The organism is Acinetobacter sp. SFA (assembly GCF_001647535.1).
GTDB lineage: Bacteria > Pseudomonadota > Gammaproteobacteria > Pseudomonadales > Moraxellaceae > Acinetobacter > Acinetobacter pecorum.
Genome location: NZ_LSZI01000012.1, coordinates 230,687 through 287,267 on the forward strand (window position 1 = coordinate 230,687; position 56,581 = coordinate 287,267).

The following is a 56,581-nucleotide window of genomic DNA, read 5'->3' on the forward strand; positions in this document are numbered from 1 at the left end:
AGCTTTTTTCTTAATTTTAAAGCTACTGTCGAGAATCCCTTTTTTATGAAGATATTGATCAAATTCGGAAGCATTTACATTTGTTGTGAGTAGACCGAGACCAAGTCCTAAAACGCTGAGTAGCTTAATATTATATTTCATATGAATCACAGAAATTACGTTAACTTTATGAGAAAAATAGAAACATGCCATGAATAGAAACAACACACAACTTTAATTTCATAGCGAATACTTAAGCGCTAAGTTTTAGTAACAATATTTGCCTATGAGTATTAGAATTTTCATATTTCAGCTTCAAAAAACTCATCAAAAATTACACTTATTATTTTGTCTGACTATTCAGCAAAGCTTATATTTATAAAAAATCTACAAAAAAAAGTAATAGCTCTAGCTTGGGTTTCTGGAGAAGGGGAAACAGTTAGTAGGAAGATATATGCCTAATACCTATAAATTTTGAACCTGAATAATTAAAATAAGGATGTCGTATTTTGAACCAAACTTATACTAGACAAGAAAAAATTAGTCGAATTAAAGGTGTTGTTGGAGCAGCTTCTGGTAACCTGGTCGAATGGTTTGATTTCTACATTTATGCTGTATTTGCAGTGTATTTTACCCATGCATTAACCGCTCCTGGAATGGAAAGTTCTGCCCAGGCGATTTACGTTTGGGGAGTATTTGCAGCCAGCTTTTTCATGCGTCCCATTGGTAGTTGGCTATTTGGGCGTATTGCGGATAAATATGGCCGCAAGAAGTCGATGGTTATTTCAATCTGTTTGATGGCATTGAGCTCTTTCCTGTTTGCGGCTTTACCTACCTATGAACAAGTCGGAATGATAGCTCCTTTTCTGTTGCTACTTGTACGTCTGCTACAGGGCTTGTCTGTAGGGGGGGAATATGGTGCAGTCGCAACTTATATGAGTGAACTCGGCCTCAAGGGTCAACGTGGATTCTTTTCTTCTTTTCAATATGTAACCTTAACTGGTGGTCAACTCTTGGCAAGCTTGTTGGGCGTCATTTTCTTGAATATGATGACGGAACAGCAGTTACAAGATGGAGGTTGGCGTATTCCTTTTGTTATAGGTGGCGTGGCTGCACTTGCTTCTTTACTGGCACGTAGCCGGCTTGAAGAAACTTTATCGCATGAAGATAGTGAAAAGCAGGAATCCGGCACACTTAAAGAGCTATTTAAAAATTACTGGAAAACCTTTTTGCTGGTCGTTGGTTTGACTTCAGCAGGTTCTTTGAGTTTCTATGTGATCACGGTTTACTCAAAAACTTATCTGACCAATATTGGGATTGATGCCAAAACCGTAGGACTGATTATGACAGCGTCTATCTTTATTCTCATGATAGCACAACCCTTTTTTGGCATGCTGTCCGACCGTATTGGACGAAGAAACTCAATGCTACTGTTTAGCAGTCTGATGGCTATTGCGATTTATCCCGTCATGGTGCTCGGTATGCGTGCCTTCAGCAGCTCTCCCATGATTGTAGCGCTTCTGCTGATCTTTCTAATGATGATACTTAGTTTCTATACCTCTATTAGCGGTATTGTAAAAGCAGAATTGTTTCCGCCTCATGTGCGTGCGCTTGGGGTAGGCTTTTCCTATGCTGTTGGGAACGCGGTCTTTGGTGGCTCCGCACCCTCTGTTGCACTACAGTTTAAGGCAGCAGGAATAGAAAACAGTTTCTTTGTCTATGTGATCGTGATTCTGATTATATGTTTCTTCTGCAGCTGGCAACTTCCTAAAGAAGCTCAATATCTAAAAGATGATCTTTAGGAAGTGGAAAATCAAAAAAGCACCTCAGGAGGTGCTTTTTCATAGTTTATAAATTATCAGTCTTTTTTCAGGTTTTCATTGAGCAGAAACTCAACCAGCGCTTTTTGTGCATGCAGACGATTTTCAGCTTCATCCCAAACCACAGCATTTTTATGGTCAAGCAGATTTTCTGAAATTTCTTCACCACGATGCGCTGGCAGACAGTGCATGAACAGACAGTCTGGATGCGCAAGATCCATCAAGCGTTCATTGACTTGGTAGTCTGCAAATGCTTTTTCACGGATTTTCTGTTCTTCTTCCTGACCCATGCTGGCCCAAACGTCAGTCACGATCAGATCGGCATTCACGGCTGCATCTTCAGCAGTATCTACCAGCTCGACACAATGCGCGAATTCAGACAGGAACTGTTGCTGCGGTTCATAACCTTTCGGTGCAGCCACTTTCAGCTTAAAGCCCCACATGTGTGCTGCTTCAATATAAGAATTACACATGTTATTGCCGTCACCAATCCAGGCAACAGTTTTACCTTGGATTGAACCCCGATGTTCCAGGTAAGTCTGCATGTCGGCAAGCAGCTGGCAAGGATGGTGATCATCAGTTAGTGCATTGATTACTGGAACCTTAGAATAGGATGCAAAACGTTCAACGATATCATGCCCAAAAGTACGGATCATCACGATATCCAGCATACTTGAAATCACGCGTGCAGAATCTTCAATCGGTTCACCACGGCCTAACTGGGTATCGCGTGAAGAAAGGAAAATTGCGCTACCGCCAAACTGGCTCATGCCAGCTTCAAACGAAACACGCGTACGGGTACTGGATTTTTCAAAAATCATGCCCATCACTTTACCAACAAAAGGTTGGAACACTTCATTGTTATGCTGTTTGCGCTTAAGCTCAATTGCGCGCTGCAAAATCTGGTTAAGTTCTAAAGTTGATAAATCGCGTAAGGTGAGAAAGTGACGGAGAGCCATTCGTTACTCCACAATAATTGCCGAAAAACTCGATCAACAATCAGTTGTTGGTTAGTTTAAGAAAAAATACGGAATCGGCTAATATACTATAAGCAATCAAAAATGCAAAAAAACTAGACTTTTTGATGACCGTCTAAAAAGCGATCTACACAATAACTGATGTATTTGTCGATTTCCTGATCATCTTCCTGTACCGGAATTCCCATCAGGATACGCCATTCCAGATTGCGTAAAATACCAAAATACAGCTGTGCTGAATATTGAGGATTTTCGCAATGCAATAAACCTTGTACATCTGCCTGTTCTAAAGCCGTTGCAATGGTACTTTGTACATGCACCGGGCCATGCTCATGAATATGCTGGGCGAGCTCAGGATTACGCTGACTCTGTTCCAGGACCAGACGCATAAAAGCAGAATTCTCTGGTTGCATGATCTGATGATAAAAATTGAGCAAGGTGTGTACCAAATAACTACGAAAATCCAGTGCCATCAGTTCGATTGGAATACTGATATCCTCAAAAAACTTGATACGGCGGTAATCACAGATGGCTTTAAACAAACCTTCTTTATTACCAAAGTATTTATAAATAGATGCTTTGGAACCACCGGCATGCTGCACGATATCATCCAGAGAGACAGCATCATAACCCCGTTCCAGAAACAGCTCGGTTGCACTGTTTAGTAAAGCAATACAACGCTCATGACCGCGTTTGGTTTGCGGCAGGTCTTTGGCGAGCGGTTCTAGGGAGAGGTCTTGCATAGGAGATATATATCAACATGTCAATAAGGATTGAACTGCCATCATAACAAAAATATGCGCATATTTCATAATCGCACCAGAGAGGTGCAGTATTTAAAAAATTAGTGAGAACAAAACTTGAAAATTTGACTAAAGTTTTAGAGTATTTGTTCTATCGGGTTATGGAATGAGCAAACCAAATGGGTATACTCGAATTTCAATAATTATAGCCAAGACTGTGGAAAAGGAAGATGACAGAACAAATCTCTGCAGGTTCAAGATTTAGACAAGCACTTGAAGTCGAGAAACCATTGCAAATTATGGGCACGGTAAATGCCTATGCTGCCATGATGGCCAAACAGGTCGGTTATAAAGCCATTTATTTATCAGGTGCCGGAGTCGCAAATTATTCTTATGGTTTGCCTGATCTGGGTATGACCAGCCTGGATAATGTTCTTGAAGATGTACGCCGCATTACCGAGCGTGTCGATACCCCTTTATTGGTCGATATTGATACCGGATGGGGCGGTGCATTAAATATTGCCCGCACGATCAAGCAGATGATTGCAGCAGGAGCCGCTGCAGTTCATATTGAAGACCAGGTTGCACAGAAACGTTGTGGTCACCGTCCAAATAAAGAAATCGTATCGCAACAGGAAATGGTCGATCGTATCAAAGCGGCTGTAGATGCGAAAACCGATTCAAACTTTGTGGTAATGGCGCGTACCGATGCGCTGCAAAAAGAAGGCCTGCAAGCCGTGATTGATCGTGCTTGTGCCTGTGTTGAAGCCGGTGCTGATGCAATATTTGCCGAAGCAATGACCGATATTACCATGTACCGTACAGTATGTGATGCAGTCGGTGTGCCCGTCCTGGCGAATATTACCGAATTTGGTGATACACCGTATTACACAGTTGATGAACTGGCGGAGCAGGGTATTGGCATGGTGCTGTATCCATTGTCAGCGACGCGTGCAATGCAAAAAGCCGCACTTGAGGTGATGCGGTCGGTACGTGAACACGGCACTCAGGTAAATGTTCTGGATCTCATGCAACAACGAAAAGAACTCTACGAATTTTTAGATTATCACAGCTTCGAAGACACATTAGATAAACTGTTTAAACAGGAGAATTAAAAAAATGGCTGAAGGAAAAGTACTCACCGGCGCAGGATTGCGCGGACAAGTGGCAGGTAAAACCTCACTTTCAACAGTAGGCAAAAGTGGCGCAGGCCTGACCTATCGCGGCTATGACGTGCAGGATCTGGCGGAACATTGCCAGTTTGAAGAAGTCGCTTATCTGATTTTCTTTGGCGAATTGCCGACAGCAGAGCAATTGGCCGCCTATAAAGCTAAACTGAAATCATTACGCACTTTACCCCAGGCGTTAAAAGAAGTGCTTGAGCGTATTCCTGCCGATTCACACCCAATGGATGTGATGCGTACTGGTGTTTCCATGCTGGGAAATCTTGAAACTGAGCAGTCTTTTGAGCAGCAACAGGATATCGCAGACCGTATTTTGGCAACTTTGCCGGCAATCATTTGTTACTGGTATCGTTATAGCCATGACGGCGTGCGTATTGAAGAAAATACTGACGATGCTTCAATTGGTGCACAGTTCCTGCATCTTCTGCATGGTGAAAAACCAAATGAGCTACATGAACAGGTAATGAATGTTTCCTTGATTCTGTATGCAGAGCATGAATTCAATGCTTCGACTTTTACCGCTCGTGTGTGTGCATCAACGCTGTCCGATATGCATTCCTGTATTACCGGCGCAATTGGTTCCTTGCGTGGCCCTTTACATGGCGGTGCCAATGAAGCTGCAATGGACATGATCGAAAACTGGACGTCGCCTGAAGAAGCTGAACGTGAAATGCTGGGTATGCTGGAACGTAAAGAAAAAATCATGGGCTTCGGGCATGCGATCTATAAGGACAATGATCCGCGTAATGGCATCATCAAAGTCTGGTCTGAACGTTTAGCCAAAGATGTCGGTGACACGGTACTGTATCCAGTCTCAGTGCGCTGCGAAGAAGTGATGTGGCGTGAGAAGAAATTATTCTGTAATGCGGATTTCTTCCATGCATCTGCTTATCACTTCATGGGTATTCCAACCAAGCTGTTTACCCCAATCTTTGTTATGTCACGTGTGACAGGCTGGTCAGCGCATGTGATGGAACAACGTGCAGACAACCGTATTATCCGTCCAAGCGCAGACTATACCGGGCCAGAGTTGCGTAAAGTAGTGCCAATCGCTGAACGTTCTACCGCAGCTTAATCTGTTTCTGTGGTAAAAATAAAAAATAAGGTCTCAATTGAGACCTTATTTTTTTTATCGGTTTCGTTATCGGCTTAACAGTGCCGGATCTTCAATGCTATAACCTGTTTCAAAAGGAATGCCTAAGTATTTTACTGTTACCAGAGTTTTATTCTGTCGCGGAACTTTATAGGCTTGGCTAATTTTCAAGCCTTGCTGATAACTGACTGCTTGCTGAACCGGGCTTTTTTGTGCGCCAGATTTCACTTGATATTGATAGGTCCATTTTGGCACTTTTTCATTCGGATCATGCCAGGCAGGCGCGCTACCTTTTGTTGTCTTTAACACCGTAAGCTGTGGTTTTGATTTTTGAATCGGACTCAAGGGGACTAAACGTTTTTTGATTTTAGCGATGTCCTGATCAAACTTGCGGCTATCCTGATCATAATCGATGCGCTTGGTTTTAGGATTGATATATAAGGAATTGACCTGAATCAGCTGATTCGGTGTTTTAGATTTAAAATTATAATAATACAGTTGAGGCAAGCGTCCACGACCATCAAGGTAATGACGAAGGATATAAAGTTTTTGTTCTTTGACTTCATAGCCTAAAACTTCAATATTTTGTGGGCCGCCTACTGTAGCGAAAGCCAGACCGGGCAAGCTAAGAGGGAGCAGAAGCAGTGCGGTTTTAATATTCATGGTCATTCCACTCTCAAAAAAAAATAGATTGGCAACTAATCATGCCAATCTATCCTAAAATACGGTAGAAATAATGAAGCTTATTTAGGCTACACAGTAACTTTGAAAGCTTAGCGGTTATTCAGCAGATTGATCATGTCATGTGCAACCGCTGCCGACAGTTTGTTGAGGCGTTCAAGTGGTGAGCCTTTGAGATAATACTGAAACTGATGGATTTGCGTGCCATCATTAATGGCCACAAAAAATGTTCCTTCCGGTTTCTCTGGTGTCGCGCTACCACCTGGTTTAAGCAATCCGGTACAGGCGATAATCCAGTCAGCATTACGAAACATTTTTTTACCTGCTTCCGCCAGCGCAACAGTTACCGGCATAGATTCGGCAGTATGACTATTAATCAAGGTTTTAGAGATACCCAATACTGAAGTCTTGACACTTACATCGTAGCAGATCAAACCACCAAGCAGAATTTCGGCACCTTCACCTTTACAGATGGAGAACTGGCTGCTGAGATATCCAGAACTTGCGCTTTCGATAAAGGCAATTTTTATATTTTTCTCTTCGAGTAAGCTGCAACAGGTTTTTATCATAGTCTCTCTATTTCTTTGTGGGAGTAGTGATTGTCGATCAATCTAGACAGATTTTTCCATCCATTAACTTCAAGTATATTTATATTTTTATGAAAATTAAAACTATTTTCAGAGATAAGTGTAATTTCATGTTGTTTGGACTTTATAGTCTGAGTGGTTAAAGCTTGGGCTATTTTCATAAATAGAGGTTTCTTCTCAAGCGGAACAGTGGTAAAAATAAAAATAAAGTGCTTAGTAAAAGTAGGGCGTTGGAATGCAAACCACAGTAAAATATGTTGTCTTGAAAAGTCTTGACTATCAATTGGGAACACCGTTATTTCAGGAAGAAATCGATGCTGATGGTCAATATTTTGATCAGATTCCAAGCACGCTTTCTTATCAGAACTTACAGTTTAAGGTGATAAGCAAGGAGCTTAAACGTTTACATCTAGCTGAAGAGCAGGAAGATACTCAGACTATTATTGTTAAAGTGGTCAATATCTAATAAAAAATGAGTCTAATAAGTCTCCTTAAAGGAGACTTATTATATAGAAGTGATCTAATAAAGATAATTTAAAACAATGAGTTTACCTAAATTAATAGTAAAAAAAAGAAAAAATTATTTAAGTCAAAATCAAGATAAAATCTATAAACAAAAATTATTATTGAGGAAATTATTTTAATTATCGTATTAAGATGTGTTTAAAATATTTTAAAAAATGGATTATGAATATTTAATTCGATTTTCAAAAAATATTGCAAAAGATAAATTTTTTTATATATTTATAAATATCAAAAGCATAAGTTATGGTAAGTTGTATTTAATAATATTTTTCAATTTTTCTATATATAAAACAGAGCTTAAGTTATTTCTTTTATTGGATAATAGTTTTGATTTTTATATCTTTCCTTATGTTTCTTTTGCATTATATTAGGTAATTTATGTTGCTCATTAATCTCCACTTCAATTACTTAGCTTACTATTTTTTACATTGAATTAAACTGTAACAGGTCAAAGGTTGGATAAATCTAAAAAATGAGTAGAGTGGTTATTAAGTCGAAACTCTATCGGCTTTTAATTTAAAGCAAATAGTAAGGAATACCACCATGGCTAATAACCAACAGCAAGACCAACAGAACCAACAACAGCAACAGCAAAATCAACAACGCAATCAAGATCAACAGCGTCAGCAAAATAACCAGCAAAATCCAAATCAGCAACAACACAACCAGCAGCAACAACAGCCGCAGAGTCAAAGTAATCAGCAACAACAGCAGCAACCGCAGCGCAATCAGCAACAAAACCAGCAAGGCCAACAGCAACAACAGCCACAGCAAAAAAGTAACCAGCAACAACAAAATTCACGAAATCAACAAGATGAGTGAAAAATAAAGCGTTAATTCTTTCCAGAATATACGCTATTTATAAAAAACCGCCTGAATAAGGCGGTTTTTTATGCATTTACTTTTTCTTATAAAATTGAATATATCAACTAGGAACACTGAATATTAGCTTTCTGCTTGTAGAAATTCAGCGCATTGTCTAGATCTTGGAGTAGATCCTTTTCTGTATATTCCTGAGGGGCAAGTTGTAGTAGTGCTGGCATGTAATTATTTTTATATTCTTCAGGATACTGGTTACAGAGGATGCGGATTCTTTCTTCTATACTAATTGTTGAAGAATCTAGTTTATCCAGATAAACACTGAGCTGGTTATCTGACTGTTCAAACTGTGCTCTGATATTTGAATCAGGTTTGGCTGAGCTCTCTGCTTGTTGTTTTTGGCAACCACATATTGCCACGCTCATCAAGACAGTAATCAGTATGCGTTTTTTCATAGTGCTAAATGTTGATATGCCTTATATGAAAAATTATAGAGATAAATAGCGAAAAAGAAAGCAGCCATCTGCAAATTTTATAAGTTGTTGAGAAACTATATATAGTTAGTAGCAAGTATTTTAAAAATGAGAATCTTCTCCCAAAATTTGAACCAAGCTTTTTAATATTTATTTGAATTGATCATCTTTAATATTTGGATGTTTATTGGTCAAATTTGAGGGGTGAAAATATTTTTGCCTAAAATACAGACATTTATTTAACAGAAATAGTGAATATTTCACATTTGGAAACATTGAATCTATATATCCTACACAGATTGGGTGGTTGGCTAGTGATATCTTGGCGTCATTCTAAAAAACTTAATTTAAATAATTAAAAATCAGCATATTACAAAGCCTGTTCAATTGAGGAGAGTTGAACAGGCTTTTTCTTTTTCGCAACAATCTTCTTTTTTGATACTGATTGTAGTTTTCGCCCCTGTTGTTCACATAAGTTTTCATTCACAACATAAAGCATGAAAATTCTCTCAAGAGAAATACATGAATAGATGTTATTTATATATCTCTTTTCACGAAAAGACAGGACAAAGCTATGATGAGATGTATATGCGCATTTGGCATGGGCGTGATGGTCGGCTGTTGTTTTAAATCTTGCAAAGAAAAAATGTGTCAGATGATGAGCAACGAGCATTGTAAAAGTGATCATTGTAAAAAGGACCAGATGACTAAAGCTGAAGAACCTATACGGACTTAGCTCTGAAGGCTTTAATTTACCTAAATACGGAGCAGAGTAGCGAAGTCGTTCCAGCTTATTCAGCTGATCCAAATCATGATGTATTGGATCATTTTATATTTGAAGCAATAAAGCTCGATTCAGAATCGAGATTTATATAAAAGGAGAAAAACATGATGCAATTTATATTTTGTTTATTTGGTCTTCATGGTGCAACTGAAATCGATTACACCTGTGATGATGATGAAATAAAAGAGTGTCGTGATTGCTTGAAAAATATTGAATAATATTCCAACAATAAACGTAAAGCCTTCCCAGTTCAATCACCAGGTGGCGAGGGCTTTACTGATGAAATTTTCCTTATAATAGAGATAAGGTTGGAAGATTTTCGTATTTGGTCTCGGTGAAAACAAGATTTGGTTGATTACGATACTTATGTATCCGGCAAGATAAATTTATATTCGTCATGTTTTTTCTTCCATGAATATGATAAAGGCCATGGGAAAGAAGTATTGTAAATGTGATGCTTAAAACAGTCTTTTGATTGCTGGCCATTATTGCACCACATTTTCTGTCTTTCTGGTGGAAACAACAAAGTCAGTCAAGCAGACTTATCTGAGGTGGTGACGTAATCGCATTTCAGACATATTGAATAACACACGTTAGCAAAATATTCAAAAAACAGGGGTCGTCTGAATCCTTTAATTACACCGCCAAGACTCTCTATTAACCAATAAGTAAGTTTATATTCTCATACGGTATTATCCTCCAATCAGCTATCGAGACTTATTAACTTATGTGTGACAGGTGCTGTGAGAAGTGAGTACCTGCTGAAGAGATTAAATTTCTATAATGTAGAAACATAAATAACATTGATGTTTATTGTCAGATGTCATATTTATTTTGAGTAAACAGATCGAGGAGATATATATGACAAATAAGCCAGAGCAAAAGCAGGAATCAAATCCACAAAAAGAATCAAATGACGATAAAGGGAATCAGGAATCTTATAAGCATGTCAAGCCGGAGAAAAAACCCAATGCCGAGCCAGAAAATCCATTGAGAGAGCAGAAATAAGTATTTTATATGAATAAAGCCCTAACTTGGTTTAGGGCTTTTCAGTTGGTCCACAAACCTTGCTCTTTAGGCCTTGCTATAAATTCATCTTTCATTTCAAAGAAAAAATTATGCGCTTGTTCATGGTCGCAGTTGAGCCAGTCGTGTCGTAATTCTTCAGGAATCACAATAATCGAACGTTTTTCATCATTCAGCTTGTGAAACTGTTTCATAAATGGGTGCTGATCCGAATTTATGGTAAGCATCGAAAAGGATCTGATTTTCTCACCTTCAATCAAGGCATCCTCATAAATTGCTGCAACTGTGAAAGGATGACCATCTTCACGTGAAATACCAAACCAGTGTGGTTTATCGTCTATATATTTAGGCTCAAAGAATGTATCGACTGGGACTAAAGTAAACTGGTTATTTTTCCAGGCATGTCGAAAACTTGGTTTGGATGCCACTGTTTCACTCCGGGCATTGTAGGTATGTCTGCCATATTTCAACTCTTTTGCCCAAGATGGAACCAGTCCGAAACGTGCAATATCCAGATCAAACTCGTCCGCACCACGCATAATGATTGGGGCGGGTGCTAATGGATAAACATGCGTTTTTATTCCGAGTTCCAGTTGTTCTTCATGAATATCTAGTAAGGAAAGACGTTTTTTTGAAGGGAATTCATAGTTCGAGCACATAGAGAACCTCTTTCATTCTCATTGTTGTTTGCTAAAGAATTAAGGAATCAAAATGGGGAACTCAAAAATCAAAATTATGAGTTTCAGCAAAAGCTCTAATACTTGCTTTAGCTACACGTTTGCGAAGGAATAAAATTTGGATCAATTAAAGTTAATTGGCCTGTAGCAGGCCCGAATTAATCTCAAATAAATGAAATATTACGTTTCGATATTCGTTACAGCTTAACTGCGATAAGCGTGTTAATGGCGTACTCAGGCCATAATAGCTAAACTTTTAATGCTATGCAGTCTAGTAACAGACTGCATATTTTATAGATTTCATATAGTTACCGTGATCACAAATATCTAATCGACAAAAATATGAACATTAATTTGTCTCACAAGTACTCATAAATTTTCCTTGTTCAACTGAGTTGATAAAGTCTTCGACCATAAATTGACTTTGTCTTAAAGAGCCATGATGATCTGCACCTTCAACAGTTTTAAATGCAATCGGCTTTTGCTTGGTACACATCAGCTGATAATAGGCATGAGTACCTTGATAATCTACAATCTGGTCTTTATTACCCTGAATTATCATTACAGGGACGGTAGGTATCATATTTTCGATGGATTGTTTTTTCGAGTATTCTATTAAGGGATTAAGATCTGCATCGGGTTTGAAAACTGTTTGAGGTGCTTCTTTCACATCGGCTTGTAATTCCGATAAGCCATGATTACGCGCATAATTAACAATCTGGGCCATTTCAGGACTCAATAAATTCATAATATTGAGGCTAGGATCCGCGGCTTCAGCACCTAAAAGAACGATAGGAAGAAATGCAACCACACTTTTTTCGATTTGAGGATGCGAGGCTGCGTATTGAGCAATTCCCTCATATTGATATCCTCCTGGGGCGACGACCAGTGCTCCACGTAACTTTAACTCAGGTGCATCTTTTTGCCCATGTGCAGCTACCATTAGGGCAGCAGCGCCTCCCTGACTGTGACCCATGACATACCATTTCCTGCTAAAATGATAAGGCTTTAAAAAATGAAGTGCTCTTACAGAGTCAACCACAGTATGCAGTTGGCTCTGTGCATTCATGTAGGGGTGTTTGCCGGGTGTACCTAAGCCCTGATAATCGGTGGCAACTACTGCATAGCCCTGGGCAAGCCAGGCATCAAGTGGTTTGGAAGCAAGCTCTTGATAGGCATGTACGGGTCCACCGACATAATCACCAGAGGGGGCACAGGTATCTGCCACTCCGGTGGTGCCATGTGCCCAGGCTAAAACGGGCCAGCCACCTCTAGGTGGTTTGCCTTGTGGCAATAAGACAAATCCGGAGACAACAATGGGTTCTGAATGTATACCACGGCTGCGATAGGTGATTAAAAATCGTTGGGCGGCATGGGGAAATAAATCAGTACTTTGTTCCTCGATAGCGAGTAGAGTTCCGGGGGTCTTCGCGGCAATATCACAATTATGATGATTGCATTTCTGGGAATCCTGATTCTTGCATTTCCGGGAAATAGCAGGAGAGGCGAGCAAATAAGCAGAGCCTAAGCCTGCACAGCCTACTATAATTTTCAGGAGAGGACTTTTTGTTTTCATCACAGATACCATTTCAATTTTTATAATTTCATTTTTAATATAGCAGTCCTAGCCATGTTTCTAAATTAACTATTAACAAACTTTGTAAACTAAAATTATTAAGCTAAATTTAATAAATTGGGCAATAATCGCTCTAATTTTAGTTTAAGTTATAATTTAATTAATAATTCATATATATTTAGTTTTCAGTGTGGTTCTAATCTTTTAGTAGCATTCATCTCATGTCTAAGCTGACTGATACGCTCATAAATCACCTTTCGCATCCGGTTTATTCCTCCCAGAGGTTTGTGTTCCGGTACTGTATGCCATGGCGTAAAGGAGAGGTTTTCACAAAATTTGTTTTGTTCAGGCGTATCAAAAACCTGTTGAGGAATATGAATAGTCGCTAGCTTGTAAAAAGGTGCCTGGCTTTCTGGCCATTCGGTTATGGAATCTTCGACCGACATGCTGTTTGATGTTCGGGGTTGTACCAAAAACTCCATACATGCCTCACTTTTTTGCAAATGGTTCCGCAGATTTTCTCTTAGAAAATTATTGTGGGGATTATAGGGTATAGGATCTGTTCCTTTTGAACATGCTTGGGCTGAATACTTTACAGCTTGACGACCACTGCCTGTTCCTAATTGATAGGGCACCATGGACCAATATCGGGTTTGCAAAGGATTAGAAATTTTATTTCTTGTATTTAAGGCAATCCAGGTTCCTTTAGCCCCTAATGCAAAAGGGGTATGCAATTTTTTGAGAAAGCTTTCACTATTTATATCCTGCATAAATGCCATATAACGAGCTGGATCATTCACAAAAAAAACCGGATGATTAATCATGATGAAATCTTGAGTAGACATTTCATCATGATTTAAAAGTTTTTCTCCCGGTACTGCCAAAAGCTTTATTGCCATGCCACGGGCATCTTTTTTAATATCTGCTTGTTTAGCATTACTAGATCCATTAGAAAAACGAATCCAGGCTTGATAGGTTTTTCCGGGAAGAAAAACACCTTGTGCCAACTCTTTGGGAAGTGCTTCATCTATCTTGAACTCTGCGCGTACACAACCGTGTGCCTTAGGGTGTGCATCACGTAGCGCGATACCGGTGGAATACTCTTTCTGAATAGATTTCTCAATAATGTCTGCGATCTTTTTAGCTGTGATTTCTTCATCAGGATAAAGGCTTTCATTTAAACCACGATCTATATTGGGATAAGCGATACCTTTGGGAGATTCAGGGGTTATAGGCGAGGTATCAGCATATATAGTGTTAAAGATACTGATGGTCATCAGCGGGAGGTAAAGTAGGCCCAAGCCTACAGCTCTTATAAAGTCAGGCATTGAGTATCTCCTTGATATACCGCTAAAGTTAGTTTTAACTTATGATCTGAAATTCTTTGAAGGCCCTTTAGACCTATAATAATGATCATATTTGTTTGATTATCATTCTTTATGAGGTGCTCTATTTCAAAGTAGGTTTTTACTTTTAATTCAACTTAATAATAAAAATAGGGATCCTGACTGTTTTTTGCCACTTTATTGCAGTTCTTGCACTTGATACTTTCAATAGAGTAGCGCCCATGAGTTTGCTTGCCTTCTGCAGCAGCAATAATAGAAAATTGCTGAGTATCATTAAAGCTATAGTCATCCTGTGCTTCACAAATAGAACACTTGATAATTTTTCTATCGCAGTAGATGTATGCTTCGTTCATTATGTATCTCCTGATTCTTGGTTTTATATTTTCACTGTTTATCATCATCCAATATTATGTAATATTCACCTAGAACTATATACTGAATAGCTTGTTTTTATTAAATTTTTTGTGTACACATTGATAGATTATTGAGATGAAAATACAATTAAGGTGATGTATGCTTAAAAATAAATTACTTCCATAATGAGTTTGTATGGAAAATAAAAATAAAATTATAGTGAAAATCCAGTCTACTTAATTTAGGGGAATTAATTGGGCTTTTTTAATACGAACAAAATGTGAATTTAAGTTTCGTAAAGTAAAGGTTTAAATACGTTTTCTAACTATTTTAAAATCTAAAACTGTTTTATCTTTTAATGCTTATTAATTCGACCAGAAGATATAGGCATTCACATGACACAGGAAACACTGGTTTTAGTATATGATGAAGCTCTGAAGGTGCATGGTTCAGCTACGCATGACATAAACGGTAAGTTGAAATTTCTTGCAGAATACTTATCATTGTATACAAAATTAAGGAATGAAGCAGCTCTTATTGAAATTAAGACTTTGACCGTACGATTCAAATACAGATCTAGGTCTAGAACCTATTGGGTATTCGATATGCCTGAAATATCTAATAAAAAGCTATATATTGAATATCTTTTTGATTTAATTGGCGAATTTAAAAGGCTGTAATAATCATTATAAATTACTAGCAATTGAATATTTAACATCTTTAAAAGACAGAATTTTATAAAACTCATAGATAGGTCATATAGCAGTAGGGTCTCTCTATTTTAAACCTCTTTTATTAGGAGGTATTTTTTTCCTGTTAAAAAATCAAGGTTTTAATTTCTGTTTTTAAATCTCTATTTCATAATGTGTATTAAGATTGGTGATAAAGCAAGGCTCATATAAACCGTCTGTCTTAGATATGATCCTACTTTTATTTGTTAAAGATAGAAGCTTATAAAATTTATTTATCATTTATTCTCGCAGCAGTGTCCTTGAATGCTTGTGCCGGAACTCCAGATACAGAAGCCATTCACAAGCCTGAAATAATAAAAAAATGCGTACCTGACAGTGCAGCTAAATTAGCACGTAAGACATTAGCAAGTGAAGCTGATATCAAATCAAAAACAAATGCTGAGATTGTTAGACTGGTTGCACCGGGTCAACCTATCACTAAGGATTATCATCCAGGACGAATCAATGTAATTGTTGATCCACAAACTCAAAAAATTGTTAAGGCATTTTGTGATTAAAAACTAAAAAGCAATAGTCTACAGAATCTTCTTCGGGAGGTTATGTCCATTATAACTGTTAAAAAAATACGAAATTCGCCAAATCATCAAGCTGAAAGCAAGATACTTTTTTTATTAAGCTTTCTGTTTAAATAGAATGTATAGAGATTGTTGTTAAGCCTGTAGTCGAGGCTATCATATTCTGTATGATTACTTTTTTATCCTGAAAAGACAAAATTTTATGAAAATTATCCAGAATTTATCTTTAATGTTAGTTGCTGTCGCATTGACAGCATGTGCAAATAATCCTGAACAGATGCCTCCTCACCAAGGAAATACTATGAGCAGCTGTATATCTGATGAAGCAGCAAAACTTGTTGGGCAAACTGGTTTATCTGAAGCGACAATTAAGGCAAAGACTAAAGCTGAAATTGTACGTATGGTGGCGCCTGGCCAGCCGGTAACTTTAGATTACCGTTCAAATAGAATTACAGTAGTTACTGATCCACAAACTAAAATTATCGTTCAAGCATCTTGTGGCTAATAACTCAAGACTGATTAACAAAAAGCCATCTTCGGATGGTTTTTTTATGGTGGCAATTTATGGACGCTCATTAATCTAAAACCCTAACCCATAAGCCTCTATCCAAGAAGAAATCTCGCCATCAATCACAACCATTGCTAACCTAACTTATTCAGATGTGAAAAAGCGGCAATTTGAATTCATGCCAAATAAGATCAAGTGCATATTCAAAATAAATTTCCATATTTAAATATCGTAGATCACTGATTAAAATGACGAGATCTATGAATCCCAAATTATTTTTAAAAAGAATTATATAAAATTCCAAGAGTGATAAAATTATAAGAATTAGCAATTTAGAAAGGAATCTACAAAAATAAAATTTGTAGATTGTAGAAATGCAAAATAAGGTCAATTCAGTGCAGTTAAGAACCACTTTTAGTAAGTTGCAAGTTTTGAAAATACAAGGATATAGATATCTATGCCAGCTCTAGCAATTCAGCATAGACTCAGTGGATTCTACTTTTTTTACTATGCAATTGTCGGGGCGTTCCTGCCTTTTTGGAGTCTGTATCTTGAAGATCAGGGCTTCAATTATCAGGAAATCGGGATTTTATCCTCTATTGCTATTATTACCCGGTTCTTTGCGCCGTTGATTTGGGGCTGGATTGCAGACAAGTCGGGTAAGCGAATGCTGCTGGTGCGTATAGCCACCTGGATGGAAGCTTGTATCTGGCTTATGATTTTCATTATTCCGAATAGCTTTCAATCTGTAGCCTTACTGATGCTGATTTTCAGTTTTTTTCAGAATGCCATTCTGGCTCAGTTTGAAGGCGTAACCTTGTTCTGGCTCGGAGAAAAAAGAGCAGAACTCTATGGCAAAGTACGAAAATGGGGATCTGTCGGTTTTATAATCGGTGTATTCGGCTTAGGTACCGTCTTTGAAATTATCAGCATCAGCATGTTGCCAGTCTTGTTGCTCTGTATTTCATTTCTGGCCTTTCTCTGGTCATTTACTATTAAAGAACCAAGGACGGCACCCACTGCACAGAAACAGCTGGAACCTTTATGGCCGATATTCAAACGTCCTGTCGTGTATAGTTTTTTTCTGATCGAATTAATTCTGTTATTTTCGCATGCACCGTTTTATAGTTTTTATAGCAATTATCTAAGTCAGGCTGGATTTAGTACCAGCCAGATTGGTTTGCTGTGGTCAGTCGGAGTTATTGCGGAAATTATCATGTTTGCCTATGCAACATTCTTTCTGACACGCTGGTCATGGCGTCATCTGGTCACAGTATGTTTATTAATGACCGGATTGAGATGGTGGATGGTCGGGATGCTTCCTGCCTCATTCCTGGCACAGTTTTTTGCTCAAACGATTCATGCTTTCAGTTTTGGCTTGTTTCATATGATCGCAATGCGGGTAATTTTCCAGAATTTCTCTGCAGGTCAGCAAGGACGTGGACAGGCACTTTATAGCACTATGTGGGGTATCGGGGTAGCAAGTGGTAGTATTCTGGCTGGTCATTATTGGGATCAAATAGGCGGAACATCTATCTTTATCGCTGCTGCGGCATCGACCTTGTCAGGTTTATTGCTGGTTTTCGGGTTGCCTAACAAAGTCGAACTGCAAAAACAGGCTTGAACATATTATCTTGACATTAAATACGGATTTTTGAGTATTGCCCAAACCACGGCTGTACCTGCTCCAGTTGGGCTGCCAGTTGGAGCAGTAGATCTTCACGTGCAAACGGCGCAATAAATTGTGAACCGAGCGGCAGGTTCTGGTCATTCCAGTACAGCGGTACTGACATCGCCGGAAGGCCGGTAATATTGGCGAGCTGGGTAAAGGGCACCCATTTCAGATTTTCTTTAACAATTTTATCGACCAGTTTACCTTGTGCCAGCAAATGGGCTTTACCCACATTCAATAAAGCTTTTAAAATTGGTTTTTGCCAAGTAGGTGTTTTGACCTCACCATTTTTCGGAGCCACTGTCGCCGTTGCAGGCGTCAAATACAGATCATAATCATCAAAGAAATGATTCATCTGGGTTACATACTGACCCCAGTTATTAAGGTTCTGGATGTAATCCAGCGCGCTGGTCTTGGCTCCGAAAGCGGCCAGTGCCAAAGAGTCCAGTTCAAAATCATTCGATCTAGACGGATAGCTTTTCTGGATTTCATCCAGCATGAAAGAAAACTGGCTAAACCATGTGGTAATAAAATCCTTGGCCAACTGCATCCCATCAATCGCTGGACGGTCTTCAATCACTTCATGACCCAGAGACTCTAGTAGTTTTGCTGTATGTTTGATAGCTTGAATTGCATCCTGAGAGACAGGTGTGCCAATCGTAGAATAAGTGCTAAACGCGATCTTCAGCTTCTTGGGTGGCTGCTGAATCACATCCAGATAATGATGTTGAGGACGTTGAATTTTAAACAGTGAACTATGATCTTCACCATGAGTAGCATCCAGCATTGCAGCACTGTCACGCACCGTTTTGGTTAATACATGCTGAATTGCGGCACCATGCATGGCTTCACTCATTTGTGGTCCCCAAGGTGTACGGCCACGACTCGGTTTTAGGCCGAAAAGACCACAATAGGAGGCAGGGATACGGATCGAGCCCCCACCATCACCAGCACCCGCAATTGGCACAATTCCGGCTGCCACAGCAGAAGCCGAACCACCTGAAGAGCCGCCACTATTATGCTGTAAATTCCACGGATTCTTACAGCTACCCCAGGCATCTGGTTCAGTAATACCTTTAATGCCAAATTCAGGCGTATTGGTGCGTCCAAAGGTCACAATTCCGGCTTTTTCCCAGCGATTGACAATCTCGGCATTGGTCTCAGCAATATAACCAATCCGTTTTAAACCCTGACAGCCATAAGAAGTCGGATAGCCTGCATATTCCTGAAACAGGTCTTTGACCAGAAAAGGTACACCGGCAAAAGGGCCAGACAGATTTTGCTGGCTACGTTTTAACGCGTGTTCATGCATCGGGATGATAATTGCATTCAGCTCGGGATTGGCAATTGAGCTACGTTCCAAAGCAGCAGATAAAAGTTCACTTGAATGTACCTGTTTATTGCGGACCAGTTCAGCGAGCCCTAGACCGTCATATTGCAGATATTCTTCTAATTTCATTGCCATTCCCTAGCGTTGATACTGTTTTAAGGTTGTAGAGGTTTTATACTTAAGATGCAAGTACCACCTGATTGCGCCCACGATGTTTGGCCTGATATAGGGCTTGGTCTGCAATATTAATCAGGTTTTGCAGATCTTGGGAGTTGGGTTCATTTTGGTGGGTGATGCCTATGCTCACTGTAATATACAAAGATGAGCCATCTGATTGATGCATCGGGGTTTTCTCCACAAGGTCTCGAATCCGTTCTGCAATGATGCGGGCTTCTGAAGGTTCAGTATTCCAGAGTAAGAGTACAAATTCTTCTCCGCCAATGCGTGCAAATAGATCCTGGGCACGTAAGTTGTTACGTACAATTTGTGCAAAGTGTTGCAGGACTTTATCACCGACATGATGGCCAAAATGATCGTTCAGGCGTTTGAAATAATCAATATCCAGCATGATCACTGAAAATTCCATCGTCTTGGCATATTGCAGTAAATATTCACCTTTCTTAAAGAAGAAATGACGATTCATGGTTCGCGTCAGACTATCGTGATTAGCCAGATATAGAACCCTTTTAAACAGTTCATTGCGGTTTTGGCTGATAATACACAGGATGAGCGGAGATAAGGCCAGCATAAACAGCCCGATCCGCAGTGAAATATAAATCGTGGAATCGGCCAGTATGGTGTGATTGGTTGCATAAAACTGTGTCAGGCTGTAATAGGTCAAAATGATGACAAAAGCATTGATCATCGTCATGGTAAACAGACGATATGTCAATGCAGCCCAGATCAGTGCAGCCAAAGGGTAGAGCATTGCACCCGGGCCTGCAAAAATATTGGTAATGATGACACAGGCCACGACTGAAGATGCCGGTAAAAAATAGCTGAAATAATTACGTTTTTGACGACGGTTTTTAAATAGATGCTGCAGGTCTTTTATTCTTGGGAATGCCAAGATTAAAGGGAGAAACACGATATAATTCACCATTTCACCAGTCCACCACAGACCAAAATCAATCCATAAATTTTCTTTAGTCATGAATGAATTTGGTAGATTAGGCAAGGTGAGAACTGCAAAGGCAGCACTGGCCAGACAGCCTGCAAAAGCGAAGATGCCAAATAAATGAACGAAGGTATAACCGGTATTATAGTATTTGTAATTAATCTTGAAATATCGAATAAAAAATATCGAAACAATGGTACTGATCAAATTGGAAAGGGTAAGAAACAGGCTTTGCAGTAAACCATTCCCGGTGACCAGATCTGCAAACATAAAAGCACTGAACGCGCCTAACCAGCCTCCCAGATTATTTAAATGTGGAAAGCGTAAAAATAGGGCCAGCAAGGCCGCATTCGCCGGCCATAATAAGGCCAGATACTCTAGCGGTCTGGTTGCGATCCCAATAAGACAACATACTAAAACAGCAAAAACAATAACGAAATAAGCATGAGTTTCATGATTTAATTGTTTTTCTGTTATTCGAGCTAATTGCAAATTTAAAGTCCTATATTCAAATTTTTAAGTGTGAATGATCACTTTGTTTAGCAACTAAGTTTGACCCAAAATATGATTTTATTGTTTGATTAATCTGTTATTAATACGAACTATTAAGATTCTTATATACGAAATATATACAAAAAAAATCAGAAAAGAAATCTATGTTTTTAAACAATGTGATAAATAGTTTCTGACTCTGTATTGAAATTGCGTTAGAGCGGGACATGATCCCAATAAATATGATAATTTAGAATTAATTGTTAAAAAGATGCCAGTAAATATGAAAAAAACATGTCTTAGCCTTATCTTAATCATGAGCTCACCTTGGCTAATGGCGACAGAAAATAAAAAACCAGAGAATACTCCAGTTAAAACTGCTGAAATTCCAAATACCTTTACTGTTAAAACCCGTCCGGAAATTGTCGGTTTGTGGGGGATGGAAATTCCGAATAATAAAAAGTGCATCGAATATTATAATTTTAAGGGAAATAATAATGTTGTGATCAAAAGTGGCGACGAATGGACATCAGGATTATATGATTATCAACCCGCACAAGACCCTTCGCAGCAGATTCCCGCACTAATTCTGCAAGTGAAATATGATAATAATGAAAAAGACTGCTCGGGTAACCAAGTTGACCAATCTGGTGAAATTTCACAGTATTTTGTGAAATGGCAAAACCCTTATACGATTAATTTCTGCGCCAATGAAAAAGCCGAGCAATGTTTTGCCGTCCTCAGACGCGTATTGCCTTAAATTGTAAACAATAAAAAACCGCTGTCATTCAGCGGTTATTTATAAGCTTGGTTTTAGGCATTGTCTTCAGGATTTTCAAGCTGCTTTAACAAATGTTTTTCCAGATAATGAATATCCATTGCCTGTTTGCAGAAGTTCTTGTCTTGAAGGATTAAATCTTTATGTAAAGGAATATTGGTTTTCACACCAGTCAGAATCATTTCGTCCAGAGCATTTCTCATGCGCGAAATAGACGTTTCACGATCCTTACCATGTGCAATCAGTTTCGCAATCATCGAATCATAATAGGGTGGAATGCTATAACCTGGATAAACATGCGAATCCAGGCGAATGCCCGCACCACCTGGTGCATAAAAGTTTTCGATCTTGCCTGGGGAAGGTAAGAAGGTAGAGGGATCTTCTGCGTTAATACGGCATTCAATCGCATGCCCCAAAACCTTGACATCTTCTTGCTGGATATCGAGACCTAAACCACCCGCAATACGCAATTGTTGTTCAATAATATCGATACCCGTAACCATTTCAGTCACTGGATGTTCAACCTGAACACGCGTATTCATTTCAATAAAGAAGAATTCATCATCTTCAAACAAGAATTCGAAGGTACCCGCACCACGATATTGCATCAGCTTACATGCATTCACACAAGCTTCCAGAATGTCAGCACGTGCTTGCTCTGGCAAGTTTGGTGCTGGAGCTTCTTCCAGTACTTTTTGGTGGCGGCGCTGCAGCGAGCAGTCACGATCATACAGATGAATCGCATGGCCATTACCATCGGCGAGTACTTGTACTTCGACATGACGTGGCTTTTGCAGGAAACGTTCCATATAGACCGTATCATCTCCAAACCACATTTCCGCATCACGCTGTGCAGCCTGAACTGATTCGAGTAGGGTATCGACATTTTCCACGATACGCATACCACGACCACCACCGCCAGAAGCAGCTTTGACGATCAGCGGGAAACCGATTTCTTTCGCTTCAGCCAAGGCATTGTTAGGGGTCACTGCATGGGCTGAACCCGGTACAGTCGGGACGCCGGCTTTACGCATGGCCATAATCGCAGAAACTTTGTTCCCCATTAAACGAATATGTTCAGGACGTGGACCAATAAAGATAAAACCAGAATTTTCTACGATTTCGGCAAATTCTGCATTTTCAGCGAGGAAGCCATAGCCAGGATGGATAGCGTCTGCACCGGTAATTTCGGCAGCAGTAATAATCGCTGGAATATTCAGGTAGCTGTCACTGCTCGCACCTGGGCCAATGCATACTGCTTCATCACAGAAACGCAAATGCATTAGGTCCTTGTCTGCATCAGAATAGACACCTACAGTTTTGATCCCTAAAGTTCTGCAAGCCCGGGTGATGCGTAACGCAATTTCACCACGGTTTGCAATTAAAACTTTTTGCAACATTATAAATCCCCGGGGTGATTAAGCGCGGTAGCGGAAAAGTGGTTGACCGAATTGAATCACTTCACCATTTTTCACCAGAATTTCTTCAATCACACCGCTTTGAGTGGCTTCAATCGGGTTCATGATTTTCATTGCTTCGATAATACCGAGCGTATCGCCTGCAGAAACGGTCTGTCCAACTTTAACAAATGTCGGTTCACCTGGGCTTGGTGCAGCATAGAACACACCGACCATTGGCGAAGTTTCAACTGCACCACGAGGAGATTTTGCTGCTGGCGCTTCGGCTGGGGGTGCAGGCATAGCAGGAACAGCTGCTGCAACCACTGGATTACGACGAGTTAATGCAATCGATTGATCGCCTTCTTTAACTTCGATCGCCTGTAAGTCAGATTCAATCATCAAATCGATGAGTTTCTTGATTTTACGGATATCCATGAGACAGTATTCCTAATTAAGATTGTGTAGAAGATTGTATTTTTTCAATGACATAATCCAGGGCAGCAGCATAGCCTTTTGCACCCAGACCACAGATCACACCGATGGCTTTATCGGACAAGTACGAATGATGTCGGAATGCCTCACGTGCATGCACATTTGACAGATGGACTTCAATGAAAGGAATGGCGACGCCAAGGAGGGCATCGCGAACCGCAACAGAGGTATGGGTCAATGCTGCCGGATTAATAATGATGTATTGAACGCCGTCTTGCTGGGCCTGATGAATTCGGTCAACAATGGCACCTTCCCAGTTGCTCTGGAAAGTTTCAAGTTGTAATGTGGCCTGTTGAGCCTGGACAGTCAGTTGCTGGTTAATATCATCAAGACTAAGGTGACCATAAACTTCCGGTTCGCGCTTCCCAAGCAAGTTTAAATTCGGTCCATGAATAACCAAAATGGTCGAACTCATCCAGCATGCTCCAATTAAAAAGTATCGGGTTTTGTTTGCAAGATGGCTGCAAACTCTGCTTATTATTGCATGATTTTCTACATTACTATTTATAATTTCTTTGAATTGACGTAGAAAGCATATAGCAAACAGTGGCGCTATAATGAAAACTTTGCAGAGATTTGGCAATGTTAAAAAATTACAATTCGCGAGGTGTTCATATTATTTTCATTGTAAACCCAATTGGCAAAAACAGTTAATATCCTTTGTGTAACTGTATCTTCATGTTAACGCTAAATTCTTACTTTTAGCGATATTTTTAATTTTAAACAGCTTTTTCCTGACAAATTTGAATGCTATATGTGAGTTGAATCCGGTAAAAAAACCTCAGCTTAATGTAAAATTTTTTTCTGCTCATTTCTTTTAAATAAAAGTGATGATTCCCTTCTAGTCATGTGATGAAATTTAAAAAACTTAAAATAAGACAATGTTTTAATGGATTTTACTTAATGCGAATTCTGCATCTTTTTCCAAGATTCAAAAATTTGTCATATTTCTGTAAGTTCAGTTGAGCATCATAAATATGATTTCAAGATGTACTTAATTGCCGAGATATAAAGCTGATATCTCGGCAGGTTTAATAGAAGATACTTGGAATATGTACTTCCTATTTTTAAGATAGATGAAGTGACGAATGTGTTCATCTTGATATTTTCTTGCAGTGAAAAAATGACCCCTCTAATGCTTAGATAGTGGCAAAAACGCATACATTTGCTGTAATTTTGCTCATCTCCATCTTTGCAATAAAAACTTAAAAAGAGCTGATAGACACACTGACTGACTAAAAAATGAAAGCCGTAAAGCAAATTAGTTAGTTCATCTGATTTAACTTCTCAAACCAATATTTATATAATCATATGATTCCTCATCACCCATAAGACTTTCCATGACCCCTGCATGTAAATTGTTAAAAGCAAATAAAATTGAATACAGCATTCACGAATATGAACATGATGCCAATGCCAAAAGTTTTGGACTGGAGGCTGCTGAAAAATTGGGGCTTTCTGTAGAAGAAGTCTTTAAAACCTTACTGGTGACGGATGAAAAACAATATTTTGTGGCAATTTTACCTGTGCATCATCAGTTAAATCTGAAAAAAGTAGCGACAGCTTTAGGTTGCAAGAAACTGCAAATGGCAGATCCTAAACAGGCAGAACGCTTGACTGGTTATCTAGTGGGTGGGATTAGCCCGGTCGGACAGAAGAAACGTTTAAAAACAGTGATTTGTAGTAGTGCTAGTCAGCTTGAAAAAATGTATGTAAGTGGTGGGAAAAGGGGGTTAGATATTGGATTAAGTCCGCAAGATTTAGCACTAATTTTGGGTGCAAAATTCGCCGATATTGTAGATGAATAATTAGGTTTTAAAACTTGAGATTTGGCTCTTGGTTTTAAGGGTTACTCACAATGATACTCACAAAATGAAACACCTAAAAAAGATAAAGTCGCTCTAGGCGACTTTATCTTTTAACTCTATATCAAGAATGACAGATTGAACATAGGAACTTAGCCAGAAACTCTTCCTTCCATCCTTATGCGGTTTCATGTAGCGACCGTCTCGAATTCTGGAATCCAGTGTCTCAGGTTCGATATTGAGTAATTTAGCAAACTCGATCCGGCCGATGCGACGCTCACTGCTTGCCTTAAGTGCTTTTCTAAGCTCCTGCATCTCGCTATGTATTGCCTGGAGCAACTCATACTCAGTATTAGCTTTCATAACACCTCACTTAAATCCACAAATTGAACAAAACACATCACAATGAACCGTGAACTTTTTACAGATGAAACAGTATTCAGTCACTGTTGTCCTCCTTGAGTCTTTAGATATTCCGCTTTAGCAGCTGCCCAATTCTTTTCATCGTATGGGTTTAAACCTTTTTTTTCACACCAGGTGGTACACCACAGAAATTGATCATCATCGTATGGTGTAGGTTGAACAATCTGAATACTCACTCAGACACCTCGATACTTTTAAATAACGACTTCATAAGATCGTAGGTTTTAGGGGCAAAACGCTGTTTAACTTCTTCATTTAACAGAGTCTCAATTTCATCCCAGTGATCAACCAGAACAGCCCAATGTTTAGAGACTGCTTTCATCTGGCCAAGACGTTCACGAAACTCCGGTACCGCATTAAGTAATCCTACGCAGCGTTCAAAGTCAGCCGGATCATGTGGGTGAAAATTGGTTTCCCATGCTTTGCCCGCCACTGGACCATCATTCAGCAGTGTTGCCATCAGACACTTACTCGACATGCCTGTATTCGCATTAAGTAGCCAGTGCATAGATTTTTGAACTTCAGTCATTACTTAATTCCTTGTACTGAGTAATGATGTCCACACCGCAAAAAGGGCAGTAATTTAAAGCAACACGATTCTTTTTGAATCGACCCGCCACTATTTCAAGTCGAGATGAATTAACTTCCCGCATACTCATGATCTGACCCTGAATATCACCATAATGATTGCGAGTGACTTCACTAAGAAATTCACACATTTCAATCCAGTTGCCTGTATTTACACACCGCTCTTTCTGAATTTCCATCAAGCCACCTGTTTTAATTTTTGATACCGAGCACGGGCATAAGCACGGCATGCTGAGATACATTGAGGGCAACGACAGCCAGTGTTATACATGCTAATTGTGCCGTGTTTACGTTGTCTTTTTTCAACCAGTCCGCATTCATACAACTTCTTCCAGTTAGTGTTCGCTGCACGACATTCATCGCAGCGACACCCATGGTTTGTATATGTAGAGATCGTCCCGTGCTTCAACGAACCACCTCCATTTTGAGTTCCACCACATATGGATCTGGCAGTGGAGTCAGAAAGGTGACATTGTCCATTTTGAATACATGCTTCAGCACTTGTTCCAGCTGGTTTTCGGTAAGCTTTACGGTTTTAGTTTCAACCACACGATGCTCGACCCAGTTATCGAATGGAGACTTGGCATTTTTTTCCTTTTTAGAAGTAGAGACTTTACTCATGCGGGGTTCAGCACGTACACGAGGGATATCTTTTACATAGAAAAATGTACGTTCATCACCTGAATTTTCTGAGCGTAAGCAACCAAGGTTTTCAAGTGAATAACAAGAATTACGCACCTGACGGGCAGTAAGACCTAAGGCAGTAGCGACTGTTGCAGGCTTGGCACCGTGACTTTCTGATTTAATACACTCAATAATTCGTGCACGAATAGGTTTGCTTTCATCTGGAGTGGTTTCGGATAACGGTTGTTCTATCTTGAAAGGGGTTCCTGGAATGATGTCGAGTAGGTTGGTTGGCGTGATTTTGGCATCAAAACCTTCTACGCCAACGACCTGAGTTGCTGGAGGAGTAGGAACATCAACTTTGGCTTGGTCCTTAGCTACTTCCATGACCTTGCCTGTATTTGCACTAACTGCCAACTGAGTTTCTTTTTGAACTACTGGCTCAGCATGTACTTGATCGGCTTTTGGGGTGGTGTGATAGACACCTAACTCATCCAGGTGAATTTTTTCGTCTTGCAACAAGACAGCAAGGCAGTTTTTAACTGTCTTTAATGACATTTTTGAATTATTGGCAATTTGTGCAGCAGATAAACCAAAAGGATCATTGGCCAATGTATCGAACACTTTGCCAAGGTTTTTGTCCATTTTTAAGCTGTTAAGGTCTTTAATATTTGTCATGAGCGGAGTCCAGAATAGAAAATTAGTGCAACATGCCGTGATTTTTTAATTTTTTACGCAGCGTACCCCGGTTCAAACCCAATAGTTCTGCAGTAAGTGTCTGGTTGCCACGTGTCTGAACCAGAGTCATCGACAATAAATGTGCTTCAACTTGCTCAACCACAGCGCGGAATGCATCCCCTCTACTGATTTCAACGATGTGTTCAAGTTCTTCCTTGTTAATCGTCAACAAATTTTTCTCAACCATGCTGTATTTCCCCTTAAGACGTTTGAATGACGCGAATTTGTGAATTCAACTTTTTAATAAAGGCCGAGCCTTGTTTGAAATAAACTTTAAAAAATACCTGGTAACGCTTTTTTCCTTCCGCATTGAGGTGCTCTGAAGAAGTGATCGTGACTTGGCCACGGGTAGGGTGTACAAAGGTCACAATCTTTTTCTTTTTACAGACGCTTAAAATGCGGTACTGATCATTGAGTAAAAACGCAAAGAATGCCTTTCTCATGGTCAGGTCAATCGACCCCACCGGCTTGGTGGGATCTGGTAAATGATTGAAGTAGGTCATACCTTTTTGTTCAATTTTTGCGTCTTGCATTGTTTATTCTCAGCCAGTGAATTCGTAGCCCAACTGATCAGCACGTGCTTTACATGTCTTTAAGATCGTTGGATAAAACTCAGAGTTTCGGAAAGTTTCTAGAGCACCACTTAAGACATGAATGTCTTCAACCTGAGGTAATGTTTTCAGTGCCTCGTTGAAACGACTTTTCAAGTCGTCTATAGGTGTGCCTTGTGTGCTTTGCTGTTGTGCAGCGGCTTGACTAGACTTCTGGGCAATGATTCCCCGGATCCCTTCACAGGTTTCTTCAAATTTTTGTTGTTGAACGTCATGCAGACTATTCAATCCACGTTTTGCGCAGTACTTCTCAATATCAATGCCTGCCTGTTGCATGAGATATTGAAGTTCCAAAAATTGATTACCGTCGATACATGCATCAGCAGAACCAGAATTCAGCCACCGCTTAAGTGCTATACCATCGGCTTCAGTCAGCGGTCTTGGTTCAATGAATAAACGTGTACGGTCTTTAGTGGCAATGGCTAGGTTTTCATGAGTAAGATCCAGAACCGTGGTGAACTCGTATTCAATACCTTCACGCTGTTCTGCTTTCATACCCACTTTTTCAACTTTCTTCTTGCCGCCATTGTTGGTTTGCACGGTTTCCATTTTTGAGCGCAAGGTCACAATGATATTGATGCTGGACTGCAACATCGCATCGATAAATTTACGGTGACGTGGTGTGACTTCGCTCCACGCTCCCCAAGTGTTGCCACGGAACGTTGTGCTACCCAACTTATCTACGATTTCTAAACAACCACCCACACCCGACCACTCATGGGTAATGCTGTCCAAGATTAAAGTGTCAAAACCTGCTGCTTCAGCTGCTTTGATTGCATCAATGAATTTTTCAGGTGTGTAAGGAGGCTGTAAATTTGCATGTTCAAATGCAACAATATCTTCATACAGTTCAGCACTACTGTTTTCAGTGTCTGCCACGGCAATACGACCGCCAATACCTTTGGCCAGCATTAAAGCGCCATAGGTTTTACCCGCACCAGTAGGACCAGAGACAGCTAAGCGTAACTTTGCATTTTTACGTTGAGCCGGTTTAAAAAATACGTTTGTCATGACTTTTCCCTCAAAAAATCAAAAATTAATGTGCTGAACGGTAGCGACGTGCCCAGTCGCGGTACTCATTCGAACCATAAAAACCTGAGTTCACACGTGTTTCATGTGCCTGGGTGCGTATCTCACTTTTTTTGCGCAATTGCGCATTTACAATTGGTTGGCGGGCTTGGTTCAGTGCCTTGACTAGCCATTCTTTTTGATCAGCCAGATTGATTAGCGTCATGCTGCCGTCAATCGCTTGTTTATGAACTTCGAAGCCTGCGATGTTTCCAGCTTTATGGGCATTTACACTGCTTTTGCGCTTAAGCACATAAGTCACTGGGCGATCTGTACCCACACGGTAGCGTTCACAGTGGTAGGTTAGAAAATTCGGATCTTCCTGCTGGAAGCTGTCGATGTGTTCTGCAAATTTCATTTCGCTTCTCCTACAGCTTTGGCGATTGCTTCGGCTTGATACGCAGCTTCTTTGTCTGATGCATGAAGAACCATTACTGCCAGACCAAGAAGTACCGAAAGTACAAGCATCCAGGCAGCCACATTTGATGCGACTTCTTTCCCTACTGACTTTGATTCAGGGTGCTGGTACAAACGCTCGGACGTTTGGCGAGAAGTGCCAAAGTCGGGCAAGTTGCTTTGAATAGGGTTTTGTTTCATACTTATTTCACTCACAGTTAGATTGTGGGTCACGCTCCAGGTAGTTCGCGCTACGCTGGGGCTTTTTGTTTGCCATGAGATATATGTTCAATTAATTGAACTAAAATGTCAATAATATGTTCAATAAATAATGTAAAAGATATTCAATTAATTGAACTGTGTGTTTTAATAGACAAAAGAAAACCCACCGCTGGGGTGGGTTGTTTGGAGTTGGATCGGGAAGTGTTAATCCAGACCTCTTGTCCGATCAGAAATGTTCAATCCTAGTTTTTGTATTGCCATAAAGTTGGCAATAAAATATAAAATTCCAAGAATATTTAAAAACATAGCAGCAAAAGCTAGATTAAAAACTATTTCTAAATTACTTAATTCTAAAACAAAGCTCGCAGTTGGAAAAATTTGGTATGTTAAGTACATGCCAGATATTATAAAAAAGTACACCAGATATGAGTTTCTAACATCTAATAAATTAGACTTAATTGCTTTGTAATAAGCATCATTTTTTACCCTATCTGGATTGAGTGTGCATAAGATACCCATGCCGATTGAAAACATGATCCCAGCAACCGTATAAATAGTATTTAAAAGAGAGGAATCAGGGGATTTTGACGCAAGAGAGCCTACGGCAACTGAAATCACCAAAAAAAGTGAAACATTAAGCAGTAGCTTTTTTACGTTCATTTTCCAATTCTCTAATAAATCTATTCATCTCTTGTGATAGCTGAGCCTCGTTGAATAGGTTTGTATCTGTAGTTTCTATAGTAACCTCTTTTGTTCTTAATATTTTTTTACCTTTGATAATTTTTTTATTATTTCTAGTTAGAAATTCAAAGTTATCCAAGTCAGCTACAGGTTTCAATAGTGCACCAAATGCTCTTCTAATCTGTTCATCATCATCTTTTTTAGGCTTTTTAAACTCAATGACCAGTTTTGCTGAGATCATCTGTTCAAGCTGATGGTCAGATATATCCTTAGTGTCGTTTAGGGCTCCTTTAACTAAATCTAATGCAACTTTCCCAATATTGAATGTTTTGCCAAATGTGGGTTTGGCTGCATTAGGGGTAATATTCCCCCCGGTAACTGGATCCCTAACAGTAATATCCTTAATGTTTGATAGTTCAGGCATCGCATCCTCAGCCACCAAAGGGTTTACCTCATACAAATCATTTAACAACCAATTCAGATAAGTTTGTAAGCGAGTAATTGTTAAATTACCCGGCATATTTGTTATGAGGAAATTATTATTTACTGAAAAATAATAATGGTTTTTATAGATTGCCTCAGCATTCACGACACTGCTATTTAGATCAGCAATTGTGAAATGTTTCTTAGAAAACAAGGTGCCATCAATATGCTGAACATTATTTCCCAAAGCTACTCTTAGCATAGTGCAGAAAATAGGATCTCCAGTAGAGCTATTTTTTGCAAAATCAGATATTAAATCTTCTTCTTTTTGCGGATCTTCTGCATTGAGAAGCATACGCCTTTCATTAACCGCTATAGATGTTTGTAGCTTGACTCTTAATTTTTCACCCAGATCCGATTGTTTTTTATTAACGTCTGAATTAATTATTTCAAATGCACGTAATTTTGCGATAGCCATTTTGAATCCCCTAAATATCTAACCCCCGATCAAAGTGCTGCGTCGGGTTCGCAGTTTTATTTATCCAGCCAACAAAAAATGATTTGAGGGTTTATTCCCCTGAATACTTTTCTAAAAATTCATCTATCCATCCTTGTGCTACTCCAAGATTGGTTATGTCAGTCAGCTTTAGATTAGTCTCTTCTGCTTCGTTAAAGCCTTCAATAATAGCTTCGAAGATATTTGCTTCACTAATGACCTCGTGCGCCATTTCCGCAGCGTCATAGCTTTGTTTGGCTTTTTTAAGCGAGGCTATTTGTTTATCAATTCCTGTGCCAATTTTATCTAATGCCAATTTAAATTCTTGACGACTAATCGTTAGTGCGGTTTTGGATTTATTAAGTGTTGCGATCATTATGCTTTCCTTCTTCAACTAACTTAATAATTTGTTCATTGCTATAAACAGAAACAAATCTTGTACTTCCAATTTCTGTTGCTAAGATTTTTACATCTGGGGCAGATAGAGAAATTTTTTCATTATTGGTAGCAGCTTCAATAATTTGATTGATAGATAGTTGAGAGTTGTCCATTTAATTTCCTTAATAATTTAATTATCCGGCACGCCATATTTGACGGCCCATTACTTTAAAGTTTTTGCCATTCTCTTCTGTCACCAACTTATCTCGATACTTTTCATTAAGACTATGAAGAATTAAGGAGCCGTCAGCTTCTTTGAATATCTGCTTAATCATTCCCTCGCCAGCAAGATAGACGGCATAGATCTCACCATCAATAATATTTGTTTGGGAAAGGTTGATACCCACCAAATCACCATCTTTAATAAAATCAGCCATGCTGTCACCTTTGGCTTTTATTATTTTCATGGTCTGTTCTGTGACATTTTTATCTTTTAAAAAAGAAGGTGGAAAGGGAATTTTTCCATTTATAGCATCGAAGTGAAATTCAATAGATTCACCCTCACCACATGAAAAATTCGCTTCAACTACCTCGATCCAAACAAAATGATCACGAATGTCATCATTAACAGCTACTGTTTCCAACACTTGGTCTGCATGAAAAGAACCAGAAAATTCCCCGGTTAAAAGCCAATGAGAAGTAGTTTTTAATGCTTTGGACAAGGCCTCAATATGTTTTGCGCTAGGGTTATTACTGCCATTCACCCAACCGGAAACCGTTCCTCGGGCCGCACCAGTGGACCGCATTAAGTCTGCTTGTGAAAGATTAAGCTCAGCCATGCGTTGTTGAATTCGGTCTGATACAGATTGGTACATGGGAAAAATCTCGCTTATTTGTGTTCAAAATTATGAACAAATAAATTGACAATTACCTGAACGTATAGTTCAATTAATAAAACTAATTAGTTCAGGTTTTTGAATATGACTGTTGATCAGCTAATCTCTTTTTATGAAGTAAAAAATAAGTCACAACTAGCCCAAAAAATTTCTGCTGCTCGTTCAACTATAACGCTGTGGGAAAAAAACGGTATTCCACCACGCACCCAAGCATCATTTGAAATTTTGACACGTGGCGCATTAAAGGCCGACCGAAAAGCACTTTCAGCCTAGGAATAATCATGACTAGAAAAAAATCAGAGTCTCTACTGACTCTCGGGAAAAAAACTGTGTGTATGCCAACACATTTGCCCGAACAGGTAGCGGAGCATATTGCGAAAGAGGCATATGAACGTGGTTGGTCAAATAGCCAGTATTTAAGGTGGTTAGCCATGTTGGATATGAAGCGCTGTGAAGATGATAAGAATCTTATGTCACAGGTAACAGGAATACCGAGAGAACGCTTTGACTTATTCGAACAAAAGGAACAATCCGAACGGATCGACTATTCAGACAAAGAAAAAGCCTGATTTACGAGATCAGGCTTTTTAAGTGTTTCAATCTCTGGAGATTAAAACGATGAATTCAATTCCGCAAATTCAGCCTAATAATACCACACAGCCAGTGACCATGTCATCAGTGGAACTTGTTGAATTTATTAACAATCACCGCAAAGAAGTTGCAACTGCAGAAAAGCCATATGTCGAACTTCGTCACGATAGTTTTATGGTAAAGGTACCTAAGGTTTTGGGTGAAAATCAATCTCCAAAATTTATTGGAAGTTACCAGGACGGGCGTGGTCGTACATATCCATGCTACCGCTTTCCAAAACGTGAATCCTGTCTCTTGGCCATGTCATACAGCTATGAGTTACAAGCTCTGGTTTTTGACCGTATGACTGCCATGGAAGAAGCACTCAAACAATCCGTTGCACTACTTCCAGACTTCACTGATCCCGCTGCTGCAGCACGTGCCTGGGCAGAACAATTTGAAGCCAAGCAATTGGCACAACAGCAAATTGCCGAGTTAGCACCTAAGGCTGAAGCACTCGACACCATAGCGGACACCACCAATACCTACTGTCTGCGGGACTGTGCGAAAACCATCGGCATCCGTGAATCCGATCTAATCAAACTTCTGATAGACAAAAAATGGATCTATCGGGATGCGGATCGCAAGCTGCAGCCGCATGCTCAATACGTTTTGAATAAGGTATTCACCAATCGTACATCACCAGTGATCGTGAATCGCATTGATGGGAAAGAACGCGTTTTCTTACATATGCGCGTTACTGCATTTGGTCTGACCCGCATTACTGGGTTGGTCAACAAAAATAGAAAGGTAGCTGCATGAGTTTAGACGCAACCACCTGGGCATGGAAAGTGCGCCAGAAACAAAAGCCTGGCGGGAGTACTAAACCTCTTAAGCGATTGGTCCTTCTGTCACTGGCTGACCGAGCAGGTGAAGATCACTGTGCTTATCCGAGTATTGCACGTCTGGTGGAAGATACAGAGATGGATCGCAAGACTGTGCTCAAAATTATTGATGAGCTGATTCAGGATGGATTGATCGAAGATACTGGTGAAAGAAAGGGCAGAACCAAGCAGGTCAAAGTCTATCGTTTGATGGGTGTAAATGGCCGTGAAACAGTCCCAACAATGGAATCCTTTAACGCTGAAAACGAGGATTTAAAGGGTCCCAATCTTGGAACAGTCCCAACAACGGAACAGTTCCAATGTTCCGCGGAAAGAGTCCCAACGTTCCGTGGAAAGAGTCCCAACGTTGGGACACGGAATCTTTCAAAGAATCTATCAATAGAATCTAAAAATAAAAAATCATGGTTTTGTTTTAACAAACTTCGTGAAGAAATGTTTTTGACCGATGACAGTATCGATTTTGAAATCATCGTGAATTCGAAATGGATTGAACGTGAAAAACGTGCCTTTGAAAGTTACAACGCTGAAAAACCAATGAGCGATGAGCTGATGATTTATCACTTCGCTGACTGGGTGATCAACTCATTCAAAACCAAATACTCGAGTAAACCGAATTCTGAAAAACCTGCAGGTATATCTCAAAAAACCGATCAGCTTTCTGAAAAACAGATTTTTACTTTCGCTCAAAAACTTTCTCAGCATCCCGAGTTCACAAGCAAGTTCAGTGAACCAGGTGAATCTTACGAAAAACTTGCTGCTCGTATCGCCGTGAAACTGAAAGATCCGGCCCAGGCGAAGAAGTGGGAAAAGTATTTAAAACAGGTTGGATTTAATGGGGATTTACCTGATATCGCTGCATAACACAGGCAGGTTCAGGATCTCTATCAAAAATTAATTAAGCATCTTCGAGGGGAATTGAGATGACTTTACAGCACATAGAAGCACAAAAAGCGGCACGTTACGTGGGGAATTATTCAGAGAAGCAGGCGCAACGTCGTGCACTGGATGAAATGCTAAAGGGGTACAAGGGGAAGATCACTGAATTACCTGGGCCAAACTTTAAACCACGTCCTGTTCATCATCACTGTGAAGATCCAAATGAGTTTTGCGGTCTGATTAAATTAAGCCGAATCAAGAACTGGTTCAATGCCGGCACTAAAAACCTGTCACGTCGCAAGATGATTTTAAAGTTTGTGGATATGACTGAAGACCAGGTGCTGTATATCACCCTGCCAGCCAATGAGCAGAGCCTGAGTAACCGTGAGTACCGCAATATTATGAATGCCATGCCACTGGTTGAAGCAGAAGAGCAGCGTTTGTTAGCTGATATGACCAGACCTTTCCTGGATCGTCAGCCTGCTGTTCACCAGTCAGCTTTTGATTTTGGGGACGTGTCGTGAAAGACCTAAACAAGACACTGCTGTTTATCTTTATGTTGATTGGGGCTGCTTTGGTGAGATTAGGGGGTGGGGTGTGAGTTTTAATTTACTTCCGCATGAATTGATAATCGATAATTTTGCCGGTGGTGGTGGAACCAGTACTGGTCTTGAGCAAGCTTTCGGCCGTACGGTAGATGTTGCAATTAATCATGATCCTAAAGCCCTTGCTATGCATCGAATTAATCATCCCGATACTAAGCATTTTTGTGAAAGTGTGTGGGATGTAGATCCGATCGAAGCGACAGGAAATCAACCAGTTGGCCTTGTATGGCTTTCTCCAGATTGTAAGCACTTCAGTAAAGCAAAAGGCGGTAAACCCGTAGAGAAAAAGATCCGTGGTCTTGCGTGGGTTGCTTTGCGCTGGGCTGCAAAAACCCGTCCACGTGTCATCATGCTGGAGAATGTTGAAGAGTTTAAAACATGGGGAACATTGGGGAGGGATGGTAAACCTTGTCCTAAAGGTAAAGGTCGTACCTTCAAAAGCTTTGTAAATGCGCTTAAACGTCAAGGGTATGAAGTTGAGTGGAGTGAATTACGGGCTTGTGATTATGGTTCGCCTACCATTCGCAAACGTTTCTTCTTGATTGCTCGTCGTGATGGTTTACCAATTAAATGGCCAGAACCAACACATGGGCATCCAGATAGTATCGATGTTCAGAAAGGAAAATTAAAGCCATGGCGTACTGCAGCAGAATGTATTGACTGGTCTATAGAATGTCCGAGTATTTTTACTCGAAAACGTCCTTTGGCCATAGCCACACTTAAACGTATTGCAGGTGGATTAAAGAAATTTGTTTTCAATAATCAAAAGCCTTTTGTTGTGAATGGTATCGCACCAGTGTTAACAGAATGCGCCAACGCATCAAATAAGCGCTCAATGCCAATTAATGAGCCTTTAAGAACTATCTGTGCTCAAACAAAAGGTGGCCATCATGCGCTTATTTCTGCATTTTTAGCCAAGAACTACACAGGTGTTATTGGTAGCAGTTTGAGAGAGCCAGTTCATACGATCACAGCTAAAGACCACAATTCGCTTGTGATTAGTCATTTATCCAAAATGAAAAACGGCTGTATTGGACAGGATATTAGTGATCCTATGCATACACTTACGACCGTAAATCAATTTGCAGAAGTACGTGCTTTTTTGACAGCATTTTATGGAAATGAAAAAGACGGTAACTCAGTTGATGAACCATTACGCACAATTCCAACTCGTGACCGTTTTGGCTTAGTAACCATTGATCAGCAGGACTATGAAATTGCAGATATAGGTTTCCGCATGCTTCAACCGGTTGAGCTTTTTAAGGCACAAGGTTTTCCTGAATCCTACATTTTTACACACGGTATTGATGAACGAGGTCAACGAATCGTACTAACCAAAACTGAACAAACTCGTATGGTTGGGAACTCAGTGCCGCCTGACCTTTCTAAAGCTTTGGTTGAGGCGAATTTTAAACATGAAGAAAAATACAAAGGTGCCGCATGAACAACGATTCTAATATTGCCCGAGCTATGTGCCTGGTTCCACATCACATGATGCTGGCTTTCATGCAGGGCAATCACAACAAAATTATCGATGATAGTGCCTACTGGAACATGCTAGGTACAGCCTGGAAAGCTGGGGGTTGTTTTAAAGATCAAAACGACTGGATGGTGATGTTTCGCAGTAAACGCAGAAACCGTCAGAAGATTATGAAAAGCAGTGAACGTCGTGAGTTTGCACGTTTGCCTAAAAAATTGAAGGCCTACCGGGCCTATGCGGATCCAATCGAAATTGAGCAGTCAATTTGCTGGAGTCTGGATAAAGAGTTTGTTGAGCAATATGCCAAGGCAAAGGATCTGCAGATTGCAGAATGCACATTTAACCGCGATGACGTATTTGCTTATTTTAACCGTCGTAGAGAATCTGAAATTTTGGTTTGGCGCGGTGGTATGAACACAAAAAAAGAAGAAGAAACACTATTTGATTATTTTACACCCAGCAAGACGTTGTTGTTCCCTATAGCGTTACATGAGCAGACTACGAAAAAATATGAAAATCCAGATCAAGGGAAACAACATGCGTCATAAACCAAATACTTTACACCTTGCATTGGCCAGTGCGGGGATGTACTTCAATTTTGAACGTCGCATTATGGCAGCGTTGAATTCGAATACTGATAAAGCAGTCACTGGCTTAACAGAGGTTAAAACCTTGGATGAGCTTATGGCTGAAAATACCGGGCTGGTTTGCGCCTGGGATCTGGCTGCTGAATAAATAGCCTATGCCAGCAGTATTAACTGATCAGGAACTTCGGAAAGCAGGCTTGGGGCACTTATGCGCCAAGCCTGTACCCGATCCGAAAAAGAAAACCCCAAAATACAACAACATTAGGACCGAAAAAGACGGGCTTAAGTTTGATTCAAAAAAAGAGGAGCGTCGGTACACCACTTTAAAAGCCATGGAACGTAACGGAATTATCCATGACTTAAAAATGCAGGTTCCGTTTGTACTTGCACCTAAGGTGAGATTCAGCAATGAATCACGGGCTAAACCAGAGCTACGTTACGTTGCAGACTTTGTTTATATGTGTAATGGCCGGCAGATTGTGGAAGACGTTAAGAGTGAAGCAACACGTAAAAAAGATACTTATCGTATTAAGAAGCACTTGATGATGTCGGTGCATGGCATAGAGATTATTGAGGTTTAAGAGGTGGACATGGCTGAGCGCAAAAGACATACAGACGCAGAGCAGAACGATGAAAAAAAGTCATCGACTATCATGATTTTTGAAGCATGTGTTGATCTGCATAACCAAGGGCAGATTATTACACGTGAAACTCTGCAGATTGCATTGCCACATCTTACCCGGGGACAGATCGACGATCGCTTAAGTTATCTGGTGGATACCAATCAGGTGAATCGCGTTGAACGTGGCGTTTATATGCCGGTGCAGCAGCATCGTCCTGCACGCATGATCACTAAGACCGTGCTGAATGACGGTACGGTAAAGATTGAAATTGGTGATGATATTGTACTGACCTTAACACCTAAAGAAGCACGGGATTTTGGTTGTTTAATGATGAGTGATGCCATGCAGCACAGCAATATTGAGATGGGCCGGAGCATGAGTTACCTCACCAACAATATTGCAACCCAAGTAAGTAAATTGGCTCGCAGTATTGAACGGATCCATGAGGATAAAATTCAAGGAGGCCTATTTGATGAAAGTGGTACATAACGGAATGTCACATCTGATATTGGGCGATATCCAACCCATGATTGAAAAACTATCGTCAGGTAGTTATCCATATTTATCTAAATGAGATAATCTTGGATATGAATGTTTGGGAGAATAAATAACTTTATAGGATAAGTAGTGGGTTTGGTTAAATTCAATAGAGTTTGCTGTTTAATGGAAATTCTAAAATTAAAAATTTAATTTTATATAATTAATATAAATATCTTTTTATAATGTGCTTTTTTTTACATTGTAGAACCAAGGGGAGTGCTAATGATTCCAACATCTTTAGAGAGTCGTTGTGATGAAAATCTTCATATTTATTTCGATGAAACTAATAACTTAAGAAAAATTTCTCTGAATATTAAAAAGGAGAATGGTTTAAACGAAACGAATACTCTGTTTGTTGTTGGTGGAATATTTTTTACTTATGCAGCAAATCCTTTAAGAATGAAAACAGGATTTCAGAAGTTTTTTTCAGATAATAAAATTAAGCTGGATGGAACTGAAGAGTATAAGTTTAAAGAGTTTGCACAGGGAGGAGGAGGGGAAAATCAACAAGATTTTAAGAAATTATTAGGTAGCAAAAAGTTAAATTTATTTCTTAAATGGTTGAAAAAAAATAGAGGTTATTTCCATTATTCGGTAACAGATCTAAGGTACTTTATCTTTTTAGATTTAATCGAGTCTAAAGAATTGGGGAGGGAAATTAATCGATATGCAAACTTATTACCTAATACAATAATGAAAGAAAATTTGATAATGGATTTTCATTTTGGGCTAAAAACATTTTTCGATAAAATTTTGCAATTTAAACAATTAGAATTTTTTAAGAAACTACATACAATAGATTTTCCAGATGTTGAAAAGGTTAATATTGAGACATTAAGAGAAATAGTTGCCTCGCATATCAGTGATTACCTAAGTCATAATAGTATTTCTAATGAAGATGAGCGCTATTTAAAACCCATAAAAAATATTATAGAAAAAACTGACTTTTTTTTTATACTTGGAAACCCCGATAAACCATATCGTTTAATGAACAGCTTTACATCATTGTATTTCACACGTCTTTTAGATTTTCATAAATCAACTATATATCTTGATAATGAATATGATGTTGAAGAAGATCTCAAGTTGTTAAAAAACTCTGATCTAAAAGAGGAAGTGACAAATAAAATGCTAAGAGGGCTTTCAGGTATCAACTACTCTTTTGGAAAATCAGATCAAAACTTTATTTTACAAATAGCTGATATATCTATTGGTCTAGTTAAAGAATTTTATACGTTTTGTCTGTGCTCTAATATTCCTTTGAATGAATGGGATGATTTTATTAAAGAGTTTGATAAAAATTTAGCTCCAACTCAAAGTGAGAATATAAGATTATTCTTTGCATTACATAATAAATCGCTTTCTATATATAATGGTATTCAACATACAACTACACCAATTGATGGTAGGAAAAAATTTGATGCATTGTTGCGATATTACAATCAGCAATGAATACAAATTTAAGTATTTAAAAAAAGCCCATTCTATATGGGCTTTTTTTGTGCCTATTCGTTCGAAAAATATACCGCATAGAACAGTACGCACTGCGTAAAACTGTAGGGTTCGACAGTACGCACTGCGCACTCCCATCATCACCTTGTAAGCAAAGGTGGTGTGATGTCAGAGAAGAAAGCAGCTCCCGATTGGGAACGTATTGAAATCGAATATCGTGCAGGTGTGCAGTCTATAAGGCAAATAGCACAAGCCTTTGGCGTATCTGATGGTGCGATCCGAAAACGTGCCAAGACACAAGAATGGACCCGCGATTTAAACGGCAAGATCAAAGCAAAAGCCGAAGCAATAGTACGCACTGAAGTGGTACGCACTGAGGTACGCAACTCACCTGAATATAAGGCCACTGAAAAAGAGACCATTGATGCCAATGCCAATCTGATCGCCAGCATCCAGATCAATCAGCGTAAAGACATCCAGCGTGCCCGAAACTTATGTATGGGCCTGTTCGATGAACTTGAACACATGATCGGACTGGACAACATTGCACTGCTCGATGACTTCGGCGATGTCATGCGCAAGGAAGATGACAAAGGCCAGGACAAATTAAACGATCTGTACATGAAGATCATCCAGCTGCCGAACCGGGTGAAGTCAATGAAGGATCTGGGCGACACGCTCAAGACTTTGGTTGGTCTGGAAGTACAAGCCTATGGCCTGGATAAAAAACAAGAAGAAAAAGCCGATGACCTGACCGCATTGATCAATCGAATTGCACAAAGCAACTCATCTACATTCCAGCCTGTAGCACATGACCCTGAGTTTGATAATGAAAATGGGGACGCTACGTGAATAAGACGACCAACGACCCACATCAAAATCATTTCATACACGTACCTGCAATAAAAGCGCACTATAGTTGTGCAAAAGTGGTGATTATATGATGTATAACACCAACTTAGCGGAACTACCCACAAATAAAGAAGAACTGGAAAGATGCCTTGCTGACCCACAATGGCGTATTTTTTCCGGCTGTCTGTACAAGATCAAAATTAAGGGTGATGACTTCAAGGATGACTTGGGAAATGTCATTGAAGCCGATACCTTTGAGCTGCCATTTAAACCGAACGCTGCACAGATCAAATTTTTAAACCGGTTGTGGCACCGGAATATTATCTTAAAAGCACGTCAGCTCGGTTTTACTACACTGATCTGTATCCTATGGCTAGATCATGCACTGTTCAATGCCAACCAGAACTGCGCCATTATCGCTCAAGACTTGCCGACGGTTTTCAGTATCTTCAAGGACAAGATCAAGTTTGCCTATGACAACCTCCCAGATGAAATCAGAGCACGCTTTCCTTTAAAAGCCTATAACAAGTCAGAAATTGAGTTTGGCCACAATGGATCGAGCATCCGTGTAGCGACCTCATTCCGTTCCGGTACCATCCACCGCATGCTGATTTCAGAGTTCGGTAAGATCGGTGCGAGTGATCCGGCTAAAGATGATGAGGTTATTACCGGGTCGATCCCAACGGTACCGACCAATGGTGTGCTGGTGATTGAATCTACAGCGGAAGGACGTAACGGTTCATTCTATGCAATGGTTCAGGCAGCACAGACCAACTACTTGCTGCGCAAAGTTCTCACATCCAAAGACTATCGATTCCATTTCTATGCCTGGTGGCAAGAGCCGAAGTACCGGATTGATTCTACACAAGTCACTATTTCAGCCAGAGATCATGAAGAACTGGATGAAGTTGAGCTGATCGTACGCCAGAAAATGGGGATCAAGATGCGCCTCGATCCTGATCAGCGTGCCTGGTATGTGCTGACACGGGACAATGACCTTCGTGGTGATAGTGCCAAGATGTGGCAGGAATATCCATCATTCCCTGATGAAGCATTCCAGGTGGCCAAAGATGGTAACTACTATGCCAAGGATATGCTGGCACTGCGTAAGCGTGGCGGTATTGGTCAGATCGAAGTATTGGATGTACCGACTTATACCTACTGGGATATCGGGAATCATGACGGCTGTGCAATCTGGTACCAGCAGATCATGAATGGCCAAGACCGTTTTATTCGCTACTACGAGAAGCATGGCCAAGATCTAAGACACTATGTAGCAGAGATCAAATCACACGATTACATCTACCACACCCACTTCCTGCCACATGATGCAGCACACCAGCGCCTAGGTGACTTTAACAAGTCTGTTATGGAGCAGCTTGAAGAACTATTACCAGGACATAACTTTGTCATTGTGCCGCGTATTACCCAGTTGATTCATGGGATTCAGTCCACACGTAAGCATTTAAAAAATGCCTGGTTCGATAAAGACGGCTGCAAATTGGGTATTGAGCGTATCGAAGGTTATCAGAAGAAATTCTCCAAGGCAGATAAATGCTTCATTGATCAGCCTAACAAGGCCAATGGCTGTTCGGAAGGTGCCGATGCTTTACGTCAATGGGCACAGGCCAAGGATGCAGGAATGATCGAAGACATAGCAGACATGACGAGCCGTGTAGGGTTCGCAGAAGATGAACCAAAACGCCAAGATAACTACAACGATGAGCCAGTCGACTGGCGACTAATGTAGAACAGGTAGCAGCATGCAGAATGATGAAAACTCAGTGACTGATACGCCAGATGTTGTAGATGAAATGGCATTGAACCTTCAAGAGCTCAATGAGATCCATGATGAGATAGAGCAGCAACCACACTGGCGTACGACTGCAGATAAAGAAATGGACTATGCCGACGGCAACCAGCTGGATAGTGAATTACTGACCCGGATGAAGCTGATCGGTATTCCTCCTGCAATTGAGAATATGATTGGTCCTGCATTGCGTGCCATTGAAGGTCATGAGCTGGAAACACGGACAGACTGGCGTGTGACACCCAATGGCGAACCTGGTGGACAAGATGTGTCTGATGCACTGAACTATAAATTGAATCAGGCTGAGCGATTATCTAAAGCAGACAAGGCATGTAGTGATGCATTCCGGCCTATGATTGGCTGCGGTATCGGTTGGGTCGAAGTCAAACGTGAAGCAGATCCGCTCAAGTATCCATATCGCTGTGTTGCAGTGAACCGTAATGAAATCCATTGGGATATGAAAGCCCAGGAAGATGATCTAAGTGATGCACGATGGTTGCGCCGTAATCGCTGGGTACATCCGCAGCGCCTTAAGATTGCATTCCCTCAACATAAAGAGCTGATAGAAACGATTGGCCGACATGGTGCTTTGTGGTGGCAGCATGACAGCATGATCGATGGTGGTAATTCTACCGGTCTGCGTAATGCCTGGGGAGATGCTCAAGCTTGGTCTAAGACTGAGCGTTTCTGGTTCGATCAGACGTCTAAAGAGATTAATGTCTCAGAAGTATGGTATCGCCGTTGGGTAGAACTGACCATGTTGCGCTTTGATGATGGCCGGATCGTTGAGTTTGACGAAAGCAATCCAGCACATATTTATGCTGCAGCAAATGGTTATGCGATTCCTGAGCGTGCACCAGTGGCTAAAATGCGTCGTAGTTATTGGATGGGGCCACATTGCCTATACGATGGACCTACACCATATCCGCATGAAAGTTTCCCATATGTACCGTTCATAGGATTCCGTGAGGACAATACCGGCATTCCATATGGCTTTGTACGAGATATGAAGTACAGCCAAGATCTGATCAATTCAACCCAGGCTAAATTGCGTTGGGGTTTAAGTTCAGTACGTGTGACCACAACACGTGGTGCATCTCAGATGACTCGTGGCCAGATCATGCAGCAGATTGCACGACCAGATGCCTACATTGAACTGAATCAGCAGCACATGGCCAAGACTGGGGCAAAGTTTGAAGTTGAGCGTGACTTTGAGTTGAATCAGCATCAATTTAAGTTGCTTGAGGATAGCCGGATCTCGATTGAGCGTACCAGTAGTATTACTTCAGGCTTTCAAGGTCGTCAGGGTACAGCAACCAGTGGACGACAAGAGCAGCTGCAGATTGACCAGTCGAATCAGGCATTGCGTAAAATCATGGATCACTTTAAGGAATCTCGAACCCTGGTCGGTGAGTTATTACTTTCTATGATTGTAGAAGACTTGGGCAGCAAGGAAGAAGTTGTCGTGATTGAAGGTGACGCGATTACTGCAGAACGTCGTGTGCATATCAATAAGCCTGAGACAGATCCAATGGGTTATACCTATCTGTCTAATGATGTACAGCGTACCCGGATCAAAGTCATTCTTGAGGATGTGCCAAGTACCAGCGGATTCCGTGCACAGCAGCTTGCCGCATTGTCTGAAGTTACCAAGTCATTGCCACCAAATATCCAGCAGACGATTCTGCCGTACCTTATTGCGCTTACAGATACGCCGTTTAAGCGTGACATTATCCAAAGCATTCGTGATGCAGTGGATGCACCGACACCTGAGGAAGTGGAACAGCGTATTAAGGATGCAGTGGCTCAGGCACTGAAAGAATCTGGTAATGAGATCAAACTACAAGAACTGCACCTCAAAGAGCGTAAGGTTGAAAGTGATATCAAGTTGCTTGATGCCAAGGCTGTACAGACAGGTGTTCAGTCACAATACAGTGCAATGCAAGGTGCCGTTCAGGTGGCTCAGGTACCACAGGCAGCACCAATTGCCGACCATATCATGCAGGGTGCTGGGTATCAGCGGCCTAACCCAATGGGCGATGATCCGAACTTGCCAGTGCCAAGTGATGTTGCAGCACGTGATATCCGCTCTCCATACTTGGAAGGGGAAGGTGCTCAGATCGGCAGTGAAGGTATAGCAGAGATGCAGGTACAGCAGAATACCAGTCCGATGAATCCTCCAGTACCACAGCAGCCTTCTAGTGGGCTGCAAGGAATCGAAACAGCGCGTACGAGTGATAATTTATAATGAATCTAAATACTTGAATATGAAATTTTAAGTGTGTAAGCTCGCAGTATTACGGGCTTACTCTACTATTATAATGATTTTAAAAAATATAAATCATAAGGAAATCAAGAAAAAATTCCATGTTTCCGAATACAAAATTAAATACCTAGATGAAAATCAGAATTTGCAAGAAATAATGATACCAAATGAATTTAGAAGAATATTAGATGGTCATGAAATTAGAAAATTAGCTTACGAATATATTTCCTCAAATACAGTTACCAAAAATCCTAAAATTAAAAAAATCGAAAAATATGGAGATTGTGCTTTTTGTGAAGAGCATAAAGAACTGAAAAGATCGCATGTAGTGGGTAATACAGTTTTCAGTAAACTTCTTAAAAAAAGCGAGAATGGAAATGCGATTAGAATATCTCTATCTAGTCCTAAGAAGGTTAAGAGGGATAATCATAGTTGGGCAATAGAAATGTTATGTTTAGAATGTGAAAACATGTTCAATACTGAGTTTGAAGATTATGCCATTAATGTACTAAGGGGAAAAAATACGGAAGTCAAAGTCACTCAACTGATTAGTGGTATTTCTTTTAATAATATAGATCAATATAGAATTACATTATATGTGTTATCAATGTTTTGGAGGGGAGCATATTCTATAGATAAAGCATATGATAATTTTATTATAAATTATCCAATGAGTTCATATTTAAAAAAATGTTTTAAGGGGGAGGAAAGATTATTAAAAAAAGCATATTCAATTAGAATAAGTAAAATTTATGATAGATTAGGTGTATTTAATGAAGAATCAATAAAGGATATAATAATACAACCTTTTGTTAAAAAGTCTCAGAACAAAGTTTCTTATTGTATTATCTTTGAGGGATTCTTATTTGAAATTTATCTTTTAGCACAACCCTTTAAAGAAAGACAAAAAAAGGATATTTAAATCCAGAAAATAAAATACTATTTATTCCACTGAAAGATATATTTAGTATTGATGGTATAGGGCATATTTTTTCGGAAGCTTTAAAATATAAAGATGATATCACTCTGTAAGCTGTGATAATTCTAAATAATTAAGGCGGTCAAATGACTGTCTTTTTTTATGGAAAGAAAATAAAGTGTTTGAAAAATAACACATATCTATTCGCCTGATTTTTATACAGCATAACGTAAATCCACACAGCATCATCATCCTCATAGTCTTTGAGATGATGATGCATATGAAAAAAATAATTCTTCTGCTCCTTCTCAGCTTGCTGATCTTTTCATTAATCCTCTATCGAGTGGAACGCCTTGGTCTTGCTGCGGTCGTTATCTCATTAACGGTCTGTGCACTGATCATCATGGCTGCGTCGTACCTGATGGAGCATGCATATATCAAAGACATTAATTCTAAAGATCGCCATAAATAATCCACCAGGAGACATTCATGTCACATACAGATGAACAAAAAGAACTTAGTGTAAAAGTTGATAAGTTTCTTGATACGCGCATCCCAATTTTGGATCAAATCTATGATCTGTGTTTGGCTATTGAAAAGTGCGGTGCATCGCCAGAACTGACAGATGCAGTTACTAAGGCTGGTGCTTTACGTGAGCCAATAAGTGAATTGGTGAATCAAGTTCTTGCGCTTGGTATAGGTGAAGGCATTGTGAGCGTAAGTTTTAGTAATAGCCCTAAAGCTGAACCAGGTGAAGTTCGGCCAGAAGACCCTAAAGAGCCGTCAGAGTTAGAGGAGGGTTCAAAGCTTTGCTCAGAATCAGCGGTTGGTTATAGCTCAACCTTCACCGATCCAAATCTTATTGCACAATTGCGGGAATGTCTCGGTAATCGCCATATTAAGTCCTATGGCTTGCATGAACTGGTTGTAGCGCGATTAGCGAAAGAACTTGGTGGATCCGTTGATGATCTCAAAGTCAATTCAGGCGCTCAGCAATGTGCAAACAATTGTGATACAGCATCTTCAAATGCTTTAGCAGAAGCGTCGAATCGTGGTTTAGGCGATCTACTACCTGAACACCCATGGGAAAGCATCCCAACACAGCAGGTTCTTAAGTATGTAGGCCATGTGGCATTTGCATATGTCTGGGCAGTTACCAACGAGCAGCAGGATTATTGGACTTGCACAATATCTGTGAATCATGCACCAGTACCTACGCCATCAATTACACAGAGCGGTATTACTGAAGAAGTGGCATTTGCATCGGCAATCCGCACACTTAAAGAAATGGTTTATAAAAATGAATGGATGCTGGGTTGAGTTATAACAACGTTGGTGTCATTGGCACACCATTCAAACTTTCTGCATTGACCATGGCTATAGCTGTGGCCTTTGCAACTCAGCCAAAGCAGGAAGATGAGTCGCACTGGTTGGATGCAGAAGAAGGGCCACTTTGCGAACGCTTCGATAACTTCCTTAATAGCTGGACTGATGATACTGAGTTCACCATTGAGCATGAATCATCTGATGCACTGGATCTGTACTGTATGACGGCAAATAGTATTCCATTCTCGTTTCGCCGTATCGATGATCGATATAACCTGCTATTCGACAATGAATCAGAGACGATCCAGCAAGAAACCTTTGAGTTTTTTGTTGAGCAATTAAAATATTTACCACTTTGACCTGTTTGTATTTTTTTTATACACGTCGACGTAAACCGGCGACTTACTATAAATATATCGGGTGGTGCTGAGCATCATTCGGTAAACAAGCCAAGGTTTGTTTAATCTCCAATGAGATAGTGACATCGGGAAAGACCGCGTGAGCCACACACGCTAAAAGTGGCACTTACCCTTGGCCACAGGCGGTGTGTGTGCTTTTGCTTCTTCCCTCAAGTTGCAATGCACAGTAGGTTCGAATCCTACGCTCAGGGCCAGATAACGCTGTGGGTTCTTAACCCTTTTTTGCCCACCTTTCCCCAAGGGTGGGCTTTTTTTTATTTGTACTTGAAAATTATCAATTAGACTTAATATATGATTTTCAATATTAATTTATTTTTACAGGAAATATTAAATGTCAAAAATTACTGGATCTGACAAATTGGTAGAAAATATGGGCAAACCGCATGATAACCACGGTGTTGAATATGATGAGGAAACGGGCTGTATCGTTTTTAAGCATATGTATGAAGATGGTTATGACATTGATCTTAAGCACATTCAAGACTCTAAAGGCTTATTGGCAGAATTAAGTCAAATTTGCTCTAAACCAAAAATTACTAAAGAGCAAATTGCAGAGTTTGTTCGTTTAGCTACTCTCCATATTGATGAAGGTGACTTTTCAAAGGTATTCGGTTGGGTTGAAACGACTCCGTTTGATAATTCCTAAGTTCATAAATATAAAAAGAAGCACATAAAATACCACCTGCGGGTGGTTTTTTATTGCCCATCTATTAACCCCGTGTAGGGTTCGACCACTACTTACCATATCCCAAATACTCAAGCCTACGTTGAGCAATCGACAGCAAGCGACTCTTAAAAGTCAGCACTTCACCTATATGCGGCTACAGCGATAAGTGGCAGGAAAGGCATGAGTAATACAGAGCATTTAACGACAGACATTAACGCGGATGCTGATCAACAAAATCTGGGCGCGAGCTTATTAGAAGCTGCGCTATTTGGCGAGACTGCAGAACCAGCTGCAGAAACAGGTAGTGTGCCAGCCACTACACCAGAAGACGTAAAAGCAGATGCAGGGACAACTTCACCTGATCCGGTACCGTCAGAACCTGTGGTAACACCGCCGGCCACTGAACCAACGCCACCAGTTGAAGAAAATGCGGAAAATTCTGTGGTCTTGGCAAAGGATGGTAAACACACCATTCCTTATGAACGACTGCAAGAAACCCGTGAACAAGTACAGCAGTATAAGCAGCAAGTGGAACAACTCACTGCACAGCTAGCAGCACAGCAGACACCTGGTAACACTCAGGTCGCACAGCAGAATGCAGCTGTAGCAGAGGCGGTCATTGAGGCAAGCGGAAACAATGCTGATGTGATGGCCATGTTTGGTGACTTCTCGGAAGAAGCGATTGCCAAAGGAGTTGAAGCACTGGTGAGTCAGCGTGTATCTGCACAAGTGCAGAGCATGATGGATGCAGCCCTTGCACCGTTTAAGCAGCAGCAACAGCTGAGTGCGGAACAGCAACACTTTGCTTATATCGGATCTGCACATCCTGATTATGAATCGATTCCAGAATCGCAAGAGTTTCAGGCATGGAAAGATGCGCAACCCAGCTTTATACGCAGTGCCTATGAAGATGTATTGAATAAAGGCAGTGCAGAGCAGGTGGTTGAACTCTTAAGTTTGTACAAGTCCCAAAACAATGTCAGTCCAAAGGTTGATACACCAGCGCCAACACAGGCCATGGTGGAGAAAGCCAAGCAAGCTGTACAGAACGCTCCATCCAAAGTACCGCACAGCGTGACGGATCTACCTGCAGGTTCACCTGCAGCATTATCCGCTGATGAACGTTTGTCGGCTCTTAGTGGTCCTGAACTTCTCGCAGAAATGGAGAACTGGTCCCCTGATCAAGTCGAAGCGTACATGAGCCGTCGTGCATAAATTTGTTAGTGGAGAATACCATGACTGATAAAACCCATGCCGCATACGGCGATAAAACCAATATGATGCAACAGTCCGTTGGACTTTTTGCAAAAAGCTTACGTCGTAAAAGCACGCTGAACAACCTAGTTGGCCCAATGCCAAAAGGTGAAGGCAGTGCAGAAGCGACTATTAAAAAACAAACTTCCAAACACATGCCGATTGTACGTGTTCAGGACTTGGGTAAAGGCCTGGGTGATGAAGTTACCTATAACCTGATCCAGCCAGTAAATGCTTATCCAATCATGGGTAGCGAATATGCTGAAGGTCGCGGTGTTGGTATGTCGATCGTTGAAGATCGTCTGCGTGTAGACCAGGCACGTTTCCCTGTAGATCTGGGTAATGTGATGACTCAGATCCGTTCACCAGTAGATTTCCGCCGTATGGGTCGTCCAATTGCACAGGACTTGATGGATCGCTATAGCGATATGTCTCTTTTAGTTCATCTGTGTGGTGCACGTGGTTTCGTTAAAAATGTGGAATGGCCAATTCCAACTGAGGAAGATCCGAAGTTTGCCAAAATTATGGTGAACAAGGTTCTGGCACCAACCAAAAACCGCCACTTCATGGTTGATGGCCAAGGCGTTAAATCATTTACCACCAATGCTGGTGAAGCATCTCTGGCAACTACAGATCTGTTCACACTGGACACTGTGGATTCAATGAAGCAGGTGCTGGATGACATGATCCTACCGCCACCTTGCATCAAGGTTGAAGGTGATGATGGGTCGGAAGATTCGCCATTACGTGTATGGTTGGTATCTCCAGCACAGTACAACTGGTTCGCAAAACAGCCAAACTTCCGTCAGTTCGTAGCTGATGCGGTAGCACGTGCATCGAATGCCAAGTTGCATCCGTTGTTCCGTGGTGATGTAGGTATCTGGAACGGCTTCCTGATCCGCAAAATGTCACATGCCATCCGATTCTTTGCGGGTAATGCAATCAAGTATGCAACGAGCTACACCTCTGAAGCAGAAGCGTCAGCGCTTGTACCTGCAAGCTTTGGTAAAACGCATGCGGTGGACCGTTCCATCATCTTGGGTGGTCAGGCGCTTGCAGAAGCATTTGCTGCGCATAAAACATCAGGTGTGCCGTACTTCTGGTCTGAAAAGGGTGATCTGGATCATGGCGATAAGGCCGAGCTTTTGATCGGAACAATTCGTGGCGTGAAGAAAATCCGCTTTGATGTCGATGTGGATGGCGATGGTAGCAACATGCAGTACACCGATCATGGTGTGATTGCAGTCGATACCGTAGTGAAAATCCAAGGCTAAGGCTGAAACAGGGCTGAGTGATCGGCCCTCCGTCAAATTTTAGGAGTATTTAACTCATGGCGACAATTAAACGTAAAAGCGGATTTGCGAATCGCTTCGGTGGTGCAGTGCCATACGGCAACGTGACAGCCTTTGTTTTCTCATTGGCTACCAATGCGGCAGGTGCAGTACTGGATTCCAATTCCGATGTGGCAGTGGCTTCAGGTGATGTAATCGAGTTAGGTTTATTGCCAGTAGGCTTCCGACTGGATGATGCGCAGGTGCTTATCAATACAGCGATGACCGAAGCTGTGACTGGTTCACTGGGCTTTAAATATGCCGATGGTGTGAACTCAACAGAAGTACCACAAGATGCTGCTTACTTTATTAGTGGTGGAGCCTTGTCGACCGCAGCACGTTTACGTGCAACCGGTACCAAGTTGGTGACTTTACCAAAGCCAGCGATTTTAACGCTCACCACAGGTGGGGCGGCCAATGCCAAAGCATCGGACATCAAGATTGTGGTGTCTGGTGAATTGACTGGCCCACGTTAAGTAAAAGTATAAAAACATGAAGTTTATGGGATGGATGATTTTCAGCGAGTCACCATCCCTTTTTTATATTTCACATGAGGAATCATTATGAAAATCGCTTTATTGGCAGCAATTGCACATGGAATGAATCTGGCATATTCCGCATCACTGGGTGATCAGTCTCATTTACCCTGGGAAGAAACCTCAGATGAGCTGAAAAAAAGTATTGAGTATGGTGTAAAACTGCATTTGGAAAACCCTGATACTACGCCAGAACAGTCACATGCATCATGGCTGGCACAGAAAGAAACCGATGGCTGGGTCTATGGTGAAGAAAAGGATCTGGAAAAGAAAACCCACCCTTGCATCCTGCCATATGACCAGTTACCTGCAGAACAGAAAACCAAAGACTATCTGTTTAAAGCGGTTGTGACTTTGCTTAAAGACATGCCTGATCCTGATGATGTATCTGAATTGAATGCTGAACTGGTCAAATTACAGTTACAGGTTGCAGCTCAAAAGACTCAGCCAATTGGTGCAGCGGCAGCAGCGCAAGTTAAAACAGCAGGCGTGACCATTGTCTATGACGGCCCGAAAGACCAGTTCACAGATAACTTGTACGGCACCAAACTGGTATTTAACTGTGGCCAGCCACGCACGGTACCAAGCAACTTTGCCAAGCAGTTCCTGAGTCATCCTGAATTCAAAGAAGTGGAAGCAGGTGATGCACATGCAGCAGAAGGTTTGGATGATACCGATGCAATCCTGGCACAACAAAAGGCTGAACAGGACAAGCTGAAGCAGGAACAGGATCGAATTTTCAATGAGGTTGAATCGATCAAGCAGTTCGGTACCAAGAAGGCTGTGACGGATTACATCGAAGCGAACTACGGTGAAAAGGTAAATCCTAACTCATTCAAGCTGGATGAGCTGAAAGACAAAGCGATTGAGAAAGTACGTCAGTTTGGAGCGATCTAAATATGGACTTAAAAGAACTGCGTCGTCGATTTCGTGTCGAAGCTGGTGATTCGGTACAACCATACTTCACCAGTGATGAAGATGTGGATGCATGGCTAAATGACGCAGTTCATGAGGCCTGTATTCGTGGTCGTCTTTTGCATGAAGCAGAAGATGCCACAATCTGCCGTATTCAAATTACAGCAGGGCAGGCACAGTACCCGCTTGATCCGCGTATCTATGAATTGACACATTTACGCTTTGATCTTGGACATAGCCAATGTGAAAGTGAAGTGAAGTTGGCTTCTGAGGAGATTCTAAGTCATCGCTACCATAGCAACTGGCGTACGAGAATCGGTGATCCAGAGCATGCCATTCAATCTGACACAGGTTTGCGTCTGGTACCACGTCCTGAACAAGACGGCACCTTGATCATTGAAGGCTATCGTTTACCACTTGTTGATATGGTAGAGGATACGGATCAGCCTGAAATTAATCAGGCACATCATGCACACTTAGTGCAATGGGCACTGCACAAAGCATTCAGTATCCCAGACACCGAGTTCATGGATCCGAACCGTGCACAGATCGCAGAGTATAAATTTATTGACTACTTTGGTGATCGGCCTGATAGCAACTTACGTCGTGAGGTTCGAGAGGATTTTGAACATCATGTCACACCCTTCTGGCCATAACCCCCTAAGGCCTGTGTAGGGTTGGTCGAGTCTAACCCTACTTTCACATCATAAAGCCATGTTTTTATTATTTGGAAATAATCATGGCGAATACCCTCTATGACTTCGCACGTCAACGCTTTCTGGAAGCACAGATTAACTGGATGACCGATACGATTAAAGTTGTTCTGGTCGATACCGGTGCGTACACACCGCAAACAGCGGTTCACCAATACTTATCTGATATTCCTACATCGGCACGTATTGCAGGCCCGGTCACGCTTACATCAAAGGCAACCACTGGTGGCGCAGCTGATGCCGCTGACTGTACCTTTACATCGGTTACTGGCGCATCTATTGAAGCCATCATTATTTATGCGGATACAGGTGTAGAAGCCACCAGTCCACTGATTGCATATATTGACACCGCAACCGGTCTACCGATCACACCGAATGGCGGTGACATTATTGTGACCTGGGATAACGGAACAAATAAAATCTTCAAGGTGTAATTACCTGAATTTCTTATCAGTTGATAGCCTCATGCTTTATGGGGCTGAACCCACATAAAGGTGATGCTCATGGCAAAAAGTGAAGAAGTAAAACAACCGGCTGCGGAAAAACCACCAACACAAGGCGTTGGTGTGAGTGGATTTCAGGCAGACGTTTATGCTGCGGATGAAAAAAAGATTGATTGGCCACTACTGATGGCACAACCAAAGTTCCAGATGTACTGTGTCGAACTCAGCCGCCGTCACCATGGCGAAGTGGAGTTGTGGATCGGTGGCTTTGTGAAAGACAAGCTGATGGAAGGTGAACAAGCTTTCTTTAAGTCGTACTGCGACTGGCATGACCAAAAAGGATATTGGAAACAGGAAGATTATTTCGGGAATCTATTATGAGAAAAGTAACCCTTGTAGATTTATCAATATCTAAAAGAGCGGTGGATCTTACTTTAAGACAAGGCTTACCACCATTAGAGCACCGGAATAATAGCGAACTGTATAATGGTGCTTCTTTTGCAGAGTCTAATCAGCAAGTGATGGTGTATACCCCGGACATGCAGAAATGTATTAGTCAAAATCAATCATCTAATACTCAAAATAATTACAGTGTATGCAGAGATATACGAAATAGCACCCTGATGGAGAAGCCGCTTGCTGTCTTTGCAGGAGTTATCCAGGCCGCAGATGCTTCAAACACACACTTTGCAGTTGGTGGGGCAAATCCATTTTTATATGTTTTTGATTGGGCGAGTTTAAGTTTGCAAGGTGCAAGTACAGCCGGCTTAGGAGTTGTAAACAGCATTCGATTTAGCCCTGACGGAAGTCTACTCGCTGTTTCTCACGGAACATCACCGTTCATTCGTATTTATAAAACAAGTGATTGGAGCTACATCGAACCCACTGCTGCTGAAAACGCAAGCGTCACCCATGTTGTTGAGTTTTCACATGATGGGACTAAATTGATTGCTAGATCTGGAACAAACCCATCGTTTAGGGTGTTCTCTACGCAGACGGGTGAACGTATATTTTCACAACATATCGCATTTCATATGACAGATACTAACTCAACAAGAGGATTTCTATATCAGCATCCTACAAAAAATAATCTGGTTTTTTCATTAGGTACATCAAGTTCTGGCGCAGGACCAAGAAGCTATGTTTTTAATACAGATACCTTGGTGCTTGATCCGATTGATGCTCTACCTTCCATCAATCAATCAATGACCAGAATATTATCGATTTACTATAGTGATCTGGACAATACGATTACAGTTACTCACAACTCTGCTTACTCTAATTATTTTTCTCGATTTGATGCAAATAGCTATGAGCCTGTACCAACACCAGAAGTAGATACTCTTTATAAGTATTACTCTCAGATGTATAAATTTTTCAGTAATCTATGTAAGTACGATACAGGTCAAATTACTGGTGTTGTGCGTGACATTAACAATCTTCCGGCACGGCGTATGGTCCGAGCCTATCGGCGCAGTGACGCTGCTTTGATGGCACAAACCTTCTCTGATGCTGTCACAGGTCAGTACAAACTATTACTTCCTGACACTGAATTTTATGATGTGCAGTTCTTAACTGAGGATGGGGAGCAGCTTAACGATCTGTTCTTTGCAAAGTCTATTCCTGAACAGGTTTAATCTATGGCCGGTATTCTGAACGCGACGTGGGTAGGTGCTCATCGTTACACTTTTCCTTATAGTGGTGTTAATGCCCGATGGGGAGCATCAGCACAGCATATTGACGTTCAGCCAATACAAGCATCTGGGATGGGTTCTGTTTCTACGCTTAGAAATGGAATGGTTTACCCTAGCGGTTTTAATGGTTTGGAATTTAGTCGCGTTCCGACAATCTCCAAGCCTAATCAGTATGTGCAAGCAAGCTGTTTTCTTGATGCAACCTGGCAAGGTGCTGTTTCCTACGCAGGTTCTTTTACGGTTGTTTCCGGTGGTTGGTCTGATGTTACTTATCTTTATCCTGCCGGCATCCATGAAGACCTAGTTGGTGAGCATGAGTTAAGACTAGGACAACAATTTATCACCGCCGATGGCTTTGACGCACTATTGCCAGGTGATGGTTATGCACTGCATTACTGGGAATACGCTTATCCTGAATGGGTGCTCGATGCGTCATGGGTAGGAAAGACCGCTTATAGCTCATACGAGGGTATGCTAGACGGCGTATGGCGAAAACCAAGCGTCAATAGTTATATTGCTGTCATCGGTGTGAATGAAGCTACATTTGGTTCGGCACGGCTATCGAACGGATATGAATATCTTGCTCCATTGGGTTTTAATGCGGATATTTTTGGTCAAGCCAGTCTTAACAATAATGCGCGGCTGATCCGGCCTGGCGGTATTAATCCGGGAGCCGTACCCTTACCAAAAATTGAAGGTTTAATTAATATTCTTAAACCGGCTAGTTTTGTCAGTGAGATTTTCGGCAA

General features: G+C 40.8%; 70 protein-coding genes and 1 pseudogene (2 of these 71 cut by a window edge). 40 read left to right on the forward strand and 31 right to left on the reverse strand.

The annotated features are described in order from the left end of the window. Positions 1–141: the 5' portion of a hypothetical protein gene (locus AY607_RS06220; RefSeq protein WP_064102169.1), read on the reverse strand. It extends 336 nt beyond the left edge of the window; 141 of the gene's 477 nt are visible here — the first part of the coding sequence; it begins with the start codon at positions 139–141; its stop codon lies beyond the left edge, outside the window. A 347-nt stretch (positions 142–488) separates the two neighbouring features. On the opposite strand from AY607_RS06220, the gene AY607_RS06225 reads away from it, so the two are divergent. Next, the gene (locus AY607_RS06225) at positions 489–1,781 is read left to right on the forward strand and encodes an MFS transporter (protein ID WP_064102074.1); all 1,293 of its coding nucleotides are present in this window, start codon (positions 489–491) and stop codon (positions 1,779–1,781) included. A gap of 56 nt (positions 1,782–1,837) precedes the next feature. Here AY607_RS06225 and argF read toward each other — a convergent pair whose 3' ends face one another. Further along, complete coding sequence (argF, locus tag AY607_RS06230) at positions 1,838–2,758, reverse strand: ornithine carbamoyltransferase (RefSeq protein WP_064096104.1); 921 nt, start codon at positions 2,756–2,758, stop codon at positions 1,838–1,840. Positions 2,759–2,871: 113 nt separating this feature from the next. Continuing rightward, a complete protein-coding gene (locus AY607_RS06235; protein WP_064096105.1) occupies positions 2,872–3,519 on the reverse strand; it encodes a TetR/AcrR family transcriptional regulator in 648 nt (215 codons plus the stop codon). 230 nt (positions 3,520–3,749) lie between these two features. Between AY607_RS06235 and prpB the strand changes: the two genes are divergently transcribed. Further along, on the forward strand, positions 3,750–4,634 hold the full coding sequence (gene prpB, locus AY607_RS06240) for a methylisocitrate lyase (RefSeq protein WP_064102075.1): 885 nt from the start codon (positions 3,750–3,752) through the stop codon (positions 4,632–4,634). A 4-nt stretch (positions 4,635–4,638) separates the two neighbouring features. Continuing rightward, a complete protein-coding gene (prpC, locus tag AY607_RS06245) occupies positions 4,639–5,778 on the forward strand; it encodes a 2-methylcitrate synthase (protein WP_005246530.1) in 1,140 nt (379 codons plus the stop codon). A 66-nt stretch (positions 5,779–5,844) separates the two neighbouring features. On the opposite strand, the gene AY607_RS06250 is transcribed toward prpC, so the two are convergent. Next, complete coding sequence (locus AY607_RS06250; RefSeq protein WP_081408800.1) at positions 5,845–6,465, reverse strand: aminotransferase; 621 nt, start codon at positions 6,463–6,465, stop codon at positions 5,845–5,847. Positions 6,466–6,569: 104 nt separating this feature from the next. Then, positions 6,570–7,046 (reverse strand): CinA family protein, encoded by a 477-nt coding sequence (locus AY607_RS06255; protein WP_064096108.1) that lies wholly within the window; start codon positions 7,044–7,046, stop codon positions 6,570–6,572. Between the two features lie 253 nt (positions 7,047–7,299). Here AY607_RS06255 and AY607_RS06265 point away from each other — a divergent pair, with 253 nt between their 5' ends. Both AY607_RS06265 and AY607_RS06270 read left to right on the forward strand, forming a co-directional pair. Further along, positions 7,300–7,530, forward strand: coding sequence for a hypothetical protein (locus tag AY607_RS06265; protein WP_064102078.1), 231 nt, complete (start codon positions 7,300–7,302; stop codon positions 7,528–7,530). A gap of 602 nt (positions 7,531–8,132) precedes the next feature. Beyond that, entirely contained in the window at positions 8,133–8,411 is a 279-nt protein-coding gene (locus tag AY607_RS06270) for a hypothetical protein (protein ID WP_064102079.1), read from the forward strand. Positions 8,412–8,518: 107 nt separating this feature from the next. On the opposite strand, the gene AY607_RS06275 is transcribed toward AY607_RS06270, so the two are convergent. Beyond that, complete coding sequence (locus AY607_RS06275; protein WP_064102080.1) at positions 8,519–8,863, reverse strand: hypothetical protein; 345 nt, start codon at positions 8,861–8,863, stop codon at positions 8,519–8,521. Positions 8,864–9,251: 388 nt separating this feature from the next. After that, the gene (locus tag AY607_RS15040; protein WP_171254942.1) at positions 9,252–9,554 is read right to left on the reverse strand and encodes a hypothetical protein; all 303 of its coding nucleotides are present in this window, start codon (positions 9,552–9,554) and stop codon (positions 9,252–9,254) included. Between the two features lie 972 nt (positions 9,555–10,526). Here AY607_RS15040 and AY607_RS15045 point away from each other — a divergent pair. After that, positions 10,527–10,673: a hypothetical protein gene (locus AY607_RS15045; protein ID WP_171255284.1), complete on the forward strand. Its 147-nt coding sequence runs from the start codon at positions 10,527–10,529 to the stop codon at positions 10,671–10,673. 41 nt (positions 10,674–10,714) lie between these two features. On the opposite strand, the gene AY607_RS06285 is transcribed toward AY607_RS15045, so the two are convergent. The 4 genes from AY607_RS06285 to AY607_RS06300 all read right to left on the reverse strand — a co-directional run bounded on the left by AY607_RS06285 (position 10,715) and on the right by AY607_RS06300 (position 14,643). Continuing rightward, a complete protein-coding gene (locus tag AY607_RS06285; RefSeq protein WP_064102081.1) occupies positions 10,715–11,350 on the reverse strand; it encodes an SOS response-associated peptidase in 636 nt (211 codons plus the stop codon). Between the two features lie 367 nt (positions 11,351–11,717). Next, the gene (locus tag AY607_RS06290; RefSeq protein WP_413772519.1) at positions 11,718–12,956 is read right to left on the reverse strand and encodes an alpha/beta hydrolase family protein; all 1,239 of its coding nucleotides are present in this window, start codon (positions 12,954–12,956) and stop codon (positions 11,718–11,720) included. Positions 12,957–13,129: 173 nt separating this feature from the next. Further along, positions 13,130–14,272 (reverse strand): catalase family protein, encoded by a 1,143-nt coding sequence (locus AY607_RS06295; RefSeq protein ID WP_064102082.1) that lies wholly within the window; start codon positions 14,270–14,272, stop codon positions 13,130–13,132. Positions 14,273–14,427: 155 nt separating this feature from the next. Then, positions 14,428–14,643: a hypothetical protein gene (locus AY607_RS06300; RefSeq protein WP_064096117.1), complete on the reverse strand. Its 216-nt coding sequence runs from the start codon at positions 14,641–14,643 to the stop codon at positions 14,428–14,430. A 396-nt stretch (positions 14,644–15,039) separates the two neighbouring features. Between AY607_RS06300 and AY607_RS06305 the strand changes: the two genes are divergently transcribed. The 4 genes and pseudogenes from AY607_RS06305 to AY607_RS06320 all read left to right on the forward strand — a co-directional run bounded on the left by AY607_RS06305 (position 15,040) and on the right by AY607_RS06320 (position 18,043). After that, positions 15,040–15,324, forward strand: coding sequence for a hypothetical protein (locus AY607_RS06305; protein ID WP_064102083.1), 285 nt, complete (start codon positions 15,040–15,042; stop codon positions 15,322–15,324). Between the two features lie 254 nt (positions 15,325–15,578). Beyond that, a complete protein-coding gene (locus AY607_RS06310) occupies positions 15,579–15,893 on the forward strand; it encodes an I78 family peptidase inhibitor (protein ID WP_081408801.1) in 315 nt (104 codons plus the stop codon). A 334-nt stretch (positions 15,894–16,227) separates the two neighbouring features. Continuing rightward, a pseudogene (locus tag AY607_RS06315) lies at positions 16,228–16,416 on the forward strand (I78 family peptidase inhibitor); the annotation flags it as partial. A gap of 460 nt (positions 16,417–16,876) precedes the next feature. Further along, positions 16,877–18,043, forward strand: coding sequence for an MFS transporter (locus tag AY607_RS06320; protein ID WP_064102084.1), 1,167 nt, complete (start codon positions 16,877–16,879; stop codon positions 18,041–18,043). Positions 18,044–18,059: 16 nt separating this feature from the next. Here AY607_RS06320 and AY607_RS06325 read toward each other — a convergent pair whose 3' ends face one another. Together AY607_RS06325 and AY607_RS06330 are read right to left on the reverse strand one after the other, a co-directional pair. Next, the gene (locus AY607_RS06325; protein ID WP_064102085.1) at positions 18,060–19,550 is read right to left on the reverse strand and encodes an amidase; all 1,491 of its coding nucleotides are present in this window, start codon (positions 19,548–19,550) and stop codon (positions 18,060–18,062) included. 49 nt (positions 19,551–19,599) lie between these two features. After that, complete coding sequence (locus AY607_RS06330; RefSeq protein ID WP_064102086.1) at positions 19,600–21,030, reverse strand: diguanylate cyclase; 1,431 nt, start codon at positions 21,028–21,030, stop codon at positions 19,600–19,602. Between the two features lie 316 nt (positions 21,031–21,346). Between AY607_RS06330 and AY607_RS06335 the strand changes: the two genes are divergently transcribed. Beyond that, a complete protein-coding gene (locus AY607_RS06335) occupies positions 21,347–21,790 on the forward strand; it encodes a hypothetical protein (RefSeq protein WP_171255290.1) in 444 nt (147 codons plus the stop codon). Positions 21,791–21,843: 53 nt separating this feature from the next. On the opposite strand, the gene accC is transcribed toward AY607_RS06335, so the two are convergent. Genes accC through aroQ form a run of 3 tightly spaced genes read right to left on the reverse strand, consistent with a single transcriptional unit; the run spans position 21,844 to position 24,115 of the window. Then, positions 21,844–23,208 carry an acetyl-CoA carboxylase biotin carboxylase subunit gene (accC, locus tag AY607_RS06340; protein ID WP_064096124.1) on the reverse strand — a complete coding sequence of 455 codons (1,365 nt, stop codon included), beginning with the start codon at positions 23,206–23,208 and terminating at the stop codon, positions 21,844–21,846. Positions 23,209–23,226: 18 nt separating this feature from the next. After that, positions 23,227–23,643, reverse strand: a complete 417-nt coding sequence (accB, locus tag AY607_RS06345; protein ID WP_064096125.1) for an acetyl-CoA carboxylase biotin carboxyl carrier protein — start codon at positions 23,641–23,643, stop codon at positions 23,227–23,229. Positions 23,644–23,659: 16 nt separating this feature from the next. Next, a complete protein-coding gene (aroQ, locus tag AY607_RS06350; protein ID WP_064096126.1) occupies positions 23,660–24,115 on the reverse strand; it encodes a type II 3-dehydroquinate dehydratase in 456 nt (151 codons plus the stop codon). A 925-nt stretch (positions 24,116–25,040) separates the two neighbouring features. Between aroQ and ybaK the strand changes: the two genes are divergently transcribed. Beyond that, entirely contained in the window at positions 25,041–25,508 is a 468-nt protein-coding gene (gene ybaK, locus AY607_RS06355; protein ID WP_064102088.1) for a Cys-tRNA(Pro) deacylase, read from the forward strand. Positions 25,509–25,601: 93 nt separating this feature from the next. On the opposite strand, the gene AY607_RS06360 is transcribed toward ybaK, so the two are convergent. From AY607_RS06360 to AY607_RS06430, 15 genes are all read right to left on the reverse strand, one after another. After that, positions 25,602–25,820 (reverse strand): hypothetical protein, encoded by a 219-nt coding sequence (locus AY607_RS06360; protein ID WP_227499332.1) that lies wholly within the window; start codon positions 25,818–25,820, stop codon positions 25,602–25,604. A gap of 128 nt (positions 25,821–25,948) precedes the next feature. Further along, on the reverse strand, positions 25,949–26,104 hold the full coding sequence (locus tag AY607_RS15110; protein ID WP_205630798.1) for a hypothetical protein: 156 nt from the start codon (positions 26,102–26,104) through the stop codon (positions 25,949–25,951). Next, complete coding sequence (locus AY607_RS06365; protein ID WP_064102089.1) at positions 26,101–26,457, reverse strand: hypothetical protein; 357 nt, start codon at positions 26,455–26,457, stop codon at positions 26,101–26,103. Before AY607_RS06365 ends, AY607_RS15110 begins: the two co-directional genes overlap by 4 nt. Beyond that, positions 26,450–26,695 (reverse strand): hypothetical protein, encoded by a 246-nt coding sequence (locus AY607_RS06370; protein ID WP_064102090.1) that lies wholly within the window; start codon positions 26,693–26,695, stop codon positions 26,450–26,452. Before AY607_RS06370 ends, AY607_RS06365 begins: the two co-directional genes overlap by 8 nt. A 226-nt stretch (positions 26,696–26,921) precedes the next feature. Beyond that, positions 26,922–27,785, reverse strand: a complete 864-nt coding sequence (locus AY607_RS06380) for a hypothetical protein (protein ID WP_227509956.1) — start codon at positions 27,783–27,785, stop codon at positions 26,922–26,924. Between the two features lie 55 nt (positions 27,786–27,840). Further along, on the reverse strand, positions 27,841–28,065 hold the full coding sequence (locus AY607_RS06385) for a helix-turn-helix domain-containing protein (protein WP_064102093.1): 225 nt from the start codon (positions 28,063–28,065) through the stop codon (positions 27,841–27,843). A gap of 13 nt (positions 28,066–28,078) precedes the next feature. Next, positions 28,079–28,411, reverse strand: coding sequence for a hypothetical protein (locus AY607_RS06390; protein WP_064102094.1), 333 nt, complete (start codon positions 28,409–28,411; stop codon positions 28,079–28,081). 9 nt (positions 28,412–28,420) lie between these two features. Continuing rightward, entirely contained in the window at positions 28,421–29,500 is a 1,080-nt protein-coding gene (locus AY607_RS06395) for an ATP-binding protein (protein ID WP_064102095.1), read from the reverse strand. 25 nt (positions 29,501–29,525) lie between these two features. Continuing rightward, on the reverse strand, positions 29,526–29,915 hold the full coding sequence (locus tag AY607_RS06400) for a hypothetical protein (protein WP_064102096.1): 390 nt from the start codon (positions 29,913–29,915) through the stop codon (positions 29,526–29,528). Continuing rightward, positions 29,912–30,154, reverse strand: a complete 243-nt coding sequence (locus tag AY607_RS06405) for a hypothetical protein (protein ID WP_064102097.1) — start codon at positions 30,152–30,154, stop codon at positions 29,912–29,914. The genes AY607_RS06400 and AY607_RS06405 overlap by 4 nt, the downstream gene beginning before the upstream one ends. A gap of 225 nt (positions 30,155–30,379) precedes the next feature. After that, positions 30,380–30,835, reverse strand: a complete 456-nt coding sequence (locus AY607_RS06410; protein ID WP_064102098.1) for a hypothetical protein — start codon at positions 30,833–30,835, stop codon at positions 30,380–30,382. Beyond that, complete coding sequence (locus tag AY607_RS06415; protein WP_064102099.1) at positions 30,810–31,757, reverse strand: hypothetical protein; 948 nt, start codon at positions 31,755–31,757, stop codon at positions 30,810–30,812. Before AY607_RS06415 ends, AY607_RS06410 begins: the two co-directional genes overlap by 26 nt. 91 nt (positions 31,758–31,848) lie before the next feature. Then, positions 31,849–32,151 (reverse strand): hypothetical protein, encoded by a 303-nt coding sequence (locus tag AY607_RS06420; protein WP_064102100.1) that lies wholly within the window; start codon positions 32,149–32,151, stop codon positions 31,849–31,851. Then, complete coding sequence (locus tag AY607_RS06425) at positions 32,135–32,326, reverse strand: hypothetical protein (protein ID WP_064102101.1); 192 nt, start codon at positions 32,324–32,326, stop codon at positions 32,135–32,137. The genes AY607_RS06420 and AY607_RS06425 overlap by 17 nt, the downstream gene beginning before the upstream one ends. Before the next feature lie 21 nt (positions 32,327–32,347). Continuing rightward, positions 32,348–33,028 (reverse strand): XRE family transcriptional regulator, encoded by a 681-nt coding sequence (locus tag AY607_RS06430; protein WP_064102102.1) that lies wholly within the window; start codon positions 33,026–33,028, stop codon positions 32,348–32,350. Positions 33,029–33,133: 105 nt separating this feature from the next. Between AY607_RS06430 and AY607_RS06435 the strand changes: the two genes are divergently transcribed. From AY607_RS06435 to AY607_RS06570, 28 genes are all read left to right on the forward strand, one after another. Further along, positions 33,134–33,322, forward strand: coding sequence for a hypothetical protein (locus AY607_RS06435; RefSeq protein WP_064102103.1), 189 nt, complete (start codon positions 33,134–33,136; stop codon positions 33,320–33,322). 62 nt (positions 33,323–33,384) lie between these two features. Next, positions 33,385–33,618 (forward strand): hypothetical protein, encoded by a 234-nt coding sequence (locus AY607_RS06440; protein WP_227509966.1) that lies wholly within the window; start codon positions 33,385–33,387, stop codon positions 33,616–33,618. 49 nt (positions 33,619–33,667) lie between these two features. Continuing rightward, complete coding sequence (locus AY607_RS06445; RefSeq protein WP_064102105.1) at positions 33,668–34,441, forward strand: phage antirepressor KilAC domain-containing protein; 774 nt, start codon at positions 33,668–33,670, stop codon at positions 34,439–34,441. Further along, entirely contained in the window at positions 34,438–35,385 is a 948-nt protein-coding gene (locus AY607_RS06450; protein ID WP_064102106.1) for a helix-turn-helix domain-containing protein, read from the forward strand. The genes AY607_RS06445 and AY607_RS06450 overlap by 4 nt, the downstream gene beginning before the upstream one ends. 59 nt (positions 35,386–35,444) lie before the next feature. Beyond that, positions 35,445–35,924: a hypothetical protein gene (locus AY607_RS06455; RefSeq protein ID WP_005221888.1), complete on the forward strand. Its 480-nt coding sequence runs from the start codon at positions 35,445–35,447 to the stop codon at positions 35,922–35,924. Between the two features lie 73 nt (positions 35,925–35,997). Further along, on the forward strand, positions 35,998–37,449 hold the full coding sequence (locus tag AY607_RS06460) for a DNA cytosine methyltransferase (RefSeq protein WP_064102107.1): 1,452 nt from the start codon (positions 35,998–36,000) through the stop codon (positions 37,447–37,449). Continuing rightward, positions 37,446–38,033, forward strand: a complete 588-nt coding sequence (locus tag AY607_RS06465; RefSeq protein WP_227509957.1) for a hypothetical protein — start codon at positions 37,446–37,448, stop codon at positions 38,031–38,033. Before AY607_RS06460 ends, AY607_RS06465 begins: the two co-directional genes overlap by 4 nt. Continuing rightward, entirely contained in the window at positions 38,023–38,220 is a 198-nt protein-coding gene (locus AY607_RS06470; RefSeq protein ID WP_064102108.1) for a hypothetical protein, read from the forward strand. The genes AY607_RS06465 and AY607_RS06470 overlap by 11 nt, the downstream gene beginning before the upstream one ends. A gap of 7 nt (positions 38,221–38,227) precedes the next feature. Continuing rightward, positions 38,228–38,653 (forward strand): DUF1064 domain-containing protein, encoded by a 426-nt coding sequence (locus AY607_RS06475; protein WP_081408802.1) that lies wholly within the window; start codon positions 38,228–38,230, stop codon positions 38,651–38,653. Between the two features lie 9 nt (positions 38,654–38,662). After that, entirely contained in the window at positions 38,663–39,184 is a 522-nt protein-coding gene (locus AY607_RS06480) for a hypothetical protein (protein ID WP_064102109.1), read from the forward strand. 273 nt (positions 39,185–39,457) lie between these two features. Then, positions 39,458–40,687 carry a DUF3800 domain-containing protein gene (locus AY607_RS06485; RefSeq protein WP_064102110.1) on the forward strand — a complete coding sequence of 410 codons (1,230 nt, stop codon included), beginning with the start codon at positions 39,458–39,460 and terminating at the stop codon, positions 40,685–40,687. 165 nt (positions 40,688–40,852) lie between these two features. Next, complete coding sequence (locus tag AY607_RS06490; protein WP_064102111.1) at positions 40,853–41,539, forward strand: hypothetical protein; 687 nt, start codon at positions 40,853–40,855, stop codon at positions 41,537–41,539. Positions 41,540–41,627: 88 nt separating this feature from the next. Further along, positions 41,628–43,289 carry a hypothetical protein gene (locus AY607_RS06495; protein ID WP_064102112.1) on the forward strand — a complete coding sequence of 554 codons (1,662 nt, stop codon included), beginning with the start codon at positions 41,628–41,630 and terminating at the stop codon, positions 43,287–43,289. A gap of 13 nt (positions 43,290–43,302) precedes the next feature. After that, positions 43,303–45,597, forward strand: a complete 2,295-nt coding sequence (locus tag AY607_RS06500; RefSeq protein ID WP_064102113.1) for a hypothetical protein — start codon at positions 43,303–43,305, stop codon at positions 45,595–45,597. Positions 45,598–45,628: 31 nt separating this feature from the next. Beyond that, positions 45,629–46,537 (forward strand): hypothetical protein, encoded by a 909-nt coding sequence (locus AY607_RS06505; RefSeq protein WP_155858353.1) that lies wholly within the window; start codon positions 45,629–45,631, stop codon positions 46,535–46,537. A gap of 277 nt (positions 46,538–46,814) precedes the next feature. Then, positions 46,815–47,006, forward strand: coding sequence for a hypothetical protein (locus AY607_RS06510; protein WP_227509958.1), 192 nt, complete (start codon positions 46,815–46,817; stop codon positions 47,004–47,006). 17 nt (positions 47,007–47,023) lie between these two features. Next, entirely contained in the window at positions 47,024–47,854 is an 831-nt protein-coding gene (locus tag AY607_RS06515; protein ID WP_064102115.1) for a hypothetical protein, read from the forward strand. Then, the gene (locus AY607_RS06520) at positions 47,851–48,219 is read left to right on the forward strand and encodes a hypothetical protein (protein ID WP_227509959.1); all 369 of its coding nucleotides are present in this window, start codon (positions 47,851–47,853) and stop codon (positions 48,217–48,219) included. Before AY607_RS06515 ends, AY607_RS06520 begins: the two co-directional genes overlap by 4 nt. Before the next feature lie 391 nt (positions 48,220–48,610). After that, entirely contained in the window at positions 48,611–48,925 is a 315-nt protein-coding gene (locus AY607_RS06525; protein WP_064102117.1) for a hypothetical protein, read from the forward strand. Between the two features lie 201 nt (positions 48,926–49,126). Continuing rightward, a complete protein-coding gene (locus tag AY607_RS06530; RefSeq protein ID WP_064102118.1) occupies positions 49,127–50,161 on the forward strand; it encodes a hypothetical protein in 1,035 nt (344 codons plus the stop codon). Positions 50,162–50,181: 20 nt separating this feature from the next. Beyond that, positions 50,182–51,474 carry a DUF4043 family protein gene (locus AY607_RS06535; RefSeq protein ID WP_004646854.1) on the forward strand — a complete coding sequence of 431 codons (1,293 nt, stop codon included), beginning with the start codon at positions 50,182–50,184 and terminating at the stop codon, positions 51,472–51,474. A 56-nt stretch (positions 51,475–51,530) separates the two neighbouring features. Beyond that, complete coding sequence (locus tag AY607_RS06540; RefSeq protein WP_064102119.1) at positions 51,531–52,007, forward strand: hypothetical protein; 477 nt, start codon at positions 51,531–51,533, stop codon at positions 52,005–52,007. Between the two features lie 87 nt (positions 52,008–52,094). Beyond that, positions 52,095–52,964, forward strand: coding sequence for a RyR domain-containing protein (locus AY607_RS06545; protein ID WP_064102120.1), 870 nt, complete (start codon positions 52,095–52,097; stop codon positions 52,962–52,964). Between the two features lie 2 nt (positions 52,965–52,966). Then, positions 52,967–53,638, forward strand: a complete 672-nt coding sequence (locus tag AY607_RS06550; protein ID WP_064102121.1) for a hypothetical protein — start codon at positions 52,967–52,969, stop codon at positions 53,636–53,638. An 83-nt stretch (positions 53,639–53,721) separates the two neighbouring features. Continuing rightward, positions 53,722–54,129, forward strand: coding sequence for a hypothetical protein (locus AY607_RS06555; protein ID WP_005221939.1), 408 nt, complete (start codon positions 53,722–53,724; stop codon positions 54,127–54,129). Positions 54,130–54,198: 69 nt separating this feature from the next. After that, positions 54,199–54,519, forward strand: a complete 321-nt coding sequence (locus AY607_RS06560) for a hypothetical protein (RefSeq protein ID WP_064102122.1) — start codon at positions 54,199–54,201, stop codon at positions 54,517–54,519. Then, on the forward strand, positions 54,516–55,775 hold the full coding sequence (locus AY607_RS06565) for a WD40 repeat domain-containing protein (protein ID WP_064102123.1): 1,260 nt from the start codon (positions 54,516–54,518) through the stop codon (positions 55,773–55,775). The genes AY607_RS06560 and AY607_RS06565 overlap by 4 nt, the downstream gene beginning before the upstream one ends. Positions 55,776–55,778: 3 nt before the next feature. Further along, positions 55,779–56,581, forward strand: partial view of a hypothetical protein gene (locus AY607_RS06570; RefSeq protein WP_064102124.1) — the 5' portion only. Its footprint extends 3,289 nt past the window's final position; 803 of the gene's 4,092 nt are visible here — the first part of the coding sequence; it begins with the start codon at positions 55,779–55,781; the stop codon falls past the right edge of the window.

Bases quoted from the DNA above. Each gene is read 5' to 3' on its own strand.
- argF (WP_064096104.1), bottom strand. From the start codon at position 2,758: ATGGCTCTCCGTCACTTTCTCACCTTACGCGATTTATCAACTTTAGAA.
- AY607_RS06295 (WP_064102082.1), bottom strand. From the start codon at position 14,272: ATGCCTGACTTTATAAGAGCTGTAGGCTTGGGCCTACTTTACCTCCCG.
- AY607_RS06415 (WP_064102099.1), bottom strand. From the start codon at position 31,757: ATGGCTATCGCAAAATTACGTGCATTTGAAATAATTAATTCAGACGTT.
- AY607_RS06335 (WP_171255290.1), top strand. From the start codon at position 21,347: ATGAGCTCACCTTGGCTAATGGCGACAGAAAATAAAAAACCAGAGAAT.
- AY607_RS06545 (WP_064102120.1), top strand. From the start codon at position 52,095: ATGAAAATCGCTTTATTGGCAGCAATTGCACATGGAATGAATCTGGCA.
- AY607_RS06365 (WP_064102089.1), bottom strand. From the start codon at position 26,457: ATGACTGAAGTTCAAAAATCTATGCACTGGCTACTTAATGCGAATACA.
- AY607_RS06430 (WP_064102102.1), bottom strand. From the start codon at position 33,028: ATGTACCAATCTGTATCAGACCGAATTCAACAACGCATGGCTGAGCTT.
- AY607_RS06550 (WP_064102121.1), top strand. From the start codon at position 52,967: ATGGACTTAAAAGAACTGCGTCGTCGATTTCGTGTCGAAGCTGGTGAT.
- AY607_RS06565 (WP_064102123.1), top strand. From the start codon at position 54,516: ATGAGAAAAGTAACCCTTGTAGATTTATCAATATCTAAAAGAGCGGTG.
- AY607_RS06500 (WP_064102113.1), top strand. From the start codon at position 43,303: ATGCAGAATGATGAAAACTCAGTGACTGATACGCCAGATGTTGTAGAT.
- prpC (WP_005246530.1), top strand. From the start codon at position 4,639: ATGGCTGAAGGAAAAGTACTCACCGGCGCAGGATTGCGCGGACAAGTG.
- AY607_RS06555 (WP_005221939.1), top strand. From the start codon at position 53,722: ATGGCGAATACCCTCTATGACTTCGCACGTCAACGCTTTCTGGAAGCA.
- AY607_RS06370 (WP_064102090.1), bottom strand. From the start codon at position 26,695: ATGGAAATTCAGAAAGAGCGGTGTGTAAATACAGGCAACTGGATTGAA.
- AY607_RS06525 (WP_064102117.1), top strand. From the start codon at position 48,611: ATGTCAAAAATTACTGGATCTGACAAATTGGTAGAAAATATGGGCAAA.
- prpB (WP_064102075.1), top strand. From the start codon at position 3,750: ATGACAGAACAAATCTCTGCAGGTTCAAGATTTAGACAAGCACTTGAA.
- AY607_RS06425 (WP_064102101.1), bottom strand. From the start codon at position 32,326: ATGGACAACTCTCAACTATCTATCAATCAAATTATTGAAGCTGCTACC.
- AY607_RS06450 (WP_064102106.1), top strand. From the start codon at position 34,438: ATGAGTTTAGACGCAACCACCTGGGCATGGAAAGTGCGCCAGAAACAA.
- AY607_RS06465 (WP_227509957.1), top strand. From the start codon at position 37,446: ATGAACAACGATTCTAATATTGCCCGAGCTATGTGCCTGGTTCCACAT.
- AY607_RS06385 (WP_064102093.1), bottom strand. From the start codon at position 28,065: ATGGTTGAGAAAAATTTGTTGACGATTAACAAGGAAGAACTTGAACAC.
- AY607_RS06275 (WP_064102080.1), bottom strand. From the start codon at position 8,863: ATGAAAAAACGCATACTGATTACTGTCTTGATGAGCGTGGCAATATGT.
- AY607_RS06270 (WP_064102079.1), top strand. From the start codon at position 8,133: ATGGCTAATAACCAACAGCAAGACCAACAGAACCAACAACAGCAACAG.
- AY607_RS06360 (WP_227499332.1), bottom strand. From the start codon at position 25,820: ATGCAGGAGCTTAGAAAAGCACTTAAGGCAAGCAGTGAGCGTCGCATC.
- AY607_RS06515 (WP_064102115.1), top strand. From the start codon at position 47,024: ATGTCACATACAGATGAACAAAAAGAACTTAGTGTAAAAGTTGATAAG.
- AY607_RS06535 (WP_004646854.1), top strand. From the start codon at position 50,182: ATGACTGATAAAACCCATGCCGCATACGGCGATAAAACCAATATGATG.
- ybaK (WP_064102088.1), top strand. From the start codon at position 25,041: ATGACCCCTGCATGTAAATTGTTAAAAGCAAATAAAATTGAATACAGC.
- AY607_RS06390 (WP_064102094.1), bottom strand. From the start codon at position 28,411: ATGCAAGACGCAAAAATTGAACAAAAAGGTATGACCTACTTCAATCAT.
- AY607_RS06400 (WP_064102096.1), bottom strand. From the start codon at position 29,915: ATGAAATTTGCAGAACACATCGACAGCTTCCAGCAGGAAGATCCGAAT.
- AY607_RS06320 (WP_064102084.1), top strand. From the start codon at position 16,877: ATGCCAGCTCTAGCAATTCAGCATAGACTCAGTGGATTCTACTTTTTT.
- AY607_RS06235 (WP_064096105.1), bottom strand. From the start codon at position 3,519: ATGCAAGACCTCTCCCTAGAACCGCTCGCCAAAGACCTGCCGCAAACC.
- AY607_RS06395 (WP_064102095.1), bottom strand. From the start codon at position 29,500: ATGACAAACGTATTTTTTAAACCGGCTCAACGTAAAAATGCAAAGTTA.
- AY607_RS06560 (WP_064102122.1), top strand. From the start codon at position 54,199: ATGGCAAAAAGTGAAGAAGTAAAACAACCGGCTGCGGAAAAACCACCA.
- AY607_RS06405 (WP_064102097.1), bottom strand. From the start codon at position 30,154: ATGAAACAAAACCCTATTCAAAGCAACTTGCCCGACTTTGGCACTTCT.
- AY607_RS06470 (WP_064102108.1), top strand. From the start codon at position 38,023: ATGCGTCATAAACCAAATACTTTACACCTTGCATTGGCCAGTGCGGGG.
- accC (WP_064096124.1), bottom strand. From the start codon at position 23,208: ATGTTGCAAAAAGTTTTAATTGCAAACCGTGGTGAAATTGCGTTACGC.
- AY607_RS06300 (WP_064096117.1), bottom strand. From the start codon at position 14,643: ATGAACGAAGCATACATCTACTGCGATAGAAAAATTATCAAGTGTTCT.
- AY607_RS06495 (WP_064102112.1), top strand. From the start codon at position 41,628: ATGATGTATAACACCAACTTAGCGGAACTACCCACAAATAAAGAAGAA.
- aroQ (WP_064096126.1), bottom strand. From the start codon at position 24,115: ATGAGTTCGACCATTTTGGTTATTCATGGACCGAATTTAAACTTGCTT.
- AY607_RS06290 (WP_413772519.1), bottom strand. From the start codon at position 12,956: ATGGTATCTGTGATGAAAACAAAAAGTCCTCTCCTGAAAATTATAGTA.
- AY607_RS06490 (WP_064102111.1), top strand. From the start codon at position 40,853: ATGTCAGAGAAGAAAGCAGCTCCCGATTGGGAACGTATTGAAATCGAA.
- AY607_RS06510 (WP_227509958.1), top strand. From the start codon at position 46,815: ATGAAAAAAATAATTCTTCTGCTCCTTCTCAGCTTGCTGATCTTTTCA.
- AY607_RS06285 (WP_064102081.1), bottom strand. From the start codon at position 11,350: ATGTGCTCGAACTATGAATTCCCTTCAAAAAAACGTCTTTCCTTACTA.
- AY607_RS06420 (WP_064102100.1), bottom strand. From the start codon at position 32,151: ATGATCGCAACACTTAATAAATCCAAAACCGCACTAACGATTAGTCGT.
- AY607_RS06325 (WP_064102085.1), bottom strand. From the start codon at position 19,550: ATGAAATTAGAAGAATATCTGCAATATGACGGTCTAGGGCTCGCTGAA.
- AY607_RS06435 (WP_064102103.1), top strand. From the start codon at position 33,134: ATGACTGTTGATCAGCTAATCTCTTTTTATGAAGTAAAAAATAAGTCA.
- AY607_RS06475 (WP_081408802.1), top strand. From the start codon at position 38,228: ATGCCAGCAGTATTAACTGATCAGGAACTTCGGAAAGCAGGCTTGGGG.
- AY607_RS15045 (WP_171255284.1), top strand. From the start codon at position 10,527: ATGACAAATAAGCCAGAGCAAAAGCAGGAATCAAATCCACAAAAAGAA.
- AY607_RS06255 (WP_064096108.1), bottom strand. From the start codon at position 7,046: ATGATAAAAACCTGTTGCAGCTTACTCGAAGAGAAAAATATAAAAATT.
- AY607_RS06530 (WP_064102118.1), top strand. From the start codon at position 49,127: ATGAGTAATACAGAGCATTTAACGACAGACATTAACGCGGATGCTGAT.
- AY607_RS06445 (WP_064102105.1), top strand. From the start codon at position 33,668: ATGAATTCAATTCCGCAAATTCAGCCTAATAATACCACACAGCCAGTG.
- AY607_RS06265 (WP_064102078.1), top strand. From the start codon at position 7,300: ATGCAAACCACAGTAAAATATGTTGTCTTGAAAAGTCTTGACTATCAA.
- AY607_RS06250 (WP_081408800.1), bottom strand. From the start codon at position 6,465: ATGACCATGAATATTAAAACCGCACTGCTTCTGCTCCCTCTTAGCTTG.
- AY607_RS06540 (WP_064102119.1), top strand. From the start codon at position 51,531: ATGGCGACAATTAAACGTAAAAGCGGATTTGCGAATCGCTTCGGTGGT.
- AY607_RS06305 (WP_064102083.1), top strand. From the start codon at position 15,040: ATGACACAGGAAACACTGGTTTTAGTATATGATGAAGCTCTGAAGGTG.
- accB (WP_064096125.1), bottom strand. From the start codon at position 23,643: ATGGATATCCGTAAAATCAAGAAACTCATCGATTTGATGATTGAATCT.
- AY607_RS06410 (WP_064102098.1), bottom strand. From the start codon at position 30,835: ATGAACGTAAAAAAGCTACTGCTTAATGTTTCACTTTTTTTGGTGATT.
- AY607_RS15040 (WP_171254942.1), bottom strand. From the start codon at position 9,554: ATGCTCGTTGCTCATCATCTGACACATTTTTTCTTTGCAAGATTTAAA.
- AY607_RS06440 (WP_227509966.1), top strand. From the start codon at position 33,385: ATGCCAACACATTTGCCCGAACAGGTAGCGGAGCATATTGCGAAAGAG.
- AY607_RS06485 (WP_064102110.1), top strand. From the start codon at position 39,458: ATGATTCCAACATCTTTAGAGAGTCGTTGTGATGAAAATCTTCATATT.
- AY607_RS06455 (WP_005221888.1), top strand. From the start codon at position 35,445: ATGACTTTACAGCACATAGAAGCACAAAAAGCGGCACGTTACGTGGGG.
- AY607_RS06480 (WP_064102109.1), top strand. From the start codon at position 38,663: ATGGCTGAGCGCAAAAGACATACAGACGCAGAGCAGAACGATGAAAAA.
- AY607_RS06380 (WP_227509956.1), bottom strand. From the start codon at position 27,785: ATGGACAAAAACCTTGGCAAAGTGTTCGATACATTGGCCAATGATCCT.